This is a genomic window from Sphaerisporangium sp. NPDC005289 (assembly GCF_040607455.1).
Classification (GTDB): domain Bacteria; phylum Actinomycetota; class Actinomycetes; order Streptosporangiales; family Streptosporangiaceae; genus Sphaerisporangium; species Sphaerisporangium rhizosphaerae.
This window is the reverse complement of record NZ_JBEXGS010000023.1, coordinates 1-57,671: the sequence shown is the minus strand read 5'-3', so window position 1 is coordinate 57,671 and position 57,671 is coordinate 1. Positions and strand designations below refer to the sequence as shown.

Here is a 57,671-nt window from a genome sequence, read left to right as displayed (position 1 = left end):
GACCGCCAGCGGCGTCACGGGCGTCACCTCCTGGCCCGGGCGGACCAGGACCTCGGCCAGGCTGCCGGTGACGGGCGCGGCCACCCCCACGGGGCCGCCCCCCGCCACCAGCACGCCCGTGCCGGCGACCACGTCGCGGACCTGGCCGAACCAGGCCCAGCCGACGGCGCAGGCGGCCACCAGGATGAGCGCGACCGCGGCGAGCCACGCCTTGGTCCGGACCGTGGAGACGAGCTGGTCGATGCGCTCGCCTCCCGGCGCCTCCACCGCGGTCATGGTCATCGCGGATCTCTCCCCGGGGAGTACTGCAGGCAGAAGCACAGGCTGAGCAGGCACGGAGGCGGCGGCGGCGCCTCCGCGCCGTCGAGGATCTCGATGACCAGCTCGGTGCCGGGCTCCGGTGGCAGCGTCGGCGCGACCGACCCCTCGGCCAGCCGGATGTCGAACTCGGCCAGCACGACGAGGGGTTCGCGCTCGTACCGGCGCCGGAGTTCGCCGTCGAGCCAGGACTTCGCCGTCAGCTCGCCGAACGCTCTGCGCTGGACCGTGTCCCAGCCCATCGTGTCCACATTCATCACAAGGCCTCCCGCCGCGGTGTATGAGATGCTTTTTCCGGCGAGGTGGTGGGCATCTGGACTGCCCACCGCCCCGCCTGGGACTGCTGTGATCGTCAGGCGGTCTGCCCACCGGAGAAGCAACCGGTCGGGCAGCTCACGGTGCCGATCGTGCCGAGGGCGCCGCCCGCGGACGATTCGAGGCTCTCCAGGTCGATGGCCTGGCCGGGCTGGGCGGGAAGGTCGGGCGGGGGCAGCTCCCGCGGCCACTCGACGCCTGCGCCGGCGAGCGCGGCGCGGGGGTCTCGTTCGAATTCCCGCCTGATCGTCTCGTCGGACCAGGCGCGGGCGACGAACCGGGCGAGCTGGGTGCGCAGTTCGGGGGACAACGGGTCTTGCGGCATGGTGTCACCTCGGTGGTGAGGCTCCGGTCGTCGCGGACGCTCGTCCGCTCTTCCCGGGAGGTCAGGGGGTTGACCCCTACGAGGACCAGACTTGTCATCGGCGACAGAGCACGCCAGAAACAACTAACACCGACGTGTCGTGATGTTCGTCATATCTGGTAGTCCGTCTTTCCCGATGGGAGCCGCTGCTCCCGATGCGCGAACCCGCGCATCTCCGTCTGCGCCTCGCGGGCCATGTCGAGCATGCGGCCCAGCTCCGTCTTGACGGCCGCGGCCTCGCCGTCCACGCCGGACAGGACGGTGCGTCCCTGCTCGGCGATGGCGTCCAGGCGGCTGCCGAGGATGGCTTCCAGCTCGCGGACGGTCCTCACGCGCTGTGCCGCCACCTCGACCGTGGCGAGCTCGGCCCTGGTCGCGTACAGGACCCGCGCCGTCTCGGCGAAGTGCGTCAGTCCCGCCAGCGGGATGGCCGCCACCGCCACCGACAGCGTCCAGGACAGGCCGCCGGCCAGAACGTCGCCGAGGGCCATCGACTTGAAGGTCTCGGCGACGGCCACCAGCGCGAAGGCCGGAAGCGGGTAGGGCCGGGGAAGCAGTCCCAGCGTCATCGCGGTGAGGAAGACGCTGGAGGCGGCCCACCACTCGCCGAGGAAGGGCAGCGGAAGGTAGGTCAGCAGCGCCATCACCCCGACCGCCCAGCGATGCCAGGGACCGCGCGGACCGGTGCAGCCGGCCGCGATGTAGAGGGCGACGACCACCGCCGCCAGTACGGCACCGGGGATTCGCGCGGGCCGCGCGTCCTCGATGTAGTGCACGAACGTGGGTGTCATCAGGTAGAGGGCGAACGCCACGATCGCCGCGCGGCCGATCCGCACCTCCAGCGGCGCGCGAGCGACCGCTTTGGGCCCTACAACCCCTGTCTGGGTCACAAACGGATCATGGCAACCCATTCGGGGGAAGGCAACGCATCACGGAACCCGCTTTCCGGAGGCACCCGGCGGCGGCGGGCCGCCGGGTGCCACGACGGAGGTCCCGGGTGCGCCCTCGGGAGGGAACGCGACCCAAGACGGGTCAGGCTTTCGCTTCCATGCCGCAGCCGTAGGTGGAGGCGGTGCCGAGGCAGCCGCCGATGCTGCTGATCGAGCTCACCGAGCCGAAGCAGCCGTCGGCCGGGGCCTCGGTGCCGGCCGCGACCTCCAGCTCCTCGATGCTGAACTCGCCGGCGGGCTTGGGCGGCAGCGGCGGGGTGGCCACGCCCTCGGGGTAGGCGATGCCGTACTCGGCCAGCATCAGCCGGGGCTCGCGGCCGTAGCGGGTCTTGACCTCGCCCTCCGACCAGGCGGCGGCGACGAGCCTGGCGAACTTCTTGCGGTCGTCGTCACCGAGAATGTAAAGGCTTTCGGCCATCGGGCCACTTCCTTCCGCCCGGCTCGGCGGCCGGGATCCGACGGGAGCGGCAGCGGGCATCTGGACTGCTCGCTGCCTCTTTGCGCAGGTCCAGACTCGCCCCGCACGCCCGCCGCCGGTAGAAACAACTAACACCAACCGCTTGTGATAACTGTCATGTGACACCGGGCCGCGCCCCTTCTCGCGGACGGGACGTCGCCGTTCCGCCCGCCGCGGGAAAGCAGCGGCTCTCTATCTCTTCTCTGATATGCCGATTACAGAAATCGGCCGCGAGGGAAACCAGAAGCCTATTCGGATCTCCCTTTATCCCCCGTTGGCCGGCGGCCCGGGGAACGGGCCGTCACGGTGATCGGCGGACGTGACACGGAACAATCATCCCGCCGGTGACGCCATATCACAGCCGGCCCTCTCCGGCGTGAAATGGCGATGCCGGTCGAGCGGTACGGCCGTCCCGGCGCGGCCCAACCCCTGGTAATCGGCCCTGCCCGATCGCCCAGCCCCGGCGCCGGGCCGCAACGCGCTTCGATCAACCGCGCCATATGCCGAGGGCGTCAGAAAGCGGACACGTTTCTTGTCAAATCCATCCCGCGGACAGACAGTTGGGATCCCACCCCATCCACGGACTCCTGGAGCCGAGCCATGCGTGTATCCGCCAGAGGAAATCGAGGACGCCCGATATCGGCCGTCCGGCGCGTGCTGTGCCTCGTCGTGGGAATGGTCGCCGCGGCGTCCCTCATCGCGCCGTCCGCCACCGCCCTCGCGCTGCCCACCCCGAAGGCCTTCACGTCCTACCTCGACCTGGAGTGCTTCAAGACCAGCACCTACCAGCCGCCCACCACCACGCTGACGCTGAAGCACCTCAACCCGGTGCTCCAGGACCTGCCGACCGAACAGGTCACCCTCGGCGCGCGCGAGAAGCTGTGCGTCCCGGTCGCCAAGAACCAGGTGATCCCGCCGTCCGGCGTCCTGGACTTCATCCGGTACGTGGACCTGTCGTGCTACCGGATCACCGGAGCCACGGTGAACAGGTCGCTCGTCCTCAGCCACCTCAACCCGGTGCTCCAGGACCTGCCGCGCGAGCAGGTCGTCATCACCGCCCCGCAGCACCTGTGCGTCCCGGTCGCCAAGAACGGCCTGGTCCCACCCCCCGAGGTGCTGTCGCTGGTCTCGCACATCGACCTGAAGTGCTACGGGCTCACCCCGAACACCCTGATGAACCGCAAGCTGGCCCTCACCCAGCTCAACCCGGTGCTCACCAGCCAGATCCCCACCACGTCGGTACAGGTCACCTACGGCCGCCAGCTCTGCGTGCCGGTGCTCAAGGCCGGCGACAGCGTGCCGACGGCGGTGGCGAACATCGTGCGGTGGATCGACCTGGAGAACTTCGACGTCATCGCCCCCGCGATCAACCCGGTCACCCTGAGCCTGAAGCATCTCAACCCGGTGCTCGCCGGCCTGCCGGCCGAGACGGCGGTCCTGTACGGAGCCGCGCAGCTCGGCGTCCCGGTGGCCAAGAACGGCCAGTTCCCCCCAGGCTGACCGGCCACGAGGCTCATCCCACTCCCGCCGACCCGGCCGGCTCCCCCGGCCGGGTCGCGCGGGCGTAGCGGTCGGCGAGGGCGCGCAGGCGCTCGACCAGCTCCGGGGGCTCGGTGACCTGGAAGTCCAAGTCCAGCATGCCGAGGTGGACGGCCAGGGTGGTCAGGCCGTCCGCCCCGGTGTGCAGCACGCACGTGCGTTCGTCCACCGCCTCGACCACGCCGACGGCGGGGTTGACGCGCTCGGCCACGACCTGGGCCGGGGCGTGCACCAGGACGCGGGCCCGGTGCCGCCATGCCGCCGCCGACACCCCGCGCGCGACATGGGCGGCCGCCCCGCCCTCGGGCGGATCCCGGGGCGGGAAGCGCGGGCCGGTGGGCGTGCGCGGCTCGACACGGTCGGCGCGGAAGGTCCGCCAGTCCTGACGTTCGACATCCCAGGCGACCAGGTACCAGCGGCGGCCCCACGACACCAGCCGGTGCGGCTCGACGGTGCGCACGGCGGCCGACCCGTCGTGCGCGCGGTAGTCGAAGCGCAGGCGCTCCCGGTCGCGGCAGGCCGCGGCGAGCGCGGTGAGCACGCCGGGGTCGACCGAGGGCCCCGGCCGGTCCGGGGGCACGGCCTCGATGGACGCCTGCAGGGCGCCGACCCGATGACGCAACCGGGACGGCAGCACCTGCTCCAGCTTGGCGAGCGCGCGCACCGAGGTCTCCTCGATGCCGGCCACGGCGCCACGGGCGGCCGTCCGCAGCCCGACCGCCACGGCCACCGCCTCCTCGTCGTCCAGCAGGAGCGGCGGCATGGCCGCGCCCGCGCCCAGCCGGTAGCCGCCGTCGGTGCCGCGCGTCGCGTTCACCGGGTAGCCCAGCTCGCGCAGCCGGTCGACGTCGCGGCGGACGGTGCGCTCGCTCACCCCGAGCCGCTCGGCCAGGGACGCGCCCGGCCAGTCGCGCCGGGACTGCAGCAAGGACAGCAGGCGCAGCAGCCGCGCCGAAGTCTCCAACATGGTTCCCAGCCTGCCCCACCTTCAGGACAGGACCTGACCGGAAGGCCCTCTAGTGTCCCTCTCATGAACCAGAACGCAGAGATCAGGCCCTTCCGCATCGACGTCCCCCAGGCCCGGCTCGACGACCTGCACGACCGGCTCGACCGCACGCTGTGGCCCGACGAGATCCCCGGGACGGGCTGGGACTACGGCGTGCCGGTGGAGTACGTCAGAGGGCTCGCCGAGTACTGGCGCGACGGGTACGACTGGCGCGCGCAGGAGGCCGCGATCAACCGGTACCCGCAGTTCCTCACCGAGATCGATGGGCAGAACATCCACTTCCTGCACGTCCGCTCACCGCACCCGGACGCCCTGCCGCTGATCCTCACCCACGGCTGGCCGGGCTCGATCGTGGAGTACCTGAAGATCATCGACCTGCTCACCCACCCGGAGGACCCGGCGCAGGCGTTCCACGTGGTGATCCCCTCGCTGCCCGGCTTCGGCTTCTCCGGACCGACCAGGGAACGCGGCTGGAACCGGTACCGCACGGCCAAAGCGTGGGCCGAGCTGATGCGGCGGCTCGGTTACGACCGCTACGGCGCGGCCGGCAACGACGGCGGCTCGTTCGTGGCCCCCGAGCTGGGACGCCTCGCCCCCGAGCACGTGGCCGGCGTGCACGTCACGCAGATCTACTCCTTCCCGTCGGGCGACCCGGCCGAGTTCGAGAAGATCACTCCCGAGGACAAGAAGGCGCTGGAAGTGCTCCAGTGGTTCTACGACAACAAGATGGCCTTCAACGTCCTGCACTCCCAGCAGCCACAGACGCTGTCGTACGCGATCTACGACTCGCCGGTGGGCCTGCTGGGCTGGAACTCCCAGCTCCTCGGCGACGCCGCCGACCTGGGCGCCGACTTCGTCCTCACCAACACGATGCTCTACTGGGTCACCGGCACCGCGACCTCGGCCACCCGGTTCTACTACGAGGACGCCCGCGCCGAGCACCCCAAGGAGCCCACCACCGTCCCTCTCGGCCTGGCGATGTTCGACGGCGACTTCGTCTCCATGCGCACCTTCGCCGAGCGCGACCACGCCAACATCGTCCACTGGAAGTCCTACGACCGCGGCGGCCACTACGCCGCCCACATCGTCCCCGACACCCTCGCCGCCGACCTGCGCACCTTCTTCACCCCCCTCCGCTGACACCGGCGTTCCGCTCGCGACGGCCGTCACAGCGACTCTGTTCGGCCATGCGGGAGGCGGCCGGCCGATCTCTGAGATTCAGATCAGCAGCACCGCCGTGTCGAGGTCGAGGCTCCATGGCTCCGGGAGCTCCAGCGTGTCCCCGAGTGCCACGGCCACCTCGTGGGTGTAGCCGTTCCCGCCGGGGTGACTCAGAAGCCGTGCGGTGCCGCGGAAGGTGTCGATGACCAGGTAGAGGGGCACCCCGGCCAGCGCACAGTTCCAGGGTTTGACGTCGTGGTCGTCTTTCTGGCTGCTCGGCGAGACGACCTCGACGACCAGGAGCGTCTCCTCACCATAGACGTTCTCCGCGTCCCACATGCGAGGCTTGGAGGGGACCACGGTGACGTCCGGGCGATAGCGATCTATCTGGGCGCCGAGAAAGACCTTGATGTCGTTACAGATGATCCAGTCGCGGTCGGCCACGACCGACATGATCTGCATGAGAAGCCGGAAGATCACCTGGTTGTGATCGAAAGTAGGCATCTCGCCGATCACGATCCTGCCGTCGATGATCTCAACGCGGCGCTCCTCGCAGATCTCGCATACCTTCCGGTAGCGCGACTCGAGATCGTGTCGTCTCGTCTCCTGCGGTGTCGCCCTCGGCGCAGCCAGCACGGTTCCCATCTCTCCATCATCCCCTCCCAGCCGGTGGACGCAACGTACATACGGAAACACGAAATGTAGCGCCGATGAATGCCGGCCAGGGGACGAACGCCATCAGCAGGCGCTACCACCGCGCCTTGGACGGGCCTCTGGGCCGGTCAGGGGGTCTGGGTGAGGCGGAAGGAGAGGCAGACGACCGGGGTGTCGTCCTGGACGGGGGTGCCGGCGCGGGACCAGTAGCGGCGGTGGCCGGCGCGCCAGTCGTCCAGGGAGGCGCCGCCCTCTCCCTCGGCGGCGGCGTGCTCCCAGGTCACCTCCATGAAGGGCTTCACCTCCACACCGGTGATCTCCACCGTGGCGACGGGCGCGCCATCGTCGTCCAGCACGGCCAGACGTTCGCCGGGATACTCCAGCCCTTCGGTCTCGGCGGCGTATTCGGCGAGCAGACCGGTCGTCGCGGTCTTCACACCGCTCACGACGAGGCCGTTCAGCCAGGCCCGCATCTCGCCAGGGGTGCCCAGTTCGAGGGAACGCATCCCGTCGACTCGCGGCCACACCACCACAATCACCTCATCGCCTCGTCATTGGCTCGACCGGCCGGTCGATGAGCGGTCCTCCACGGGGGGTTCGCCGCTCAGGTACGGCGAATCGGGAGCCTCGGCCGGGTGAGACTGTATCCGGACCGCCGCCGCTACGACGACGGCCCGATGCCCGGCCCTGGTGACCGGCCCTGGTGACCGGCCCTGGTGACCGGCTCGGTCACGGCTTGCCGATCGGCTGCCGGCGGCGCTGATCGCGGGCGGCCAGTCCGGCCACGATGTCGAGGAGACCGTCGAGGTCGGCCCGGTACTCGGCGTCCCAGTCCACCGGGGCGTCCAGATGCCCGGCCAGCAGCTGATGGCCGGGCAGCAGGTCGGGCTCCAACTGGGCGCGGCGGCCGCGGGTGTCCAGCGTGCCCTCGGAGAACCGGCCGCCGACCTCCGAGATCGCGTACCCGATGAGGAAGGTGCTGATCATCCGCTCCATTCTGGGCACCTGCGCCGGTTCGACACCGGCGCGCAGCAGCGCGTCGAACAGCAGGTCGATGACCATGATCGCGGACGGGCTCACGGCCGGACGGGTGAACAGCAGCGGGAAGACGGAGGGATGCCGGCGCGCCACGGAACGGACCTCGGCGGCCAGATGCAGGATCGTCTCCCTCCAGCCGAGATCGGCCGCCGGCCGTGAGATCTCGGCGAGCATGCGGCCGATGATGGCGTCCAGCAGCTCGTCCTTGTTGCGGAAGTACCCGTAGAGCGCCATCGGCGTCAGCCCGATGCGGGCGGCGACCGCGCGCATGGACACCGCCTTGACGCCCTGCTCGGCCGCGACGAGCAGGGCGGCGTCGACGATCTCGGCACGGCGCGAGTCCTTGAGCTTCCGCATCGTCTCAGTCTACACTGTAGATTACTCTACGGCGTAGACTGAGGAGGCCTCGATGCTCCGAGCGGTCGGCCTGACCAAGCGCTACGGCGATGTACGCGCCCTCGACGGGTTCACGCTCGACGTGGCGCCGGGTGAGATCGCCGGCCTGGTCGGGCACAACGGCGCCGGCAAGACGACCTTCGTGGACATCGTCTGCGGGCTCGTCCGCGCCGACGCCGGCACGGTGACGATCGGCGGCCGGACGCCACGCGCCGCCCGGGGCGATCTGGGGGTCGCCCCGCAGCACATCGCGCTCTACCCCGGTGCGACCGCCCGGGAGCATCTCGTGCTCTACGGCCGGTTGGCCGGGTTGCGCCGGGCGGCACTCGCGGCCGCGACGGACGAGGTCGTCGAAGCGATGCTGCTCACCGACCTCCTCGACCGGCGCGCGGGGCTGCTGTCCGGCGGGCAGCAGCGGCGAATCCAGGCCGCGATCGCGCTCCTGCACCGGCCCGGCCTCCTCCTGCTCGACGAGCCCACCGCCGGTGCCGACCCGCAGACACGGCAATCGCTGCTGGCCGCCGTGCGGCGGCGCGCCGCCGCGGGCGCCGCGGTCGTGTACACCACGCACTACCTGCCCGAACTCGCCGACCTCGGCGCCACCCTCGCGGTCGCGCGGAGGGGACGGATCATCGCCCGCGGGACCAGCGAGGAACTGCTCAGCGGCCTGACCGACGAGGTTCGCGTGCACATCGACGACAAGGAGCTCCGGATGCGCACCAACGACGCCGCCAAGACCCTGGTCGATCTGCTGAGCCGGCCCCACGGCTCGGTGCACGGCATCGACATACGCAAGGCCTCCATCGACGACCTCTACCGGTCGCTGGCGTGACCGATGCTCACCGAATCCCTCTACCGCGTCCTCGCCGTCGCGCGGATCAACTGGACCCTGCGGCTGCGCGACCCCGGCCAGTTCATCAGCTACCTGCTGATGCCGATGATCCTCATGCTCGTGTTCAAGCCCGTCTACAACCGGGCGTTCTCCAGCGGCACCCTGCAGGTGACGACCGGAATGCTGGTGATCTTCTCGACGCTGGCGCTGGCCATCGTCGGCACGGCGACGCTCACGGAACGCACCTGGCACACCTGGGACCGGCTGCGATCCACCCGCGTCACCACCGCCGAGCTGCTGCTCGGCAAGGGGCTGCCGGTCTTCCTGGTCCTGCTCGCGCAGCAGACGATCCTGCTGACCTACGGCATGCTGGTGATCGGGGTGCGCCCGGCCGGGAACACGTGGCTGGTGGCGCTCGCGGTGGCCGTCTGGGGCACGACCCTGCTCGCCATCGGCACCGCGATCGCGGCCACGGTCCGCAGCCACGGCGAGTTGAGCGCGATCTGTGACATCGGCGGGTTGACCCTGACCACGCTGGGCGGCGCGTTCGTCCCCGTCGAGATGTTCCCCGGGTGGTTGCGGGCGGTGGCGCCGCTGTCGCCGGGGTACTGGGCCCTGTCCATGCTGCAGGCCGCGCTGCGCGGGAACGTGCCGGGGACGCTGCTTCCCGCCGCCGTGCTGCTGACGGCCGGCCTCGCCGCCGGGGCCTACGCCATCTGGCGCCTGAGCCGCGGCCTCGGCCGCACCACGGTGCTCTGAACTTCCCGCCCCCAAATGCCCGGCCCCGCAGGACCACGGCCACCCGGAGACCGGGAGGCCGTGGCGCCCCACAGACCGGCAGGCCGCGGCGATCCGGAAGTCCGGCGACCCGGAGGTCGTGGCGACTCGCAGGCCGGCAGGCCGTAACAACGCGGAGGCCCGGAGGCCCAGAGCAACCCGGGAGCCGAGAGGCCGTAGCAACCCGGAAGCCAAGAGGCCAGAAGGCTGTGGCGACCCGCGGGCCACGAGACCGTAGCGCCCCGCAGGTCAGGAGACCGTCGCGGCCCGGAGGCCGGGAACCGGCCATCGGGAGGTCGGGACGGCTCGGCCGGATGTGGTGCCGGTTCCCGGAGGGCGGGCGCGCCGGACGGCGCCCGGGCGGGCCGCCACGGTCGCTCAGCGCCTCCTGGCGCGCAGACTCTGCCTGCGGCGGTCGACGCGGGCCTGCCGGTCCGCGCCCGGCTCGGCGTCCTCGATCGCCGTCTCCATCGCCGTCTCAATCGCCGTCGCCGGCGCCGTCGCCGTCTCTGTCTCCGGCGCCGTCTGCGGCGCCGTCTCTGTCTGCGGCGCCGTCTCTGTCTCCTGCGTGGTGGCGTCGGCGAACGCGGCGGGCCGCGAGGCCCGGCGCGGGTCCTCCGAGGTGTACCGGAGGCTCCGGCCGACGAGCTCGGTGAAGTCCTGGGTGGACACGACCAGATGCGGCTCGCCGATGCGCAGCGCCTCGAGCATCGCCCGCCAGCCCTGCTCCGGCCCGATGCCGAAGACGGCCCGCCGCCTGGCGGAGACCTCCCCCGCCTCGGGGGCGTGCCCGTTCAGGCCATCGGCACAGAGGGACGAGACCCACTCGCCCCAGCCGATCGAGACGACTCGGGTGCCGGGCAGCGGCCTGGCATAGGCGAAGGCGTCGAGGCAGGCGCTGGCCGCGCAGGAGCCGAGCCGGCTCGCACCGCCGCCGGTGGCCGCATCGCCGCCGGTGGCCGCGTCGGTCGAGGAGAACAGGACCACGAACCCGACCTGCTCGCCAGTCAGCTCCCGCAGCAGCGTCCGGGTACCCGCCACCTTCGGCGCCAGCACCTCGTCGATGCCGTGGGCGGTCGCGCACCCGGCCATGCCCGCGCCGGACACCCCCGCACCCGTACTCTCCACACCCACGCCTGACACGCCCGCACTCCCCGCACCTGCGCCCGACATGCCTGCGCCCGACACGCCTGCGCCCGACATGCCTGCGCCCGACATGCCTGCGCCGGACACGCCTGCGGCGTGCAGGACCCCGTCGAGGCCGCCATGGCGCTTCTTGGCCAGGTCGACGGCCTGGCGCACCACGGTGCGGTCGGCGACGTCGCCGCTGACGACGATCACCTCCGCGCCCAGGCGCTCCAGTTCGAGCACCTCGCGCAGACGACGCCGCAGGGACGGGGCGGCGGCCTCGTCGCCCAGCACGACCGGCCACCGAGCCCGCGGCGGCAGAGGAGTTCTGCCGAGCAGGACCAGCTTGGCGGCGTACTCCCCGGCAAGGCGACGCGCCAGTGCCATGCCGACGGCGCCCAGGCCACCGGTGATCAGGTAGACGCCACCGCGACGCAGCCCAGGCACCAGCGGGGCGCCGTCCAGGACGGCCGGGCGTGGTGCGGGGTCGTACGACGGCGTCCAGCGCCGTCCCTCGCGCAGCGCCACGACCCGGTCGGTGGGTTCGCCGAGGAGCTCGTCGACGAGGTGCGTCAGCACGTCGGCGGTCGGCCGCCCGATGTCGATCAGTCGCCCTTCGGCGCCCGGATGCTCCACCGGCAGCAGCCGGCACGCGCCGACCGCGGTGGCCTGCTCGGGTCGCATGCGCGCGGCGTCGGCGGGGAGCACGTACTGCGAGCCGGTGGTCACGACATCGAACCGCCAGGGGAAGCCGAGGTCGCCGTAAGCTCGCGCCAGCCCGACGAGGGTGTGCAGGCCGTACCGCACGGCACGCTCGGCCGGATCCCCGGCCCGGTCCCCAGCCCCGTCCTCGGCCCGGTCCTCTGCCGGAATCTCGACCAGGTCCTCGGCTGGGTGCTCGACCGAATCCTCGGCCAAGCCCACAACCGGGTGCTCGGCCCGGTCCTTGGCGGGGCCCTTGGTCGTGGCCTCGCCGGGCGTTTCGAGGTGCCACAGGTGGACCACCCGGGTGGGCAGGCGCCCGGCCGCCTTGAGGGTGCCGAGCAGCGCCCGCGCGTCTTCGGGCATGCCGGGCCGGATGGTGAAGCCGTCCTCGCTCTCGGCGTATCGGGCGCCGGGCGAGACCAGGACGTGCGAGGCGCCGAGCGCGCCGAGGCGGGCGGTGAGGACGTCGGTGACCGGCTCCGCGCCCGGTGCGGTGAGCACGAGCCAGACGCCGTCGATCGGCGCGGGCCGCCGAGGCGCGGTCTGCCGCCAGACGGGAAGGTGGAACCACTGGTCCTCCGGCAGCAGTGGCAGAGCCTCCGGTTCGTCCTTCCGCGAGGCGAGGTCGCCCGCTGCCGGACCGATGGCCGCCGGCTCGATGAGGGGGTCGCGCCGCGCCTCCAGCCAGAACGGCCGGCGTTCGAAGGGGTAGGTCGGCAGCGGCACCCGCCTGGGCAGCGCCACCCCGTCCGGCAGCGCCACACCGCGCTGCCCCTGTGCCGCTCCGGCCTGGCCCTGCGCCATGCCGCTCTGGTCCGGGGACGTCGCGGCGCGGCCGTTGTAGGTGAGCCAGTCGACGTGGGCGCCGGTGAGCCATATCCGGCCGAGGGCCTCGGCGAGCACCTCGTCGTCGGGCCGGTCATCTCCGACCGAAGGCTGCGTCGGCACGATGAGGGGCCGGCGGTCCGGCCCGCACGCCGGGTGGGCGCCCACCATGGCGCCCAGCGACCGGCCGGGTCCGATCTCCACGAAAGCGGTGTCGGGGTCGGACAGCGCCGCGGCCACCGCGTCGGCGAAGCGGACAGGGGCGCACATGTGCGCGGCCCAGTACCCGGGGTCGGTGACCAGGCCTGCGGTGGCGAGGGCGCCGGTGAGGTTCGACAGGTAGGGCAGAGCCGGCGGGCGCGGCGTCACCGAAGCGGTGACCCACGCGGTGAGCTCGTCGCGGACGCCGGCGAGCATCCGGGAGTGGAACGCGTGGGTGGCGGGCAGGTCGCGGCAGGCCACTCCCCGTCCGGTCAGTTCCCGGGCCAGCCTCGCGACCGCATCAGGCGCGCCCGCGACCACGACCTGGTCTCCGTGGTCGGCGGCGAGGTCGACACCTCGCGCTGCGAGGTCGGGGACAAGGCCGCGCAGCCGGGCCTCGCCGGCCGCGACGGCGAGCATGGCGCCGGCCGGACATGCCGCGATCAGGCGCGCCCGGTAGGCCACCAATCGCAGCGCGTCGGGCAGGGACAGCACGCCGGACAGGCAGGCGGCCACGTACTCGCCGACGCCGTGGCCGATCATGGTGCTGGGCGTGACGCCCCAGTGCATGAGCGTGCGGGCCAGCGCGTACCCGGCGACGAACGCGGCGGACTCGGCCACCTCGATCTCGCGCGGCAGTGCCGCACGCGGGTCCTGTGCCTCGATCTCGCAGGGCAGTGCCGCACATGGGTCCTGCGCCTCGATGTCGCGCGGCAGCGCTGTGGGCGGGTGCTGGTCCGGCTCGGTCTCGTGCGGAGCTTGCGACGGGGCCGGGAGGCCGGGTGGGGACGTCGGCGTGAGCAGCAGCGCCCGGATGTCGTCGGCGAGCGGCTCGCCGAGCAGCGCGCGGCATTCGTCGACGTGCGCGCGGAACACCGGTTCGGTCGCGTAGAGGCCGGCGACCATGCCGGGGAACCGCTCCCCCACCCCGGCGATGAGGAAGGTGACCGGGCGGGCGCGCCAGGTCTCCTGACGGGTGCGGGCCGGGGCTCCGCCAGCGGGCTCGCCGCGCAGCAGGGCCGCGGCCTGCGCGGTCGACGCCGCGACCAGGACCCGCCTGTGGTCGAACACCCGGCGTCCGGCCTGCAGTGTGAACGCGACGTCGGCCAGGCGCGGGGCCCGCTCGTCCAGGTGCCGGGCCAGCCGGGCACAGGACTGCTCGAGCGCGGCCTGCGAGCGGGCCGACACCGGAAGCACGTGGTGGCGGCGCGGCCCCGGCGGGCGCTCGGGAACCGGCGGGGGCTCCTGCACGACGACGTGGGCGTTGGTGCCGCCCGTGCCGAGGCTGTTGACGCAGGCGATGCGCGGCCGGCCGTCCGTCCGCGGCCACGGCACCGGCTCGGCGCTGACCCGGAACGGGCCGCCCGCGAAGTCGATCGTCGGATTGGGGGTGCGGAAGTGCAGGGTCGGCGGGATGAGCTCCTCGCGCAGCGCCATGACGACCTTGATGAGCCCGGTGACGCCGGAGGCCCGGTCGAGGTGCCCGACGTTGGGCTTCACCGAGCCGAGCACGCAGCCCCGCTCCCGCGCGGCCTCGCCGAACGCCCGGTTCAGCGCCGCCACCTCGATCGGGTCGCCGAGCTCGGTGGCGGCCCCGTGGGCCTCGACGTAGCCGATCTCGTCGCCGCGCACGCCCGCGCCGGCCAGCGCGGCCGAGACCGCCGCGGCCTGCCCGGCCATGCTCGGCGCGGCGAACCCGAACCTCATCGTGCCGTCGTTGTTCACGGCCGAGCCGCGGATGAGCGCCAGCACCGTGTCACCGTCGGCGAGCGCCGCCCGTGCCGGCCTGAGCAGCACCACCGCCACCCCGTCGCCGTACATGGTGCCGCGGGCGCCGGCGTCGAAGGTGCGCACCCGCCCGTCCGGAGAGGCGAGGCCGCCGGGCGCGTACAGGTGCCCCACCCTGTCCGGCACCCGCACCGAAACCCCGCCGGCCAGGGCCAGCTCGCAGTCACCGGCGCGCAGCGCCTGGCAGGCCAGGTGCACCGCGACCAGCGACGTCGAGCAGAACGTCTGCACCGAGACGCTGGGCCCGGTCAGGTTCAGCTTGTAGGACACCATGGTGGACAGCGCGTCCTTGTCGTTGCCGGTGACCACCTCGAAGGAACCGGCGCCCAGGTCCCGCTCGAACTGGGCGCCGCGCTCCAGCATGTAGGTGCTCAGGTTGGCCCCGGCGAAGACGCCGACCCGGCCGCGCGTCTCGGGGTCGGGGTGACCGGCGACCTCCAGCGCCTCCCAGGCGCATTCGAGGAACAGCCGCTGCTGCGGATCGGCGATGGTGGCCTCGCGTGAGCTGTACCGGAAGAACGCGGCGTCGAACCCGCGCACGTCGTCGAGCACCGGGCGGGCGGGCACGTACGCCGGGTCGTCGGCCAGGGCCAGGGGGACGCCGCTCGCAAGCAGCTCCTCCCGGCCGAACCGGCGGATCGACTCGGTCCCGGAGGCGATGTTCGCCCAGAACTCCGCCACGTCGCGGGCTCCGGGAAACCGGCCGGACATGCCGATGACCGCGATGTCGGTGTCCCGGACCTGGTCACCGGCGCCGACCACGGTGACGGGGTCGGCGCCGGTCTCGATCTCGGCGCCGGTCTCGGTGTCTGTGTCGGTGGCTGCCATGGTGCCTTGACCTCCAGGAGTGTCGGTCGCCGGTCGCACGGGCGGCGGCGTCACCGCCGGGCGGCGCCGACCGGCTCGGGCTCGGGCAGCAGGGCCAGCAGCCGCGGCGGCAGGTCCTCGTGCACCGGGTTGAGGTCCCGCGCCAGGAACATGTCCCGGCAGGCGCGCCGGCGGACCTTGCCGCTGGTGGTGCGCGGCACGCCGGAGGCGATCAGGACGATGCCGGGCATGGACAGGTCGAACGTCCGCACGATCGCCTGGCGCATCTGCAGCGCGAGTTCCCGCGCGGGCAGGCCGCGTAGCTGAGGGACGCTGGTCTCCTGCACGATCACGACGTGCTCGGGGTCGGCGCCGACCGCGAACGCCGCGCCGATCCTGCCCCGCAGCGCCGGGTGCACCGACTCGACGAGCTGCTCGACGTCCTGCGGGTAGATGTTGCGGCCGTTGACGATGATGACGTCCTTGAGCCGGCCGGTGACGTAGAGGTCGCCGTCCAGCAGGAAGCCCAGGTCCCCGGTGCGCAGGAACGGGCCTTCGCCGTCCGCGGTGTGCGCCCCGAAGGTCTCGCGCGTCTCGCCGGGCTTGTTCCAGTAGCCCCGGGCGATGCTGGCGCCGCGCGTCCAGATCTCGCCGACGACGCGTTCGGCGAGCACCCGCCGCGTCCGCGGGTCGACGATGCGCACCTGCTGTTCGATCGGCCTGCCGCTGCTGACCAGGACCGTGCCGGCCCCGGCGGTGACCGGCACGATGTGGTGACGGGTCAGCGCCTCCCGGTCCACCTCGCAGGTGAGGGCGGCGCGCCCGTGGGGGGTCGCGGTGACCGCGAGCGTCGCCTCGGCCAGGCCGAAGCCGGGCTTGACGGCGTCGGGGCGCAGTCCCGCCGCCGCGAAGCGCCGGGTGAAGTCCGCCACCGTCCGCCCGCGGATCGGCTCGGCGCCGTTGATACAGGTGTGCAGCGTCCTGAGGTCGAGTTCGCGCAGTTGCTCGTCGGTGACGCGGCGCAGGCACAGGTCGTAGGCGAAGTTCGGGGCGAAGGTGTTGGTGGCGCGGTGCCGGGTCATCGCCTGCAGCCAGTGCGCCGGCCGTTTGATGAAGTGGGTGGGGGTCATCAGCACCGAGTCGCCGCCGGCGAACAACGGCGCGAGCAGGCCGCCCATCAGGCCCATGTCGTGGAAGTGCGGCAGCCAGCTGACCATGACCGTGCCGTCGTCCATGGCGCAGGCCGTCGTCAGCTCCCGCTCGTTGGCCAGCAGGTTGGCGTGGGTGACGATCACGCCCTTGGGTTCGCTGGTGGAGCCGGAGGTGTACTGCAGGAACGCGACGGTGCCGGGTCCGACGCCCTCGGGCATGCGCCACCGGGCGGCGTCGCCCAGCGGTGCGGCGTCGGTGACGAGGCAGTCGAGCGCGTCGAAGCGGCCGTCCTCGCGCAGCAGTTCGGTGACCCCCGGCGCGCTCTGCTCGGCGGTGAGCACCAGGCGCACGTCGGCGTCGATCATGATGCCCGAGATGCGCTTCATGCTGCGGCCGTCGTGCGGCAGCGGCGCGGGCACCGGGATCATGCCCGCGTACAGGGCGCCGAGGAACGCGATGAGGAACTCGGCGCCGTTCGCGTAGACCAGCAGCACCCGGCTGCCGACGGCCAGCCGCCGGGCCAGCCCGTCGGCGATCTGCCTGGCCCGCTCGTCGACCTGGCGGTAGCTGGTGCGCTCCTCCACCACTCCGCCGGCGGTCTCCCGGACGACCGTGTAGTGGCGCCGGTCGGCGTAGCGCTCCAGCATCGCTCGGACATGGTGGACAAAGCTCGTGGACATCGGCTTCTCCTTGTCGCGGGAGCCCAGGCCCGGCCCGCGTGCGGCCGGCAGGGCCGGAAGTCGTCTTAGGCGTACCGGTCGGAACGGTTCAGGGTCGTCCATCGCTCACCCTCCATCGCGTGGTTGTGCCTCGGCGTCGCGCGTCCGGTGTCCCGAGGCCCGGTGTCGCCGGGCACAGCACCACCGCGGCGGCGCATCCGGCCGCGACGTCCAGCGGCCACAGCCGGCCCGCCGAGCGCGGGTCCGCGCCCAGGCGCACGGAGCCGGGACGCACCACGACGTCGCGCAGCCGGGCGATGCCGACGCCCAGGGCCTTGAGGTAGGCCTCCTTGGCCGTCCACAGGCGCAGGAACCGGTCGGCGCGGTCTTCGTCCCGGGCGGCGGCGACCCGGTCGGCCTCCACCGCCGGGAACATGGACCGCGCGACCGCGGCGTAGTCGACCAGTGCCGAGCCGTGCTCGACGTCGACGCCGACGCGTCCCGTGCCGCGCCACAGGGCGATCAGCGCGACGTCGCCGCTGTGGGAGAGGTTGAAGTCGAGCGGGCGGGCGCCGGGACGGGCGCGCGGCGCGAGGCGTGGACGGCCCGTCTCGGAGGTGGCCAGCCGCACCGCCCGGGGGTGCAGGCGGCAGGCCTGGCCGAGCACGGTGCGCAGCGCGGCGCGCGCCACCGTGTACCGGTGCCGGTCCCCGGCCTGGGCGAAGCGCCCGGCGCTCGCCTGCTCGTCCGGGCTGAGCAGCGCCCAGGCGCGCCGGCGCGCGGCCACGTCCTGGTCCAGCGGCACCCGCCACAGGCGCAGGCCCTGGACCGGTGGTGGCAGGACGGTCAGCTCCACGGCGCGAGCTCCTCGGCGATCAGGGCGTGTACCCGCGTGGCCTGTTCCAGCACGGCGAAGTGGCCGCCGTGCAGCGTGTGCAGGCGGAACTCCGCGCCGGTGCGCGCACCCCAGGCGGCGACGTCGGCGACCGAGGCGCGGGCGTCGGCGGTGGCGGCGAACGCGGTGATCGGCACCTCCAGCGGCGCGTGCGGGGCGTAGTGGTGGCTCTCGTTGACGGCGAAGTCGGCGCGCAGCACCGGCGCCATCAGCGCGAGCACCTTCCGGTCGCCGAGCAGCTCCGGCGGGGTGCCGCCGAGCAGGCTCAGCAGGCCGGCCAGCTCGTCGAGGGAGGCGCCGGCCAGGCGGGGAAGGGTCTCGGCGAGCTGCGGGGCCTTGCGTCCGGACACGAACAGCCGCGCCGGCGGCGGGCAGCCCCGCCCGATCAGCTCCCGCACCAGTTCGTAGGCCAGCAGCGCGCCGAGGCTGTGCCCGAACACGGCGTACGGGCGGCTCAGCGTGGGCGCGACCTCGCCGGCCAGGTCCCGCACCAGCGCCCGGCAGTCCCGGTAGGGCCGCTCCCCCAGCCGGGTCTCCCGTCCGGGCGGCTGCACCGGCACCGCGCCGATCCAGGCCGGCAGCCCCGCGCCCCACCGCCGGTACGCCGAGGCGCCCGCCCCGGCGTGCGGCAGGCACAGCAACCGCAGTCGTGCCCCGGCGGCCACCGGACCGGGCAGCCATCTGCTGGTCCCGAGGTGTACGGACACCGTCGCGTCTCCCGTCCGGTCAGTCGGTGAGCAGGCGGACATAGGACGGCGGGGGCGGGATGGCGCCGAGGTCGGCCCGCAGCGTCACGTGCCGGCCGTCGCGGCCGAGCTCGTGGAACCCGGCGAACGCGTAGGCGATCTGCATCATCCGGTTGCGGCCGGTCTCGACCAGGTCGGCGTGCAGTTCCACGCCGGCGTCGCGGGCCCGGCGCAGCAGGTGGTTGAGCACGATCGTGCCGACGCCGCGTGACATCACCCGGCACGACATCAGCAGCAGGCGCAGGTGCCAGATCTTCTCCGAGGTCTCGACGAGGACCAGCCCGATCTTGCCGTAGGAGCCGAACCGGTCGTCGAGGGTGACGACGTACAGCAGATGGTCATCGGAGGTGCGCAGCTTGTCGAGGTCGTCGTAGGAGTAGGTGCGGCCGGTGGAGTTGAGCTGGTTGGTGCGGACGGTCAGCTCCTCGGCGCGCTGGAGATCGTCGCGCGCGGCGGTCTCGATGCGCACGACGAGGTCGAGCTGGGCAAGGAACTCCTCGCCGGTGCCGACGAAGCGCTCCTCCTCGTCGTCGCGGCTGATCTGGCCGAGGTACATCTCGCGGCGCAGGCGCGACTCGGCGGTGACGAACCGGGGCCGGAACTCCGGCGTCCGCAGCGCCCCGGCGAGGCCGGCCGGATCCACGCAGAGGACCTGCGGGCAGGCCGCGGCCACCTCGGCCCGCTCGAACTCCTGGTCGTCGACGAAGGCGATCGCGTCGAGCCCGATGTTGAGCTTCTTGGCGATCTGCCGGACCGAGTGCGACTTGGCGTTCCATCCGATCTGCGGGTACAGGAACCTGTCGGCGAGGCCGGCCTTCTCGACCTGTTCCCAGGCCGCCTCGTGCTCGTTCTTGCTGGCGATGGAGTGCAGGATGCCGAGCCCGTCGAGCGCGTGGATCGCCTCGGCGACCTCCGGCTTCACCCTCACCGCGCCGTCCTCCAGCAGCACGCCGTCCCACAGCGTGTGGTCCAGGTCCCAGACCACGCACTTGATCCGGCCGCGGCGCTTCTCCTCGGACAGTTCGTCACCCATGAGCGACCTCCCTGTATGCGTCGGCGGCGATCGTGATCCGCTGGATCTCGTTGCTGCCCTCGATGATCTCCATGACCTTGGCGTCGCGGAACAGCCGCTCCACGGGGTGTCCCGGGGCGCAGCCGGCGGCGCCGTGGATCTGCACGGCCTCGGCGGCGTGCCGGGCGGCGGCGACGGAGGCGAAGTACTTCGCGACCCAGGTGGCCATGATCGTGCCCGCGTCGCCGCGGTCCTTGAGCCGCCCGGCCTCCTCGTACAGCAGCCGCGCGGCCCGGGTGTCGGTGACCATGTCGGACAACTTCGCCCTGATGAGCTGCAGGTCGCACAGCGGTCCCGAGCTCACTTCGCGCTGGGCGCTGTAGCGGGCGCAGGCGTCCAGGCAGGCTTGCAGGATGCCGACCGACCCGGCGGCCACGCTGTAGCGGCCCAGGTCCAGCACGCCGGTCATGACCATGCCGGCGGCGAAGCCGTCCGGGCCGACCAGGGCGTCGGGCCCGGCCTGCGCGCCGTCGAAGGTGATCTCGGCGAGCATGCTGCCACGGGTGCCGAGCATGCCGTGGATCGGGGTGACGGTCACGCCCGGCGCGTCGCGCGGCACCAGGAACGCTCCGATGCCGCCGCCGGTCCGCGCGAACACCAGGAACAGGCCGGCGCGCTGCCCTCCGGTGATCCACCTCTTGACGCCGTCGATGACCCAGCCCCGCGCTCCGCGGGTGGCCCGGGTGGTCAGGTTCGCGGCGTCGCTGCCTGCGCCCGGCTCGGACAGGCAGAAGGCGCCCAGCACCGTTCCGGCGGCGAACCGCGGCAGCCACCGCTCCCTTTGCTCGGGGCCGCCGAAGCGCAGCACGGCCCAGGACACCATCCCGTGCACGGTCAGCAGGCTGCGCACCGACGAGCAGGCACGGCCCACCTCCTCATGGACGTGGCCCACGGTCAGCATCGAGGCTCCCCGGCCGCCGTACTCGACCGGCAGGAACGGCGCCCACAATCCCGCGGCGCCGATCCGGTCGAGCGTCTCCCGCGGGACGCGGCCGTCCTGGTCGAACCGGCCGGCCAGCGGCGCCAGGTGGGTCTGCGCGAAGCGCCGTGCCGCGGCCCGGTCCACGGCGGGGCCCAGGTCGAGGGCGGCGGGCTCGGTCAGCGACGAGGTCATCGCCGTGCCCGCCGTCAGACCATCGCCGTCTGGCGACGGACCAGCGCGGCGATCGAGTCGATGGTGCGGAAGTTGTCCAGGCGCAGCTCCTGGTTGGGCACCGTGAAGCCGAACGTCTGCTCCACGAACATGACCAGCTCCATCGCGAACAGCGAGTTCACGAACCCGAGCGAGAAGATGTCCTGGTCGTGGGCGAACTCCACCTGCGGGTAGCGCTGGTGGACGAAGGCGGCGATGGTCGTGGTGTCGTGGTCGGACATGATGTCCCTCCCCGGTGGTGGTTTGCGGCCGCACCGGACTGTGCGGCCGGACTGAGGGGCGCGGCCGGACCGGACCGTGCGGCCGGTCAGGCGGAGGCCCCGTAGTCGTAGAACCCGCGGCCGGACTTGCGTCCGTGCAGACCGGCGTCGGTCATGGTGCGCAGCAGCGGGCAGGGCCGGTACTTGCCGTCGTTGTAGTGGGCGTACAGCACCTCTACGCTGTAGAGGATGGTGTCGACGCCGATCAGGTCGGCGGTCTCCAGCGGGCCCATCGGGTGGCCGAAGCAACTGCGGAAGACCTCGTCCACGGCCTCGGCGGTGGCGACGCCCTCGTGCACGAGGAATGCGGCCTCGTTCACGGTCAGCATCAGCACCCGGTTGGAGATGAAGCCGCAGGCGTCCTTGACGTCGACCGCCTTCTTGCCCATCGCGCCCAGCAGCTCGCGGGTGCGCCGCACGGTCTCGGCCGAGGTGTGGTGGCCCGGGATGAGCTCCACCGCCGGCTTCATCGGCACCGGGTTCATGAAGTGCACGCCGATCACCTGGTCCGGCCGGCCGGTCACCGACGCCACCTTCGTGATCGGCAGCGCGGAGGTGTTGACCACGAACACGGTCTCCGGTTTGCAGATCTGGTCCATCTCCCGGTAGAGCTCGCGCTTGAGCTCCCAGTTCTCCGTGATGTTCTCGATCACGAAGTCGGCCTCGGCCAGGGCCTCGGGACCCACGGCGGTGGTGATCGACGCGAGCACGGCGGCGGCGTCCACGGCCGGCCCGCCGAGCAGCCGGCTCATCCGCGCCTGCGTCTCGATCTTCCGCAACGCCGTGGCGAGCACCTGCCGGTCCTTGTCGATGAGGACCACCTGGTGCCCGGTCTGGGCCAGGTTCTGCGCCACGCCGGTGCCCATCACACCGGCTCCGGCGACACCGATCACGCTCATGGTCGACGTTCTCCTCTCAGGTGGTGGTCAGGTCACCGGCCGCGGGGGCCAGTTCGGCGGCGTACCGCCGCAGGGTCGGGTGGTGCAGCACGGTCATCACCGACACCGGGACGCCGAGCTCCCGCTGCACCTGGCCGGTCAGCTGGGTGGCCAGCAGGGAGTGGCCGCCCAGTTCGAAGAACACGTCGTCCAGGCCGATGCGCTCGACGCCGAGCACCTCACTCCACACCCGCGCCAGGCGCCGCTGCAGCGTCGTCGCCGGCGGCACGAACGGGGTGGTCAGATCGGGGCGGGGATGGCGCGGGGCACCGGCCTCCTCGGGCGCCGGCGCGGCGGGCGCCGAGGCCGTCCACTGGGCCTGCCGGGCCGCGAGCGGGCCGCTGGAGGTGACCAGCCGCCCGAGCTTCGGGATCAGCGACCAGGCCCGGTCGAAGACCTCCACGCCTTCGGGGACGGTCATCGCGTACGCGGCGATGGTCGTGCCCGGCGCGAGGTGCGCCTCGGCACGGGTGCGCCACGCCTCCCAGTCCACCGACAGCCAGCGGCCCGCCCCGGCCCGCCGCGCCGCCAGGGCGTACGCGTCGAGTGCGGCGTTGGCGCCGGCGTAGGCGGCGAAGCCCAGTCCGCCCAGGACCGCCGCCAGCGACGACAGCGTCAGCCGGTGCGGCGCCCGGTCGCCGAGCGCCTCCTGCAGCGCCAGGAAGCCGTGCACCTTCGGCCGGAAGTGCGCCTCGGCCTGCCGCGCCGTCATCGCGACGGCGGTGCCGAAGTGGTCCTGGTGCGACACGCCCGCGCCGTGCACCACCGCGTCCAGCCGCCCGAACCGCTCCTCGGCGGCGGCGACGACCTCGCGCATGCGCGCCGGGTCGGCGGCGTCGGCGGTCAGCGCGAGCACCTCGGCGCCCGCCCGCTCCAGCGCGAGCACGTTGCGCAGGCCGCGGCGCACCCGTTCGGCGAGGTCCGGGCGTCCGAGCCAGGCCTGCCATTCCTCGCGCGGCGGAAGCGCGGAGGCCGCGGTCAAAACCAGCCGGGCGCGGACGGTGCTGGCCAGGTGCTCGGCGATCGCGAACCCGACCTCGCCCAGGCCGCCGGTGATGAGCACGACCGCGCCGTCGGGCAGCCCGGGCCGGGCGGCGTCGCGGGCGACGGGCGGCACCGGCAACCGCTCGTAGCCGGCCACCCAGCGGCCGCCGTCGCGGTGGGCGACCTGCGGGTCGTCGCCCTCGCAGGCCTCGGCGAGCAGGTCGCTCACCGCCTGGCCGGACGGCGGCCGGTCCCAGGGCACGTCCAGGTCCACGTGGCGGCAGCGGATGCCGGTGTGCTCCTGGTTGAGCACCAGTGCGAGGCCGCCCAGGGTGGCGTCCTCGGGGCGGCGCAGGTCGTCGCCGACGACGTGTTGCGCGAGGCGGCTGAGCAGCAGCATCCGCGGCGGCTCGGCGGCGGGCCGGCGCAGCAGCGCCGCGGCCAGCGCGCGGGCGCCGTGGAAGCCGTGCCGCTGGGCCTGGTCGAAGGCCGCGGCCCGTTCGCGCGCGCCGGCGCCGTCCGGGACCGGCCGGCCGGGCCCGGGGCCCCACAGCACGGTGCGGGGCGGCGCGCCGAGCGCCTCGACGAGGCGTTCGTGGTCGCCGTGGTCGTCGACGCGCACGGTGAAGCCGTCGGCGGCGGATCCGCCGAACGCCCCGCCGGGCCGTACCGCCCACACCTGCGCCCCCGCGGCGCGCAGCCGGGCGGTGACCGCCTCACCGAACGGGCCGTCCCCCTGGACCAGCCAGGGCCCGAGTTCGCGCAGCCGCCGCGCGGACGGCTCGGCGAACAGCGGCCGCGCGCGCCAGACCGGCTGGTAGAACCAGTCGGCGACCTCGTCGCGGCGGGACAGGTCGGGCTCGCCCGTGGCGGCCGCGGTCCCGGCCGCGGGTCCCGGCTCGATCCAGTAGCGCCGGCGGCGGAAAGGGTAGGTGGGCAGGGACACCCGGCGCCGGTGCCCGTCGGAGAGCACCGCCCAGTCCCAGTCCACTCCGGACAGCCACAGGTCGCCGAGCCGGCGCAGCAGCCAGGCGGCCGCGCCCTGGTCGGGCGGCGTCAGGCTCAGTGCCGGACCGCCCGGCGCGCCCGGCTCGGCGAGCGGCAGGTCGGCGAGCTCCTCGCGCCGGTGGTCCGGACCGGTGAGCTCGGCGATCCGCAGGCCCGCCGCGGCCAGCAGGCGGACCAGGGCCGCCGGGCCGCCGTCGTCCGCCAGTCCGGGAACCGCGCCGGCCAGCTCCTTCCAGGCCCGCGCGCGGGCCGGGCCGGCGTCGGGCAGGTCCAGGCGGACCGGCGGATCGCGCCGCTCGGCGGTGCCTGTGGACCATCGCGCCGGGTCGGCGAGCGCGGCCAGCGCGTCCTCGCGGTCGACGCACACGACGTGCGCGCGAACCGCGAATCCGGTCCGCGACCGCTGCAGCGTGGAGGCCACGTCGCCGAGGTCCAGGCCGGGACGGGCGGACAGATGCGCGCGCAGCCGTCGCGCGACTTCGGCCACCGCGTCCTGGTCGCGCGCGGACCAGGCCAGCAGGTACGGCCCGGACGCGGCGGGCCGCGGAGCAGGTCGCGGAGGCTCGCGCAGCACCACGTGCACGTTGGTGCCGCCGAGGCCGAACGAGCTCACCCCCGCGTGGCGGGAACCCTCCTCTCCGGGCCAGGGCCGCTGCTCGGTCAGCACGGAGAACCGGCCGCCCGCCTCGGCCAGCGCCGCGTTGGGCGTGCGGTAGTGCGGCGTGCCGGGGAGCACGCCGTGGCGCAGGGCGAGGCAGGCGCGGATGAGCCCGGCCACGCCGGAGGCACGGTCCATGTGCCCGTGAGTCGGTTTGAGCGAACCGAGAACGGTCACCGGGCGCGGGCCCGCCGGCGGGTGCTCCCGCTCGATCGCGGCGAACGCCTGGCGCATCGCCGACAGCTCGACCGAGTCGCCGAGCATGGTGCCGGTGGCGTGGCACTCGATGTAGCCGATATCGGCCGGGTCCACTCCCGACAGCCGGATCGCGTCCTCGATGACCGCGGCCTGGCCGGCGGTGCCCGGGGCGGAGTAGCCGGCCTTGCCGCGGCCGTCGTTGTTCATCGCCGAGGCGAGGACCACGGCGTGGATCTGGTCGCCGTCGCGCAGGGCGTCGTCGAGCCGCTTGAGCGCCACCACGCCCACCGCGTTGGCCACGACCGTGCCGTTGGCGGCGGCGTCGAAGCTGCGCACCGTCCCGTCCGGGGAGACGATCCCGCCCTCCTCGTACCGGTAGCCCGCCGGCTGGGGCAGGTCGATCGAAGCGCCGCCGGCCAGCGCGACGTCGCTCTCGTAGGTCAGCAGGCTCTGCACGGCCAGGTGGACCGCCGACAGCGAGGTGGAGCAGAAGCTCTGCACGCCGAGGCTGGGGCCGCGCAGGCCGAGCTTGTAGGACACCATCGTGGTCAGCGCGTCGCGGTCGTTGCCCGCGGCGAACTGCAGCTTGCCCAGCGAGCCGGTGAGGTCGGGACGGGTGAGCAGGTTCCGCTGCAGGTAGTGGCTGAAGCCGCAGCCGCCGAAGACGCCGGTGGAGCCGGGCATCCGGTCGGGCCGGTAGCCGGCCGCCTCCAGCGCCTCCCAGCAGCATTCGAGGAACAGCCGGTACTGCGGGTCGGTGGCCTCGGCCTCGCCCGGGGTCAGGCCGAAGAACGGGGCGTCGAACAGCGCCACGTCGTCGACGGGCCCGGTCACCCGCACATACCGCGGGTCGGCGAGCTCGTCGTCGCCGGCCCCGGCCGCGCGCAGCTCCTCGTCGGTGGCCCGGCGCAGCCCGGGCCGGCCGGCCAGCAGCGCGTCCCATAGGCCGTCGACGTCGGCGGCTCCCGGGAACCGTCCGGCCATCCCGATGACGGCCACCGCCGCACCGGTCCCGGTGTCGTCGGGCTGGTTCATCGCTTCCTCCTTCGCTGGGGGGCGCCGTTCCGCAGAGCCACGCGCCGCTGGTCGGCCCGGTCCTGCCGCCGCCCGTCCGCGCCAGGCCGGTCGCCGCCGGCGCCGTCCCGCAGGGTGTCGGCGAGCCGGGCGAGCGCCTCGACCGTGGGCGCCTCGTAGAGCACGTGCGGCGGCAGCTCGGCGAGGTCCAGGGCCACCCGCAGCCGGCCGATCAGGTCCACGCCGATCAGCGAGTTGCCGCCGAGCTCGAAGAAGTTGTCGGCGACGCCGACCCGGTCCAGCCGCAGCACCTCGCCCCAGGCCCCGGCGACGATCCGCTCGGTCGCGGTCTGCGGCGCGGCGTACGCGGTGGCCAGCTCCGGCCGCGGGTAGCGGGCGCCGGAGTCCTCGCCGCCCGGCCGCACGGTGTCCACGTCGAAGGCGGTGCTCAGCCGCACGATCGAGCCGAAGTCCTGGGTGGAGACGATGACGTGCGGCAGGCCGGCCGAAAGGCCCCGGCGCAGTGCCCGCCAGCCCTCGTCGAAGCCGATGCCGAAGCGGTCCCGGTGCCGGGTGAAGAACTCGCGCAGCGCCGGGTCGTAGCCGTCGAGGCCGGCCGACCAGGCGTTCCAGCGCCACTCGCCCCAGCCGACGGCGACCGTGCGCCGGCCGGTGGCCGCGCGGGCTCGCGCGAAGGCGTCGAGGTAGGCGTTGGCGGCGCAGTAGTCGACCTGGCCGGGGCCGCCACCGGTGACCGAGGTGATCGAGGAGAACAGCACCAGGAAGTCGAGCGCGATCTCGTCGCTCTCCCCGGTGCGCAGGGCCGCGGCCAGGGCCTCGGTGCCGGCGACCTTCGGCGCCAGCGCCCGGCCGAAGTCGGCCGGGTCCTTCAGCTGCATCAGGCCGATGCCGGGCACGCCCGCGGCGTGGAAGACGCCGTGCAGCGCGCCGAACCGCTCGAACGCCCGGCCGACCGCCTTCTCCACGTCGGACGGGTTGCTCACGTCCCCGGCGACGACCTCCACCTCGGCACCGGCGTCGAGCAGTTCGCGCACCGCGGTCACCCGCCGCCGGGTCCGCTCGTCGGCATCGCCGCCCGCGCCTTCCGTGCCTTCCGCGCCGGCGACGATCGCGTCCCAGCGGGGGCGCGGGGGCAGGCCGGTGCGGCCGAACAGCACCAGCCGCGCCCGGCGCTCCCGCGCCAGCTCCCGCGCCATCGCCAGGCCGATGCCGCCGAGGCCGCCGGTGATCAGGTAGACGCCTTCGTCGCGCAGCGGGTCGCCGCCTCCGGCCAGGTCGGGTAGCCGGACGTGGTCGCAGGCCCAGCGCAGGCCGTGGCGCACCGCCACCACCTGCTCGCCGTCACCGGCCAGCAGCGCGCCGAGGACGCACGGGTCGGCGGCGTCGGTCACGTCGATCAGGCGGGTGCGCACCCGCGGGTACTCCAGCGGTATCACCCGCACCGGGCCGGTGACCGTGGCCCGGGCCGGCCGCAGCTCCTCGCCGGGCAGCACCTGCTGGGTGGCCCGGGTCACCACGTCCAGCGCCCAGTCGCCCCAGCCGACCTCACCCGCGGCGCGGGCCAGCGCGGTCAGCGTCTCGAACCCGAGCCGGACGTGCTCCTGCTCGTCCGGCCGGTCGGCAAGCGTCCACAGGTGCAGCACCCGGTCCGGCTGGAACCCGCGCGCACGCAGCTCACGCAGCAGCCGTACGGTGTCCTCCAGCGAGCCGGGCCGGACGCGGAACCTCTCGCCGTCCTCGGCGTACGCCGGTCCGGCGTGCACCATGACCGTGTCGCCGCCGGACGCGGCCACCGCGTCCCGCACCGCCGCGGTGAGCTCGGCGGCGCTCCCCGCGCAGGTGAAGACCAGCCACGAGCCGGCGGCCGGGCCGGCGGCGCCGGCCGAGGGCACCTGCCGCCACGCCGGCGCGTACAGCCAGTCCCGCTCGTCCAGCCGGGGCAGCCTGCCCGCCTCGGCCAGCGAGCCGCCGCCTTCCTGGGCGGGCTCGGGCGCCCCGGCCGGTCGCGGACGGCCGCCGGAGGCGCCGTCGAGCCAGTACCGCCGGCGCTGGAACGGATAGGTGGGCAGCGGCACCCGGCGCCGGGCGGGGGCGCCGCCGGTCGGTCCGTGCATGGCCTGCCAGTCGACGTCCACGCCGGTCAGCCACAGCCGGGCGAGGGCGTCGGTCAGGGTCAGGTCGTCGGGGCGCGGGTCGTGGGCGGCGGGCAGGGTGGAGACGATGAGCGGCCACCGCTCGCGGGGGCAGCCGGAGGAGCGGATCATCGCGCCGAGCGACCAGCCCGGGCCGATCTCCACGACGGCCAGATCGGCCCGGTCGACGACGGCGCGGATGGCGTCGTCGAAGCGCACCGTCTCGCACATGTGGCGCGCCCAGTACGCCGGGTCGCCTACCAGGTCGGCGTCCGCGGGCCCGCCGGTCACGTTGGACAGGTAGGGGATCACCGGCGGGCGCAGGGTCACGTTCTCCGCGATCCAGCCGGTCAGCTCCGCGCGCAGCGGCGCGAGCCGCCTGGAGTGGAACGCGTGGGTGGTGTCCAGCTCACGACTGGCCACTCCCTGCTCGGTCAGCCGCGCGGCCAGATCCCGCACGGCGGTCACGGCGCCCGCCACGACGAGGCTGTCGGGGCCGTTGACCACGGCCACGTCCAGCCCGGCCGGCTCCAGCGGGCCGGCCAGGCCGCGCAGCCGGGCCGGCGACAGCGGCACCGCGAGCATCGCCCCGGCGGGCATGGCCGAGATCAGCGCCGCCCGGTGGGTCACCAGGCGCAGCGCGTCCCGCAGCGAGAGCACGCCCGCCAGGCAGGCCGCCACGTACTCGCCGAGGCTGTAGCCGATCATGAGCTCCGGCTGGACGCCCCAGGCCATCAGCGTGCGGGCGATGGCGTACTCGGCGGCGAACACCAGCGGCTGCGCGACGTCGGTGCGTCGCAGCGCCGCGGCCCGCTCGTCACCGGAGCCGGCGTCCGCGGCGCGGCCCAGCAGCGCGGCGAGGTCGGGCCCGCCCGCCCGCGCGCCGGTCAGCAGCCCGACCGTGTCGATACGGGGATCGCACTCCCGTATCACCTCGGCGCACTCGCCGAGCGCCGCGCGGAAGACCGGTTCGCGCCGGTAGAGCTCGGTGACCATGCCCGGGTACTGCTCGCCGACGCCCGCGAAAACGAACGCGGCCCGGCGCTCGCGCGTGGCGTCGGTGCGGGCCATCGGCCCCGGAGCGCCCGGCAGGCCGGCCAGCGACGCGCCCGCCTCCTGCAGCGACCCGGTGACCAGGGCCCGGCGGTGGCCGAACACGGCGCGTCCGGTCTGCAGGGTGAAGGCCGCGTCGGCGAGCTCCGGGGCGTCCTCCGCCAGCAGCCGCTCGCCGAGGCGCCGGCACGCCTGCTCGGCGGCCTCGTCGCCCCGCGCGGACAGCAGCAGCGCGTGGTAGCGGCGCGCGTGTCCGGCGTGCTCGGCGGGGCCGGCGGCCGGCGGCTGCTCGACCACCATGTGGACGTTGGTGCCGCCCATGCCCAGCGAGTTGACCCCGGCCAGGCGCGGACGGTCCGGGCCGCCGGGGAAGGGCGTCAGCTCGGTCTGGACGTAGAACGGGCTTCCCGCGAAGTCGATCTCGGGGTTGGGCTCGGTGAAGTGCAACTGCCGGGGCAGCACCCCGGTCCGCACCGCCAGCGCCGCCTTGATCAGCCCGGTGACGCCCGCGGCCCGGTCGAGATGCCCGACGTTGGTCTTCACCGACCCGAGCGCGCAGGAGCCGTGCTCCACGTCCGGGCCGAAGGCCCGGGTCAGCGCCGCGACCTCGATCGGGTCACCGAGCGGCGTGCCGGTGCCGTGCGCCTCGACGTAGCCGACCTCCCCGGGGCGCACGCCCGCGTCGGCCAGCGCCTCGCGGATCACCGTGGCCTGCCCGGCGACGCTGGGCGCGGTGTAGCCGACCTTCATCGCGCCGTCGTTGTTCATCGCCGAGCCGCGGATGACGGCCCATACGGTGTCGCCGTCGCGCAGCGCGTCGGCCAGCGGCTTGAGTACCACCACCGCGGCGCCGTCGCCGAACATGCTGCCGCGCGCCCGGGCGTCGAAGGCGCGTACGTGCCCGTCGGGCGAGGCCATGCCGCCCTCCTGGTAGAGGTGCCCGACCCGGTTCGGCACCCGGATCGACACGCCGCCGGCCAGGGCCAGCTCGCACTCCCCCGCCCGCAGGCTGCGGCAGGCCAGATGCGCCGCCACCAGCGAGGTCGAGCAGAACGTCTGCACCGCGACGCTCGGCCCGGTGAGGTCGAAGGTGTAGGACACGGTGGTGGTGAGGGCGTCCTTGTCGTTGCCCATCACGACTTCGTAGTCGTTGACCTCCCCCGCCGCGAGCAGGTCGTACTGCTGGGAGTGCAGGAAGTAGGTGCTGATGTTGGTGCCGCCGAACACCCCGACCCGGCCGCGTCCGCCGGGCGCGCCGTAGCCCGCGTGCTCCAGTGCCTCCCAGCACACCTCCAGGAAGACGCGCTGCTGCGGGTCGGTCAGCGCGGCCGCGCGGGGGCTGAAGCCGAAGAACCCGGCGTCGAAGTCGGCGATGCCGTCCAGCACGGGCCGGGCCGGCACGTAGTCGGGCCGCGCGGACAGTTCGGGGTCGACGCCCGCCTCGGCGAGCTCCTCCGGACTGAAGAAGCTGATGGACTCGGTGCCGTCGAGCAGGTTCCGCCAGAGCTCGGCGACGTTCGCGGCGCCGGGGAACCGTCCGGACATGCCGACGATGGCGATGCGCTGGTCGCGTACGGTCGCCTCCGTCCGCGACGCGGCGGCCGTGACCGCTGCGACCGGCTTGGCGGGTGCGGGCGCGGGCGCGACCGGCTTGGCGGGCGCGGGTGCGGTCGCCGCGTCGGGCGGCGGCACCGCGACCGGCGCGGTGTCCGCCGCCGGCTCCGGGCCGTGCCCGGCGAGAGCGGTCGTGACCGGCGTGACGGGGGGCGTGACGGGCGGCGGCTGCAGCAGCATGGCCAGGCTCCGCACGGTGGGCGCCTCGAACAGCGCCACGGCCGGCAGCCGCGTGCCGAACTCCCGGGCCACGGTCGTCAGCAACTGCAGTCCCAGCAGTGAGGTGCCGCCCAGGTCGAAGAAGTTGTCCTGCGCGCCGACCTCCCGCAGGCCGAGCTGCTCGGCCCAGATGGCGGCGAGCCGGCGTTCGGCGCCCGGCGCGGGCGGCACGAACGGCTGGGCCAGGTCCGGGCGCGGGAACCGCTGCACCTCGGGCGCCGGGGCGGCGGCCGGCTCGGGCAGCCGGCCCGCGATGCGCCGCGCCGGGTCGGCGGCGGTCGCCGTCATCGCCGGGCACGCCGACGCGAGCGCGCCGTCGAGGGCGGCCGTGCTCTGGTCCGGCGTCATCGCGTAGGCGGCGAACGCCGCGCCCGGCCCGCCGGCCAGGCGCCGCGCGGTCGGCGCCCAGGTGTCCCACTGCACGGCGAGCCAGCGCGTCGGGCCCTGCCCGGCGTCGGCCGCCTCGGCCAGCGCCGTCAACGCGGCGTTGGCGGCCGCGTACGCGGCGAAGCCGATGCCGCCGAGCACCGCGGCGACCGACGAGAACAGCAGGCAGAAGTCGGGAGCCTCGGTCGCGGGCAGCTCCTCCAGCACCCCGCGCAGAACCCGCGCCCCGCCGAGCTTCGGCGCGAAGTGCCGCGCCGTGAGGGCCGCGCCCAGGTCGCGCAGCGCGACGAAGCCGTCCGCCCCGGTCTCGCCGGCCGCGTGCACGATCCCGTCGACGCGGCCGTGCCGCCGGGTGAGCCCGGCGACCAGCTCCCGCATGCGGGCCGCGTCGGTGACGTCGGCGACCGCGACCTCCACCTCGGCGCCGGCGGCGGCCAGGCGGCGCAGCGCGGGCGGCGTCCCGGCCCGGCCGGTCCTGCTGGTGAGCACGACGCGCGCCGCGCCGCGCTCGGCCAGGTGCGTCGCGACGAGCGGGCCGACGTCCCCGAGCCCGCCGGTGATGAGATAGGTGCCGCCCGCCCGGATCGCCGAGCGCGGCGCCGCGGGCGCCGGGACGGGCACGTGCCGGGCGGCGAGGCGGACGCCGCCGCGGATCGCGACGGCGACGTCGTGCGCGGGCCGGCGGGCCTCCTCCAGCAGCGCGTCCGCCACACCGGCGGCGTCCGCCTCCGCCGCGCCGAGGTCCACGGCGCGGCAGAGCAGCCCCGGATACTCCTGGCGCGCGACGAGGCACACCGGGGCGACCGCGGCCTGCTCGGGCACGGGGACGTCGCCGGGCGCCGCCGCGCACCCGCCTCGGGTGACGGCCAGCATCTGTGGTCCGTCCAGGGCCGACTCGCCGAGCGCGCGTGCCAGCGCGGCGACGCTCGCGAAGCCCAGGACCGCGCTCCGCGCCGGGTCGCGCGCGTCGAGCGCCCACAGGTGCATGGCCAGCACGGGCCGGTCCCCCGCCTGTCCCCCGGCCCAGCGCACCAGGTCGGCGTAGTGGTCCGGGCGGTCCGGGTCGATGGCGCAGCCGTCGCCGGAGAGCCGGAGCCCGGCCCCTGGGCGCACCACGGTGCAGGGGACGCCCAGCTCCGCGAGGCGGCCGCGCAGGCCCCGCCCCGCCGGGGCGTCGCCGGCCAGGAGCAGAACGTGCGGCGTGGAGGGCCACGGCGCGGGCGCGGGCCCCGGCACGGGCTCCCATACCGGCGCGGTGAGGAACACCTCGCCGGCCCCGCCGGAGGTCGGGGCGACACCGGCCCCGGTGTGCGTCGCGTCCGCTCCGAGGATCGCGGTGACCCCCGCCCCGGAGACCGCGGCGCCTCCCGCCTCGGAGGCCGCGATGCCTCCCGCCGCGGTGACTCCGGCCCCGGCGGGGGGTACCACGGGAGGCGGGACCACGGAGGGTGGGATCACGGCGGGCGGGTCGATCCAGTAGCGCGCGCGGTCGAACGGATGGCCGGGCACATCGACCTTCCGCAGCGGGCGGTCCTGCTGGAACCGTGTCCAGTCCACCGGCACGCCCGCGAGCCAGAGCCGCCCGATCAGGGCGTACGCGGCGTGCCGCGCGGTGGCGGCGTCGCGGTCGAGGAACAGCGTCAGGTCGGCGGGACGCGATGGGCCTCGGGTCGAAGGACGCCCTACTGTGCTCGACAGCAGGCCGTCGGCGCCGAGTTCGAGCAGCACCGCGTCCTCGTCGCGCGACAGCGCGTCCGCCGCCGCGAAGTCCGCGGCGGTCAGCAGCCGCGCCCACGTCCCGGGGTCCTGGGCGGCGGCCGCGTCGAGCGGCTCGCCGGTGAGGTTGGACCACACCGCGATCGAGGGCGCGCTGAAGGTGACGTGCCGCCGCAGCCAGGCGGCCAGTTCCGCCGGGCCGGTCGGGCCGGCGGCCGTCATCGCGACCGCCAGCGCCTCCCGCAGCGGCAGCGCGCCGGCCAGGCAGGCGGCGACGGCCGCGCCCGTCCGGTGGCCGAGCACGGCGGCGGCGCCGACCCCGTGAGCCTGCAGCCACCGCCCCAGCCCGTACGCGGCGGCGAACGCGGCGACCTGCGGCGGGCTCGCGGCCAGGCTCGGGATCGGGGCGCCGGTGACCTCGGCCGCCCGCGCCAGGCATTCCTCGACCGCGTCGCGGAACCGCGGTTCGGCGGCGTGCAACTCCTCGGCCCAGCCGAGGCCGGTGCACTGGTCCGGGACCAGCAGCCGGACCGCCCGGTCGACGCGCGGCTCCGGGCGTGCGGCCACGCCCGATCCCGCCCCCAGGGCCACCGCGGCCTCGGCCGCGTCGGCGGCCACGAGGAACCTGCGGTGCTCGAACGCGGTGCGACCGCGTCGCAGCGTGTACGCGACGTCCGCGAGGAGACCGCCGGAGGTGTCGCCGGCCAGCCGCCGGGCCAGCCCCGCCGTGAGGCGGTCGGCGGCCGACGCGGTGCGGCCCGACCAGACCAGCAGCTCGACGCCCGTGCCGCCGGTGGTCTCCCGGGCCGCGTACGGCGCCTCCTCCAGCACCACGTGCGCGTTGGTGCCGCCGATGCCGAACGCGCTCACCCCGGCCCGCCGCGGGCGCTCGCCCCGTGCCCAGTCGCGGCGCTCGGTGACCACGTCGAGGGTGGCACCGCCCAGACGCAGCTGGCGGTTGGGCGTGCGGAAGTTGAGGGTGGCGGGCAGTTGCCCGTGGTGCAGGCTGAGCGCGGCCTTGATCAGCCCGGTGGCCCCGGCGGCGCGGTCGAGGTGGCCGAGATTCGTCTTCACCGAACCGATGAGGCAGGTCTGCCCGTCGAACACCTTCTGCAGGGCGGCGAGTTCGGCCGCGTCGCCGAGCGCCGTGCCGGTGCCGTGCGCCTCGAGGTAGTCGATGTCGCCGGGTGCGAGGCCGGAACTGGCCAGCGCCTCGGCGACCACGGCGGCCTGACCGCCGACGCCCGGAGCGGTGAAGCCGACCTTGCGCCCGGCGTCGTTGTTGACCGCCCAGCCACGGATCACCGCGTACACCCGGTCACCGTCGCGCAGCGCGTCCCCCAGCCGGCGCAGTGCCACCACCGCGACGCCGCTGCCCACCGGGGTGCCCAGCGCCGACTCGTCGAACGCGGCGCAGCCGCCGTCCGGCGAGGTCATCCCGCCTTCCTGGTAGAGGTAGCCGACCCGGTGCGGCACCTGCACCGAGACGCCGCCCGCCAGGGCGAGGTCGCACTCGCCGCCCGCCAGGCTGGTGGCGGCGGTGGCGACGGCGACCAGCGAGGTCGAGCAGTAGCTCTGGACGCCCAGGGAGGGCCCGGCCAGGCCGAGGATGTGCGACACCCGGGTGGTGAGCGAGTCCTTCTCGTTGCCCAGGCCGATCGCGAGCTCGCCGGTGGAGGCGACCAGGGGCTTGTTGGGCAGCAGGTTGTTGGTGAGGTAGGTGCTCCACGCGGCGCCGCCGAAGATGCCGATCAGGCCGCCGAAGCGCGACGGGTCGCAACCGGCGTCCTCCAGCGCCCTCCAGGAACACTCGAGGAACAGCCGCTGCTGCGGGTCGAGCAGCTGCGCCTCCTTCCCCGACAGCCCGAAGAACGCCGGGTCGAACAGGTCGACGTCGTCCAGCACCGCGCCGGCCTTCACGTACGCCGGGTCGGCCAGCAGGTGCTCGGGCACCCCGGCGCGGCGCAGTTCGTCGTCGGTGAACCGCGTGATGCCCGTCCTGCCGTCGAGGAGCAGGGCCCACAGTTCGCGGGTGCCGGCCGCGCCGGGGAACCGGCCCGCCATGCCGACGATCGCGATGTCGGTGTCCGACAACTCCGTGGTCGTCTGGTCGGTCACGCCGACTCCCCTCGCCTTCGCTCGCCGCCCTTGCCCGTGCGCGCCTGCCGGCGGCGCCGCCCGCGTTCACTCGCCGCGAGGGGCCGCGCGCCGGTCGGCTCTCCGCCGATCCGGGTGGCGAGCTCCGCGACCGTGGGATGCTCGAACAGCGCGGCCGGTGGCACGCTCACCCGCAGTTGCTCCTCCAGCGCGCGCACGATGCTCATGCCGACCAGGGAGTTGCCCCCGAGGTCGAAGAACGGGTCGTGCACGCCGATCTCGCCGATGCCGAGGAACGCGCTCCACACCCGCGCCACCTGCCGCTCCAGCGGGGTGCGCGGCGCGACGTAGGCCTGGCGGAGCACGGGCCGCGGATAGCGGCCGGCCTCGGCGGTCCTCCCACGCCCGTCCTCCTCGCCGCCGGAGGGCGTCGCGGCCGGGGTGCGCAGCTCTGCCCAGCGCCGGGCGAGCAGGTCCAGCGGCTCGCCGACGACCATGACGGTGGACCGTCCCTCGGCGGCGAGGCCCGCCGCGCGGGCGCTGCCCTCGGCCACGCCGATGCCATGGCGCTCGCGGTAGTCGCGTACGGCCTGCGCCAGCGCCGGCGAGTGGGCCAGCGCCGCCGACTGCCAGGCGTCGTGCCGCCACGGTCCCCACGCCACCGAGCAGACACGGGTGCCGGTGGGCTGGTCGGCCGCGGCGGCGAACGCGTCCAGCACGGCGTTGGCCGCGCCGTAGTCGCTCTCGCCCGGGCCGCCGACCTCGGCGGCGACCGAGGAGTAGCACAGCAGCAGTTCCAGCCGCTCTCCCGGCGGGGCGCCCGGGCCGGCCAGTTCCAGCAACGGGCCAAGGGCGGCGACCTTGGGCGCGAGCACGGCCCGCGCCTGCGCCGGGGTCTTGTGCTGGATGAGACCGCCGCCGGGGACACCGGCGGCGTGCACTATCCCGTGCAGCGCGCCGAAGTGCCGCCGCGCCTCGCCCACCGCCCGGCGCAGTTGCGCCGGGTCACCGGCGTCCGCGGCGAGCAGCAGCACCTCGGCCCCGAGCGCGGTCACCTCCGCGACCCCGCGCGCGCTCCGCGCGAGCCGCTCGTCGCCCGCCTCGGGCGGGGCGGGCCGGTCGGCGAGCGCGGGGAGCGGGCCGCGGCCCAGCAACGCCAGCCGGCGTACGCCGGTGCGGGCGAGTTCCCGCGCCAGGGCCAGGCCGAGGCCACGGGTGCCGCCGGTGATGAGGTAGACCCCGTCCGGCCGCCACGCGGGGGCGCCGCGGCCGATGGGCGGGCGGTGGCCGGTGGTCTCCGGCCGCCAGGACCGGGTCCACCGGTGTCCCCACCGCCAGGCGACCAGCGCGCCGGGGCCGGTGGGCTGGTCGTCCAGGCGCAGCCGCCCCAGCTCCTCGCGGACCTGACGGGCGCGCTCGGCCGCGCCGTCGCGGGCGTCGAGGTCCAGTCCCGACCAGCGCGCCCCCGGGTACTCGTGAGGGAGCGAGCGGCCGAACCCGTGCACCGCGGCCCGCTCGGGCGCGGACGCCTCCCCGCCGACGACCTCGGCGCAGCCCGCCGACACGGTCAGCAGGCGCAGGCCGGCCCCGGGCACCTGGCCGCCCAGCGCCTGGGTGAGCAGCAACAGGCTGTCGAAGCCGTGACGCAGCGCGCCGTCGAGCGTGGCGTCCGGGTCCCGTGCCGCGTCGCCGAGCAGCGCGCCGGTGTTCAGGCTCCACAGGTGGACCACGGTCACCGGGCCGGGGCCGTCACCGAGTTCCGCGACGAGCCGGCGGTAGTGGCCGGCGTCGGCGGGGTCGATCGCGCACCGGTCGCCGTGCCGCTGGTAACCGTCGCCGGGATGCGCCTCCAGCACCGTGCCGCCCTCGGCACGCAGCCGCGCGGCCAGGTGGGCGCCGACCCCGTCCGGATCGGCCAGGACCAGGTGCCGTTCCCCGGGCGCCGGCGCGATGTCCGGGGCCGGGGCCGGGGCCGGGCGGACGCTGTCGCGGGTCCACTGCGGGACGTAGGTGAGCAGGCCCGGCGGCGCTGCATGCGCGGGCGCGGAGGCGGCCTCCGGGTCCGGTTCGGGCCAGTAGCGCGAGCGCTGGAACGGGTAGGTCGGCAGGCTCACGATCCGGCCGGCGCCGCCGTGGCCGGGCTCGCCCGCGCCGCGTTCCCACAGGTCACCGAGGGCGCGCAGCACGGTCTCCCGCTCGCCGGCGTCGGGGCCGGGCCGGGTGCGGCGCTCCTCGGGCGAGCGCATGGTGGCGACGACGACGCCGTCCGGCCCGGCGAGGCCGTTCTGGCGCAGCAGCGTGCCGAGGGTGGTTCCAGGGCCGACCTCGACCAGGACGTCGGCGTGCCGCCGCAGCTCGGCCGCGCCCTGCGCGTAGCGCACGGGCCGGCACAGGTGGTCGGCCCAGTAGCGCGGGCTGGTCGCCTCCTCGCCGGTCAGCCAGGTGCCGGTGGTGTTGGAGACGATGGGCACGGAGGGCGCCGAACGGGCGACGCCCGCGATCAGCGCCGCGAGGTCGTCCCGCACCGGGTCCAGGAGCGGGGAGTGGAAGGCGTGGTCGCTGCGCATGCGCACGGAGGCGACACCGCGGCCGGCCAGCCGCCGGGCGGCGTCGGTGACCGCGTCGGCGGTGCCGGACAGCACGGTCATGGCAGGCCCGTTCAGGGCGGCGACGGCGATCGATCCGGCGGCGAGGACGTCGCCGAGATCGTCGGCGAGGTCGTCCGGCGCCGCGGCGACGGCCAGCATGGCGCCGCGCGGGACCGTCTCGATGAGTTCGGCGCGCCGCACCACCACGGCCAGCGCGTCCTCCAGGGTGAACACCCCGGCCAGGCAGGCGGCGGCGTACTCGCCGAGGCTGTAGCCGAGCAGCGCGGCCGGCCGGATGCCGCGGCTGCCGAGCAGGGCGGCCAGGGCCATCTCGACGGTGAACACGTACGGGTGGGAGAGGCCGGCGCGGGCGAGCGGGTCGCCGCCCGCGGTCCCCCGCCGCGCGGCCGCCAGAGAGGCGAAGGCGTCACCGTCCGGCGGAGCCCCCGCGAGAGCGGCGAAGGCGTCCGGCCGGTCCGCCGCGGGGCCGGTGAACAGCAGCGGGGCGAGGTCCATCCCGTGGTCGCGGGCGAGCACGTCCAGGCAGCGGTCCACGACGTCGGCGAAGGCGGGCTCGGTCGCGTAGAGCTCCCGGCCCATGCCCTGGTGGTGGTCGCCGACGCCGGGCAGCAGGTACGCCACGCGGGGGCGGTGGCCCCGGTGGCGCAGCACGTGCGCCGGGACGAAGGGCGTGGCCGACAGCTGCGCCGCCGCGTCGGCGGCGCCGGCCGCCACCAGCGCGCGGCGCGCCGGCAGGCGGGCGCGTCCCTCGTCGAGCGTGCGGGCCACGTCGGCCAGGTCCGGTGCGGGCCCCTCGGCCAGGTGCCGGGCCAGCCCCGCCGCCTGCTCCCGCAGCGCCTCAGGGCTCGCCGCCGACAGCAACAGCAGGCTCGCGCCCAGGACCGGGACCGCGTCCGAGGCCGGGACCGCGTCCGAGGCCGGGACCGCGTCCGAGGCCGGAATCGCGTCCGAGGCCGGAATCGTGATCGGGGCCGGGTCCGCCACGTCCTGTGGCACCGCCCGGTGCCCGGCAGGCATGGCCAACATGACAGACCCGGCGAACCCGGCGAACCCCGCCGACGCGGCGGACCCGGCCGACGCGGTGGACCCGGCCGACGCGGTGGACGCGGTGGACGCGGTGGACGCGGTGGACGCGGTGGACGCGGGTGGGGGTGCCTGCAGCAGGCAGTGGGCGTTGGTGCCGGACCAGCCGAAGGAGCTGACCCCGGCGACCGCCGCGGCGGGCGCCGGCAGCTCCAGGCGCCCCGGCACGGGCCGGACCGGACCGTCCGGCTCGACGGCGCCGTTGGGGGTCTCCAGGTGCAGGTTCGGCGGCAGCTCGCCGTGCTCCAGAGCGAGCACCGTCTTGATCAGACCGGCCATGCCCGCGGCCGCGAGCAGGTGACCGACCTGGGTCTTGACGGCGCCGACCCACAGCGGCGCGGTGCGGGCCGCGCCGAAGACCTCCCGCAGGGCGGACAGCTCGATCTCGTCGCCGAGCGCGGTGCCGGAGCCGTGGGCCTCCACGAACGCCACGTCCCACGGGGCGACGCCGGCGTCGGCCAGGGCGTCACGGATGACGGCGGTCTGCGAGGCCATGTTGGGCGCGGTAAGCCCGTTGCTGCGGCCGTCCTGGTTGACGGCGGAGCCGAGCAGGACGGCGCGGATGCGGTGCCCGTTGCGTACCGCGTCGGACATCCGCTCCAGGATCACCGCCCCGCCGCCCTCGCCCATGGCGAAGCCGTCGGCGGCGGCGTCGAAGGTCTTGCAGCGGCCGTCCTTGGCCAGCATCGACATCGCGCATCCCTGCACGAAGACCTCCGGGTGCAGGATGAGCGAGGCCGCCGTGACGATCACCAGGTCGGTCTCGCCGCGGCGCAGGCTCTGCCCGCCGAGGTGCAGCGCGGTCAGCGCCGAGGAGCAGGCCGTGTCGATCGTGAAGGCGGGGCCGCGCAGGTCCAGGCGGTGCGCGATGCGCCCGGCGGCGACGCTGGGCGCCGCGCCGAGCCCGAAGGTCGGGTCGGTGAGCAGGCCGTCGCCGTGCAGGTCCCGCTGCAGGCGGGTGTACTGGCCGGAGTCCATGAGGCCCGCGAACACACCGGTACGGTCGCCGGCGATGCCGTCGGGCCGCAGGCCCGCGTTCTCCAGCGCCTCCCACACCAGTTCCATCAGCAGCCGGTGCTGCGGGTCCGTGCGCAGCGCCTCCTGCGGTGAGAGGCCGAACAGCGCGGCGTCGAATCCGGCGACGTCGTTCAGGAACGCCGCCTCGCGGGTGTAGGAGTAGCGGCTGGAGGTCGGCCGTTCGTGGTCGAAGGCCGGCGGCTCCTGCCAGCGCGACGCCGGGATCTCGGTGACCGCGTGGACGCCTTTGACCAGGTTGTCCCAGTACGCCTCCGGGGTGTCGGCGCCGCCGGGGAACCGGCAGGCCACACCGACGATCACGACCGGGTCGCGCGGCACGCCGTCACGCGGGACACCGCCATGGGGCACGCCGTCACGCGGGACACCGCCATGGGGCATACCGTCACGCGGAACAACGCCGCCCTGAACGCCGCCGTGGGGCACGCCGCCGTGTGCGGCGTGCGGACCGTCGCGGGCCGGGGTTGGGACGGCGTCCGCGAGGCCCGTGGCCAGCGCCGCGGGGGTGGGCCAGCGGTAGGCCACCGCCGGGTCGACCGGGGCGCCGAGCCGGTCCTCGAGTTCGGCGAGCAGGCCGACGAGTTCGACCGAGGCGAGCCCATGGGCGGCGAAGGTGTCCGTGGGGTCGATGTCGTGGGCGGCGCGGCCGGTGAGGTCGGCCAGCCGGCCGACGATCCACCGTTCGACTTCTCCGGGATCAGACACCTGCTGTCCTTTCGTCGAGCATTTCGCCGTGCCGCGTCCTATACCGGGCGACGCCTTCCAGAACGCTGAGACCGAGGCTAGACAGTCGCGCTTTCACCTCATTTACATGGCGTTTTCAGGGCCCTTTCACGCCGCTGTCAGCACGCTGTCCGATCTATTACACGGGCCCGCGAGGCAGGATGAGCGACGACGAACGGGCATGCCGCGCACCACAGGGGGAAACGCGGGAAAATGCGCCGCACGCCGTCCGCGACGTTTGTGACGGCATATCTCGCGACCACCGGGACATCGGCCCGCCCACCCGCGCGCGAACACGGCGGGAGCCTGACGTGAACGCGCGGCCCCCGCCGGCATCAGGCGTCCAAGGATCCGGAGCCCGGCGAGTCCGGCTTTCAGCCACGGCCGATCATGGATGCCCGGGTTACAGCGAGGGAAAATGGATCGCCGGATCGCCGGATCGGCAAAAGGCACGGCGAGCATTCACCTCGGGCGCGCTCCGGGTCCCTGATCGCGATTCGCGATCACCGAAGGGCGTGAATGGGCGTGGGATCAGCCCGGCCCCGGGCCGGTGCGCTCCCGGTGGCTCTGCCGCCTCATCCGGTCAACCGGCTTCGCCCACCACGATCGCCGCGACCCGGGGGACAGGGAACTCGAGCTGGTCGTCCTGCCGCAGAACGGCGAGCTGGATCCTCTTGAGGGAACCCGACGGCTCGATGCCGAGCTCCGCCACCAGGCGCCGGCGGATCGCCTCGTAGACGGTGAGAGACTCGGCGGTCCTGCCGCCCCGATACAGCGCGATCATCAGCTGTGCGTGCAACGTCTCCCATGTGGGGAACCGCGAGGTCAGTTCGTACAGCTCGCCGATGATGTGCTGGTGGCGTCCGAGGTCCAGCTCGAGCTGGATCAGCCTCTCGTAGGCGGCGTTCCGCTCCTCCTCGAACGCCCGTGCCGCGCATTCGAGGACCACCGAGTCCCGCAGATCGCGAAACGGGTCGCCTCGCCACAGCGACAACGCCTGCCGGAGCTGTCTGGTCGCGAACTCCGTCCGGCGTTCCCGGTCGCTCTGCCGCGCCTCGGCGACCAGGCCACGGAAGTCGCGGACATCCAGCTGATGACACTCCAGGTCGATCGCGTATCCATCCGGCGCCGTGACCACCGTGCCGGGATCGACTCCGGCGTTCGCCAGGTACTTCCGTAACCTGGAGATGTTCACCTGAAGTGCCGTCAACGACGTGCGAGGCCGCTCGCTGGGCCACAGCGCGCTCAGGAGCTGATGGGCCGAGACGACACGCCCCGCATCGACGCACAGGCGGGCGAGCAGCATCCGCTGCCTCAAGGAACTCGGGGTGATCCTGCCACCGGCGGCGTCCAGCACCTCCAGTGGGCCGAGCAACGAGATCTTCATGTGCGTGGAGCCCTCGCGCGTGAACCGCCGTTGTCCGGACGGCCCCGCCTGCGGCGCCACAGCGGCCGGGTGGCCGACCGCGTGATGAGGGATCACGTGTGCTCCTTCGCCTTCGAGCGGCGGTCGATGTCATGGTCGAGCGGCTCAGAGGGCAAGCCGGTACCTGGGGCTCGTGCGCATCGGACTTGACGCGGGCGGTGTCGATGAGCCCGGACATCGGCGCGGTCATCGAACATCGCCCATCTGGGGAACGTCGCAGCGTCACGAAAGGCTTGAAAGGCGCATCCATCGAATGGGAGGAAGCCGGTTCAGATGCGCTTCGTATTCCGAGCACAGCCACACCTGCTCGCCGGCCGATGCGATGGATTTGCGCCACATTCGAGCGTGCCGCTCTGTTGCATGACATTCAGGAGTAAGTCACATGACATTCAGCGGTAAGACCACATGTCACGTTTGTGCAATCATCGCCACTCGTGATATTCCCACCCCACCCCCGCCCCGTCAAGATAAATTTTCGGTCGGCCCGGATCCGTCCGCCACCTGGCGGCCGGCCGGCGAGAACGACGCCTCATGATCCGGCACGTCCCGGAGAGCCCAGCGGCAATGGAATCGTCAAGCCTTCCATGCCCGCCTGCCGGCATCCACGCTCGCGCCCCCACACGTAAGCGGGTTACCGACCGGTGAATCGCTCCCGGATCAGGGGGTTACCGGGCGGTAAACTCTTGACCGAATCCCACAGACCCGCCCGCCCCAATGTGCGATATCGCTAACAATTTCCCCAGAAAATTAGCAAGGCTGCATCACCACGTCCTCCCGTCGGAACCCACGGCGTCGTGGCTCCGGTCAGCCCTCCCGAGCGCCCCGGCGGCGGTGTCGTCCCCGCCGGCGGGTCGCCACAGCCGAAACTCCCCGCGATGTGCGTGCCCTTCGAGACCCGTCATGGGCGTGGGCGTGTCGCGGCCACGTCCAGTGCCGGCGCGAGCGGCATCAGCGCGATGCGCATCAGGTTCGGCAGCGATCCCGACGGCGCCACCAAGCCGCTCGTCGACGCGGGCACGGCCGTCGATCGCAGCCACCGCTGGAGCGCGACCTTGGCGGCCGCGCCCACGCCGGCGGAGAGCACCTGGGCGGTCAGCGGGTCCATGCCTCGGCAGCGTTGGGCGATGGCTTCGGCGAGCGGCCCCTCCATCGTGGTGACGGTGTCGGCGTAGCAGGCGCGCAGGGCGGAACTGGTAGTGATCATCAGTAGCGCCTCCCGCGCATCGTCGCCCGGGTCGGTGTACTCCCCGACGACGGCGTCGATGACGGCGTCGGCGAGGCCGACGTCGGCGGGACGGGCGGCCACGGCCGCCGCCACCCGTGACGCGCGCTCCGCGGTGACCGCGGCGACGATCGCCTGCTCACGGCTTGCGAAGTAGTTGTTGTAGGTCCTGGGCGACACGCCCGCGGCCTCGGCGATGTCGTCGACGCGGACGTTCTCGGGCCCGTGTTCCAGCGCGAGGCGCAGCGCCGCCGCTCGGAGCGCCTGTCTGGTGGCCTCCTTCTTCCGTTCACGCAGGCCCGGCCGATTCGTCGTCACGTCCCTCATCCTAACCCATCTTGCGTGCACGCAAAGATGCGTACACGCAAGAATCTGGTAGCGTCGCCTCTCGTCCGCTCCACAGACATCCGAGAAAGGACCGACACCCATGCGCGCAAGGGGCATGACCTACGACACCGGGTTCATCCGCGATGGCGTCAACTCGGTGGAAGTCTTCGACCCGGAGCTGGTCAGGCGAGAGCTGACCATCATCCGCGACGACCTGCACTGCAATGCCGTCCAGATCATCGGCGGCGACCCGGGGCGCCTGGAGCTCGCCGCCCGCTGTGCCGCCGGCCTCGGCCTTGAGGTCTGGTTCTCGCCGTACCCGCTGGACCTGACGACCGACGAGATCCTCGCGTTGTTCCTCGACTGCGCCGACCGGGCCGAGCGGCTGCGCGCGGCGGGAGCCGAGGTCGTGTTCGTCACCGGCGTCGAGCTGAGCCTCATGAACCGGGGATTCGCCGACGGTGACCGCCTCGAGGAACGACTCGCTCGCCTGCTGGGCGACCCGGACGGCCGGGCGGAACGCCTCGCCGAGATCAGGGCCCGTATCGGCGACTTTCTCACCACCGCCGTGGCAGCGGTCCGCGAGCGCTTCCACGGAAAGGTCACCTACGCCGCCATCCCGTTCGAGGGCGTCGACTGGGACCTGTTCGACTTCGTGACCTACGAGCTCATCCGATCCGCGGAGGTCGCCGACCGGTTCCGAGGGGGCGTGCGCGACCTCGTCGCACAACCCAAACCCGTCGCCGTCACCGGTTTCGGCACCGCGACCTGGCGCGGTGCGGGCGACGTCGCGCCACGCAGCATGGAGATCCTGCAGATCGACGAAGCCACCGGCGCGATGCGGCTGGACGGGCGGTACGAGCGCGACGAGGCCGGCCAGGCGGCCTACCTCGGCGAACTGCTCGAGATCTTCGACGGCGAGGGCGTCGACAGCGCCTTCGTCCACCTCTTCGCGCTCCGCAACCTGCCCCACCGCCCCGACGGCGACCCCCGCGACGACCTCGACCTCGCCAGCCTCGGGATCGTCAAGGTCCTCGACGGCCGCAACGGCGACACCTACCCCGACATGCCCTGGGAGCCCAAAGCCGCCTTCGCCGCGATCGCCGAACGCTACTCCGGCTGACCCGGGGCGGCGAAGCACCGGCCCCTCTTGCGCCCACCGGGCCGGCGGGCGCCGGGGTCAGATGCGGCGAATGAGGGACAGGAACATGGCGTCGGTGCCGTGACGGTGGGGCCAGAACTGGGCGTAGGGGCCCTCGCCCAGGTGGTCGACCTCGCGGAGGTAGGACGGGGCGTCCAGCAGCTCGGCGTCGTCCCGCCTCTTGACCACGTCGCCGACCACGACGCGGGTCTCGGCAAGGTGCGGCGAGCACGTCACGTACGCCACGACCCCGCCGGGGCGGACGGCGTCCAGGGCCGAGCCGAGCAGGCGCCGCTGGAGTGCGCCGAGCTCCTGGACGCTGTCGGAGGAGCGCCGCCAGCGGGCCTCGGGGCGCCGGCGCAGCGCGCCGAGTCCGGTGCAGGGGGCGTCGACCAGCACCCGGTCGAAGGCGCCGTCCCGCCAGGCGGGCCGGGTGCCGTCGGCGGTGATGACCCCGGCCCTGCGCGTGGCCCGCCACACCAGCCGGGCGCGGTGGAAGCGCTGGTCGGCGGCGAGCAGGTGGCGGTCGTTCTGCACGGCGAGCGCGTCGAGCAGCCCGGCCTTGCCGCCCGGGCCGGCGCACATGTCCAGCCAGTAGCGGTCGGAGCCCTCGACGGGCACCCGGGTCAGGGCGAGCGCGACGAGCTGGCTGGCCTCGTCCTGGACGGCCGCACGGCCCTGCGCGACGGCCTCCAGGGACGCCGGGTCCCCCTCGGGGAGGTAGGCCGCGTACGGCGAGTAGCGGGCCGCGGCCGCGCCGTCCTCGACCAGCTCACCCACGGTGCTGCGGCCCGGCCAGGCGACGAGCGTCACCGCGGGGCGCTCGTTGTCGGCGGCCAGCAGGTCGGCGGTCTCCTCGAAGCCGCCGCCGACCGCGTCGCGCAGCGCCGAGACGATCCACCGCGGGTGGCTGTAGGCGACGGCGAGGTGGCCCACGGCGTCCTCGCCGGGGTCGGGGGCGACGATGGGCAGCCACTGGTCGAAGTCGCGGGTGGCGACCTTGCGGAGGATGGCGTTGGCGAACTTCGAGGCGCCGGTGCCCACACGCAGCCGCACCAGGTCGACCGTCGCGCTGACGGCGGCGTGCGGGGGCACCCGCGTCTTGAGGAGCTGGTGGACCCCGAGACGGATGGCGTCCAGCAGCGGCGGGTCGATGTCCTCCGGCGGGCGGTCGCTGCACGCGGCGACGATCTCGTCGTAGGTGCCGAGGCCGCGCAGGGTGCCGTAGGCCAGCTCGGTCGCCAGGGCGGCGTCACGGCCGGACAGGCCACGCTCGCGCAGCAGGGTGGGCATCAGCAGGTTGGCGTAGGCGTCGCGCTCGTCGACGGCCCGCAGCAGGTCGTAGGCGACGTTGCGGGCCTCGTCGCGCACCGGCTTCTGCCTCCTGCCGCCCGGGGCGGGTCTCCTGCCGCCCGCGCCGGGCCGTCCGCCGCCCGTGCGGCCGACGCCGCTGGGGGAGCCCATCAGGCGAGCCGGTCGTCGGCGCCGGGGCGCACGCCGCGCGCCCACTCACCGGCGGTCATCAGGCGCTTGCCCTGCGGCTGGACCTCGCCGAGCCGCACGGGGTGGGTGGCGGTGCCGACCAGGACGGTGTCCTTGGCGACGGCGATCTGCCCCGGCGCGAGAGCGCCCTCGGCGGGCACGGGGGCCGAGGGGCCGGGGACGGGCGCGACCGGGCCGAGCTTCAGCCGCGCGCCCCGGAACTCGGTCCAGGCGCCGGGGTTCGGGGTGCACGCGCGCACCAGCCGGTCGACGCGCATCGCGGGCGCCGTCCAGTCGACCCGCGCGTCCGCCACCTCCAGCTTTGGCGCGTAGCTGACGCCCTCGGCGGGCTGCGGGCGGGCTTCCAGGGTGCCGTCCTCCACGCCGTCGAGCGTCGCCGCCAGCAGGCCCGCGCCCGACTCCGACAGGCGGGCCAGCAGCTCGCCGCTGGTGTCGTCGGGCCGGATCTCCTCGGTCACCACCCCGTACACCGGGCCGGCGTCGAGCGCCTTGACGATCTGGAACGTCGCCGCGCCGGTGATCGGGTCGCCGTGGAGCACGGCGTGCTGCACCGGGGCGGCGCCCCGCCAGGCCGGCAGCAGCGAGAAGTGCAGGTTGATCCAGCCGTGCCGGGGGATGTCCAGCGCCGACTGGGGCAGCAGCGCACCGTAGGCCACGACCGGGCAGCAGTCGGGGTCGATGGCCTTGAGCCGGGCCAGGAACTCGGGGTCGCCCGCCTTGGCCGGGCGCAGCACCTCGATGCCGGCGGACTCGGCCAGCTCGGCGACGGGACTTGGGTGGACCTTGCGGCCCCGCCCGGACTGGGCGTCCGGGCGGGTCACCACGGCCACCACCTCGTGCCTGGGCGAGTCGAGCAGCGCCCGCAGCGGGGCCAGGGCGGTCTCGGGGGTTCCGGCGAAGACGAGGCGCACTTGCTAGAGAGCCTTCCCTTGAGTGGCGTGCGGCGAGAACTTGACGGCCGGGGCGGCCAGCCCGCTCCACTCGGCCTCGCGGATCGCCTTCATCGCCAGTTTGCGCTGCTTGGGATCCATGCGGTCGATGAACAGCACGCCGTCGAGGTGGTCGGTCTCGTGCTGCACGCAGCGGGCCATCAGGTCGGTGCCCTCGATGGTGACCGGCTCGCCGTGCATGTCGAAGCCCTTGGCGACGGCGCGGATGGCGCGCGGCGTCGGGAAGGTGAGGCCGGGGAAGGACAGGCAGCCCTCCTCGCCGTCCTCGTCCTTGTCCTCCGACAGGTCGAGGGTGGGGTTGACCAGGTGGCCGAGGGTGTCGTCCACGTAGTAGGTGAACACCCGCAGGCCGACCCCGATCTGCGGCGCGGCCAGGCCGGCGCCGGGGGCGTCCATCATCGTGTCGGTGAGGTCTTTGACGAGCTTGCGGAGCTCCTTGTCGAAGTCCTTGACCGGCTCCGCGGGGGTGCGCAGCACCGGGTCGCCGAACAGGCGGATCGACTGTATGGCCACGGAAGACTCCGTTCACGTCACGAATTGAAGGTCTCACTAGTTTATGTGGCTCACCGCGAACGCCGCGTCAGCGATCACGGGAGCGCCCCCACCCGCCGGTCGGAGCCCGCGGCGCCGGGATTGATCGGGTTCCGCGGCGTCGTCGAAGGCTACACCGGCGGTGCCGTCCCGGCGGGAGCAGGCGCGGCCCGCGGCGCGTGATCGTTCGTGGCCGTGTCGATCACTGTGGCGCGGGCGGCGCGCGCGGGCTGCCTGGGCGTTTGCACGTACATGGAAATGCCTATGGACAAATGCCGCAGGATGAGAGGGAACGGGTCGTGGACCGCCATCGACCCGTCCTTGGTCTCCGCCGACGGTGAACTCAAGCCTAGGGCGGCGCAGGTGGATCTACGGCTGTCCCACGGAGGGACCGCGCCGTTCGCATCCATCGACAACGGCGGTCGCTCGTTCGCGGTGGGCTGGAACCACCCGCTCCCGGCGCCGGCGGTGCGGGGGAACACCGCCACCTACACGGGCGTGGTGCCGGACGGGGACCTGGTCGTCACGTCGCTGCCGCAGGGCTTCACGCATTCGCTTGTTCTGCGCCGGCCGCCGTCCGGTCCCCTGACGATCACTCTGCCGATCAGGACCAAGGGCCTCACGCTGCTGAAGGACGCCGATCACGGCCTTCGCCTCGTCGACGGCCTCGGCACGACCGTCATCTCCGCACCGGCCCCGCACATGTGGGACTCCTCCAAGGACCCCGCTTCCGGCGAGGCGACCCGTCAGGCGGAGGTCACGACGTCGATCCGCCGCGAGGCGGGCGGAGCCGTGCTGACACTGCGGCCGGACCCCGGCTACCTCAACGACCCCGCGTTGCGGTACCCGGTGACCATCGACCCGACGAGCACGTTGACGGTCGGCACCGACACCTGGGTGGCAACCAACTTCCCCGACTCCCAGCGCGGCTCCACCGAGTTGAAGGCGGGCACCTTCGACGGCGGCACCACTGTCGCCCGTTCATATCTGCTGTTCAACGACATCGCCGGCTTCCGCTACACCTCCGGCAGCCAGGGGCCGACCGATCCGGCGCTGACGGTCACCTACGACAGCCGGCCCACCGTCCCGCAGGTCTCCATCACCCCCGGCGCGGACTCCTCCACGGAGGCGCTGACGACGTCGAGCCTGACCCCCACGGTCAGCGCCAGGGCCACCGACTCCGACGGCGGCAGCCTGACCTACACCTTCACCCTCACATGCACCCCTCTCGGGGCCGGTTGCGCACAGCCGGTGCGCACGCGGACCATCTCCGGTGTCCCCTCGGGGACACCGGCGCAGTGGACCGTCCCGCCCGGATACCTGACCAACGCGACGCGCTACGAGCTCTCCGTAGAGGCCGGTGACGGGACCGACACGACCGCCGCCGACCCCGTCCGGCTGACCACCGACGCCGCCGATCCGCCGACGGCGCAGAGCACCTCGCTGGACGAACCCGCCAATCCCATCCTGTCCGGCGTGGTGAGCCGCCCCTCCGGAGACGCGGTGACGGCGCAGTTCTTCCTCACCGACGACTCCGGCAACGCCGTCGGCCCCACCCCCCTGGGCAGCGGCGACGCCACGGAGGGCGGGCGCGTCTCCCTGCGGCTCCCCGACGGCATGGTCGGTCAGGGGCAGAGGTACAGCTGGCAGATGCGCGCCTGCGCCGGCGACGCGTGCACGGACAAGACCGCCCCCATCTCCTTCACCGTTCCGGCGCCACCACCCACCCCCCAGGGACAGACCCTCGTCCTGGGCGCCGACAAGCTGACCCTCTCGACGGCGAAGGCGGCGGCGGACGCCTGCCAGGGCTCCGCCTGCCCGCTGCAGCCCTCGTCGACCGTCAAGATCGGCGGTACGGGCGCCGACCGCGACCTCACGGTCGTCTCGGCGGACCTGAGCGCGATCCCGGCGGGGGCGAGCATCGTCTCGGCCACCCTCAAGCTCGGCTCCCCCGCCTGTGGCGGCGCCTGCTCGGGAGAGGTCTCCGCCTACTCCCTCGACTCCGCCCTGCCGGCGTCACCGGTCTCCTCCGACGTCACCGCCGCGATCGGTGCGGACGGCAACGCCGACGCCCCGGTGGGATCGGCCGACCTGGACCTCGCGGCGCTGCTCAGCGACTGGCTGACCCAGCCGGCCGACGACCACGGTCTGGCGCTCCTCGGATCCGAGGACAGTGTCCCGGCGGCGTTCCCCGCTCCTCAGCTGGTGATCTCCTACCTGCCGCCCGCCCCGCCGACCGTCCCGCAGGGCGTCCGCGCCCGCGCGGGCGACTCGGGCACCCTCCTCACATGGGACGAGCCCGCCGACACCGGCGGCAGCGGGACGGTGCGGTACGACATCGAGGTACTGAAGAGCGACGATCAGCCGCTCAAGAGCGTCAGCACCGACGACGAGGCCGCCGTCGTGACCGGGCTGACCAACGGGTCGGCCTACAGCCTCCGGGTCCGGGCTCTGACGGCCTACGGCACCAGCGGCTGGGCAACGGCCTCCGTGACCCCCCAGGCCGTCGCCGGTGGGACCCAGAGCTACCTCGACGCGGTGAAGCAGTACCTCACCTCACAGAACAAGATGCGCGAGGGGGTCTTCATCTCGGCGTCGGCGGCCGCCGGCCAGAGCACCCAGGGGACGCGGTTCGCCGCCGCGCTGGACACCCAGGCGGGCCCTCTACGGCAGTGGGCCGAGGACGCGGCAGGCCACCAGGTCGCCCAGACGAGCTCCGCCGTGACCCTGTCGGACGTCCTGGTCTCCCAGACTGCCGCCGACTCCGTCACCGTCCGGGCCACGGTCAAGACCACCACGACCACGGCCGACGGTGTGGGGACGACGTCCGCGGAGGACAAGACCAACGACGACATCGCCGTACGGGACTTCGTGTTCGACAAGCAGTCGACATCGGTCGCGTCGATCACGCGGAACCTCGACGGGACGGCGGTGGACGCCTCTGGCTCCTCGGGCGACGGCGACCTCAACGGCGTGATCACCGGAGACTCGACGGCGGCCCCGGCCGACGCTCCCGCGCCGCTTCCCCTGGACCCGAAGGGGTGGCCGGACCTGTCCGTGGGGTCGGGCCAGGTCTCCACGCGGAGCGTCCGGCAATCGGGAATCGCCAGATGGGCGGTGGACAACGTCTACACGTGGCCCTACGCCATCAAGCACAACAATTGCACCAACTTCACTTCCTACGCCGTGAACAAGGGAGGTAAGGCACCGGAGAAAGGCTGGTACTCGCGTTCGAACGACAACAACTGGTTCGAGCATCTGCTTAAAGGCGGGGGCGCGCGCAGCTACAGCTGGATGAACGTCGTCCATTTCTACGACCACTTCCAGACCAAGCGGCATCGCCTCGTCTGGCGGTACAGCTGGTGGGACGTGCAGCCCGGAGACGTGATCTTCTTCGACCAGAAGAGCGTGTCCGGATGGCTCGACCATCTGGCGGTGGTCAGCTGGGTCTCGCAACGCGCCGGCGTCTTCTACGCGCAGCATGGCCCTCGGGACCGTTACCGCAGCCTCAGCGACGCGTGGCCAAGGCTGGCTCATGTCTATGTGGCCAAGGTCGTGAAGTAGGCGCGGCCACCTGGGCCGCCGTGGCCACGCCGTCCCCCGGCACGGCCCGGCGGCCCGGACGCCCTGTGCGCAGCCGGGGCAGGTGACACAGGGCCCCAGGTGGCCGCCCCGCGACGGCGAGGCGGCCCGGGGCGGGTCAGCGGGAGCGGGCCTTCATGGCGGCCTTGCGGGCCGCCTTGGCGACGGTGGCGTCGGGATGGTGGGCGCCGAGCAGTTCGAGCACGGCGATGGAGTCGGGGTGGCCGCTGTGGCTGATCTCGTCGACCAGGCGCAGCAGTTCCTCCCCCGCCTCCAGAGCCTCGAACTCGCCCATGGCCTCCTGGGCGTCGGGGATGTGCAGCAGCGTGGCCAGGGTGTCGACGGCGAGCCAGGTGCCGTCGTCCTCGTTGAGCACCGGCGCGGCCAGGTCGCGCACCCCGAGCCAGACGGCGGCGTGGCGCCACATCGCCGGCTCGGCCAGCGCCTCGCGGACCGCGGGCTCGGCCTCCGGACCGATCTCCTCAAGGACCGTGCCGATCACCCCGCGCTGCCCCGGCGTGCCGGACGCCGCCACCTTGATCAGCTCGCGCGCGGCGTCCTCGGGGACGCGGCGCTCGACCCACAGGGTGGGGGCGCTGGAAGGCGCCTCGCCCGACAGCATCGCCTCGACCAGCTCGGCCGCGCTGAGCTCGGCGTAGGAGGCGACCTCGGCCAGCAGCGGCGCGTCGTGCCCCTCGCGCAGTAGGTCCTGCCGGACGGCCCACACCCCGAGGGGGGTGAGCCGGACGCGGTCGGCCGCGCGCTCGAACAGCCCGCAGTAGGCCAGCAGGTCCAGGGCGGCGTCCAGCTCGGCCGGCAACCGCTCACGCAGCCGCCGCATCTCGGCCGCGCGGGCCTCGCAGCCGATCTCGTGGGCCTGCAGCATTCCCTCGACCAGGGCGGTGTAGGTGATGCCGTCGCTGGTGGCGTAGATGGTGGCCAGCATCTCGGTGAGGTGCTCGTCGGCCACGGCCGAGCCTGTCAGCCCCTCGTCGGTGCGGTCGAGGACGTCCATGACGACCCCGTCCCAGAACTCCATCAGGTCGGCGGGCAGCCCCGGCCCGGGGGACGCGCCGGCCTGGGCGATGCGCAGCAGGCCGGTGTTGACCGCGACGACCCACACCAGGCGCAGCCGCTCGTCGTCCGCCCCGAGCCACGCGGCGGCCTCCCGCGCGTCGGCGGGCGTCAGGAACCCCTCGGCGGTGACCGGTCTCGCGCCCGTCCAGCCGGCCAACCGCAGGGCGTCCCGCACCAGCGGCACCGTCAGCACCGCCTCGGCGAGCTCGTCCGCGGGCGCGAGCTCGACCGGTGGGAAGCTCAGCACCTCGCTCTCGCACTCACCGCAATCGCATTCGTCGTTCTCCCCCGCCATCTCGGCGAGCAGCGCCTCCCGCTCCTCGCCTGACACGCTCCCCAGCTCGTCGATGAGGCTGCGCAGCTCTCCAAGATCGAAGATCCCGCCGTTACCGCTGTTGGCCATTCAGGCAACTTACTCCACACCAGCCACACGCGATGACCGACTGCGGACCTTGGCCTGGCCCGCTCAGTGAATGCCGCGAGAACGCGCCTTGAACGCCGCCTTGCGGGCGGCCTTGGCGATCTCGCGGTCGGGCAGGTGGCGGCCGAGCAGGTCCAGGACCTCGGCGACGTCGGGGTGGTCCACCTGCCACATCTCCTCGATGACGTGGGCGGGCGGCGCCGCCGTGGCCAGGGTGCCCGCGAACCGCTCATGATCGTCCTCGGTGGCCGGCATGGCCACGGCGAGCATGTCGACGCTCACCCACAGCGCCTCCTCCGGCGTCAGCGCGGGCGCCTCGAGGCCGCGCGCGGACAGCCAGTGGACGGCGTGCGGGCGGAGCTCGGCGTCGGAGAGGAACGGCCGCACGGCGTCGGCCGCCTCCGGGCCGAGCCGGTCGATGATCGTGACGGCGACGCCGCGCCGCGCCGCGTCCTGCGCCTGGACGGCGCCGAGCAGCTCGGCCGCCGCCTCCGGAGGGGACCGGCGGGCCAGCCACGAGCCGATGTCGCGCTCGGCCTGCTCGGCGGGCACCCCGCCCAGCAGGCCGTCGACCAGGCCGGCCGCGTCGCCCTCGGCGGGGTCGGGCGCGACGGGCGCCGGCATGCCCATGCGGACGAAGGTCTCGCGCATCCCCCACAGGCCGTGCGGGGTGAGCCGGACGGCGTCGCGCACGCGCTCGATGGTGCCGCAGTAGGCCAGGACCTCCAGCGCGGCGCCCAACCCGTCCTCGTCGTCCTGGTCGTCCTCGCCGGGCCGGGCGCCCGTCCACGCCTCCTCCAGGTGCTCGCGCAGTTCCGCGAGGGCCATGGGCTCCTGCAGGCGGTACAGCATGTCGTGGACGGCGTACAGCTCCTGGTCCAGCTCGGGCGAACCGGTGATGTCGGCCGTTCCGTCGGTGACGAACGCCACCGTGCCGGCCCACAGGTCCAGCACCTCGCGGTCGTCGCGCTCGGGGAGCGGCAGGAAGCCGGGCGCGACCGTCAGGGCCGCGCCGGAGACCTCCACCAGCCCGAGGGACACCGCCAGCCGCCACGCGGTCTCGGGAGCGGCGACGCCGAGCTCTCTGGTGACGCGCGCGGCGTCCCGGACGCGCAGGGCGCCCCGGACGGTCGGCGTGCGGCCGGCGTCGCGCATCCAGGCCACCACGTGGTGGGCGTCCCGCAGCAGCCCGGCCTCGCGGACCGCCCCGGCGACCTGCTGCGGCGGCGCCAGCCGCACGGCCGGCAGCGGGGAGCACCCGGGGCACTCGCACCCGTCGTCGGCGGTGACGCCGCGCAGCCGGTGGAGCGGCAGGCCGAGCAGGTCGTCGCCGGAGCCGGCGGGGCCGGGAGCGTCCAGGGCGGTCGGATCGGGCTCGTCGGCGCCCATCGCCCCGAAGATGCTCTTGGCCATGCCGAACTTGGAGGTGTCGGCGAGCGCGGCGGGCATTTCCGGCGCGATCTCGTCGATCTTGGCGCGCATGCGGGCCGCCATCTTGGTGCCGATCTCCCCGCTCTCCAGCAGGAAGTCGACCAGCGTGCGCGCCGCCGCCACCGTCTCGGCGGCGCTCTCGGGCGGTGCGATGACCTTGCGGGGGTAGATGTCCAGCAGCAGTTGCTCGAACGTGCCGGGCGTGAAGTCGGCGAGCTCGCTCACGTCCAGATAGTCGCTGGCGTAGTCGCACAGGAGGCGGACCTCGTCGGCGTCCACCACGACGTCCTTCGAGCGCCCCCACGCCCGGATCTCCTCGATGGCCCCGTTCACCCATTCGATCGACACAGGGAGAAACTAACGGCTTACTTTCAGCCCCGCGAATCGGCGGCCTACGGTCAGATGAGATCGATCGGATCCATACACACCCGGACCAGGTCGGGAGCCTTACGGGCGGACCTCACGCCCGCCGCCCCCTTGAGCGCCCGGGCCAGCGCCGGGCCCGCCGCGCGCGGCACCCGTACCATCAGCCGCTCCTGCGGCTCCTCGGGCCCCGATCGGGCCCCCTCGACCGGGACGGGGCCGAGCACCTGCGCCTCGCCGGGCAGCCGCAGATCGCCCGCCATCTCCCTGAGCCCGGCCGCCGTGCCGGTCAGCGTGGCCATGCGCACCGCCGGCGGGAACCCGAGGACCGCGCGTTCTGCCAGCTCGCGCTCAGCGTGCGTCACCGGATCCCACCGGAGCAGCGCCTGCGCGGCCGGGACGGAGGAGTCGGCGAGCACCACCAGCTCGGCGGCCGGGCGCAGCAGCGCCGCGGCGTTCATCCAGCGCCGCAGCGCCTCCTCGGCCGCGCGCAGGTCGGGACGGCCGAGCAGGGCCCAGCCGTCCAGCAGGACGCCCGCCGCGTACCCGCCCTCGGCGACCGGCTCGGCGCCGGGCGTGGCGACGACCAGCGCCGGGGCCGGGCCGACGTCCGACAGCACGCCGTCGCGCCCGGAGGTCTTCACCGGGACCGACGGGAAGGCGCGGCCGAGCTCCTCGGCCGTGCGCCGGGCGCCGACCACGACGGCGCGCATGCGGTTGCTCCCGCACGCCTGGCAGCGCCACATGCCGGCGATGCGCCCGCACCACCGGCAGTACGGCGCCGCGTGCCCTCCCCGCAACGCCAGCGGCCCCCCGCACATCGCCGCCGCCACATCGCGTCCACGCGGCTCCCCCGACCGGTCCGTCCCGGTATCGGCCGCCATCCCGGCATGAGCGGGCGTCCCGGAGTTCCCCGGCACGCCCGCGTTCATCGGCACGCCTGCGTTCCCCGGCACGTCCGCGTTCATCGGTCCCCCGGTGTTCACCGGTCTCCCTGGGGTGCGGGGGAATGCCGGGTCGGACGTGCCCGGCATGCCGGGAATCGCGGAAACGCCGGAGTCCTCCGGTCTGCGGGGGCTTCCCGGCCTTTCCGGCCGATCCGGGGTGAGCGGAGGGCTCACGGTCGCCACGGGCTGGTGGCAGCGGGCCGGGGCGCGGCAGGACTGGCACGCGAGCGCGGGCAGGTAGCCGCGGCGGGGCACCTGGACCAGCACGGGCCCGCTCGCCAAGCCCTGCTTGAGCGCCGCCCACGCCGAACTCGGCAGGCGCGCCGCCCGGGCGGCCTCGTCTCTGGCCACCTCGGCGTCGTCGCCGGCCGGACGCACCCGGGGGGCGTGCCGGCGCAGCGTCTCGCGCGGCGCGGCGATCGGGCGGGCCCATCCGTCGGCGATCAACCGGGTCGCCTCCGCCGTCCGGGCGTAACCGGCGATCAGCATCGCGGCGCCCGTCTGGTGGGCGCGCAGCGCCAGGACCTCGCGCGCGTGGGGGTAGGGGGCCAGCCGCTCGGCGTGCAGATCGTCCCCGTCGTCCCAGATCGCCACCAGGCCGAGATCGTGGACCGGGGCGAACGCCGCCGCCCGCGTCCCCACGGCCACCCGCACCCCGCCGCGCAGCACGCGCAGCCACCGGCGGTACCGCTCGGCGGGACCGAGGCCGGCGGTCAGCGCCACGTGGGCGCCCTGTCCGAGGACGCGGGTCAGCGCGGCGTCGAGCAGGGCCACGTCCTTGCCGTCGGGCACCACGACCAGGGAGCCCCGTCCCGCCCGGGAGGCGGCCAGCACGGCCAGGGCGACGCCCTCGGCCCACCGGGGCCCGTGCGCGGCTCCCGGAAGAACGCTCCACACCGCCCGCGGCGCCCGGCCCTCCGCCACCGCCGCGAGGAAGGAGGCCCCCAGCGGGTACTCCGCCCACTCCCCCGGCTCCGCCGCTATCGACCGCGCCCCCTGCGCTTCCTGCGCCGGCCCGTCCATCACGGGCCCTGCCGCGGTGCCCTGCCCCGCCCGCGCCCGCCGGATCGGCCCAGGAGCGTCCGCGGGCCCGCCGGTGCTCCCCGCCGGCACCCGCCCACTCGGGGACACGGGCTGGATCGGCGCGGAAACGTCCGCGGGCCCACCGGTGCTCTCACTCGCGGACACCGGCCGGATCGGCGCGGGAGCGTCCGCGGGTCCACCGGTGTTCCCCGCCGGCGCGCCCGGACCCTCACTCGGGGACGTCGGGGAGACGGGCCGCGCCGCCTCTCGCTTGGCCTCCTCGGCCTCTACTTTGGCGTGTCGCGGGGGGACGGCCAGCCGCAGGATGTCGGACATGGTGCCGGCGTACCGGTCCGCCACAGACCGGCACAGGGCCGCGATCTGCGGGGTGAGCACCGCCTCGGAGGAGACCACCCGTTCGAGGGCCGCGAGCTTGCCCTCGTGCTCGCTGGCCTCCGCCCGTTCGAGCAGGAACCCGTCGACGAGCTTGCCCGCGAAGCGCACCCTGACCCGGCAGCCCGGCACCGCCGCCTCGGCCATCGTCTCGGGCACCACGTAGTCGAAGGGCCGGTCGAGGTGGGGCAGCGGCACGTCCACGGCCACCCGCGCGATCGGAAGCTCGCCCGCGGGCGCCACCGTCCCCTTGGCCACGCCCGTGCCCGCGCCCTTGCCCGGCGTCGTCTCGCCCCAGAGTCCGTCGGGCTCGGCGTCCCGCGCCGCGCCCGGCCGTGCCGGGTCACCGGCGGCGCCGGGCGGCGGCGCTCCGATGGCTTCCCCGGCGGGGCTGGTCGCGGTCACGGTTAGGTCCTACCAGAAGGCGCCCACCAGGCCGAACCGGCCCGCGCGAGCGTGCACGCCCGCCGGCGGTCATGCGAAAGCCGCGGCCCGGCGATGCGGGCCGCGGCGGGCGCGGGTCAGAGGCCGGCGGCCTGGCGGAGCTGGTCGGCCCGGTCGGTGCGCTCCCAGGAGAAGTTGGGCTCCTCGCGGCCGAAGTGACCGTAGGCCGCGGTCTGGGAGTAGATCGGCCGCAGCAGGTCCAG

Annotated in this window: 35 protein-coding genes (1 of these 35 running past the window's edge); 6 read left to right on the top strand and 29 right to left on the bottom strand. The window is 74.2% G+C overall.

Going from position 1 to position 57,671, the window contains the following annotated elements; all coding sequences use genetic code 11:
* From ABZT47_RS31385 to ABZT47_RS31365, 5 genes are all read right to left on the bottom strand, one after another.
* Nucleotides 1–282, bottom strand: partial view of a hypothetical protein gene (locus tag ABZT47_RS31385; protein WP_354850125.1) — the beginning only. 432 nt of this gene lie to the left of the window's left edge; 282 of the gene's 714 nt are visible here — the first part of the coding sequence; its start codon is at nucleotides 280–282; the stop codon falls past the left edge of the window.
* On the bottom strand, nucleotides 279–575 hold the full coding sequence (locus ABZT47_RS31380) for a hypothetical protein (RefSeq protein WP_354850122.1): 297 nt from the start codon (nucleotides 573–575) through the stop codon (nucleotides 279–281). Before ABZT47_RS31380 ends, ABZT47_RS31385 begins: the two co-directional genes overlap by 4 nt.
* A gap of 95 nt (nucleotides 576–670) precedes the next feature.
* Nucleotides 671–958, bottom strand: a complete 288-nt coding sequence (locus ABZT47_RS31375) for a hypothetical protein (RefSeq protein WP_354850120.1) — start codon at nucleotides 956–958, stop codon at nucleotides 671–673.
* 149 nt (nucleotides 959–1,107) lie between these two features.
* Nucleotides 1,108–1,887, bottom strand: coding sequence for a hypothetical protein (locus ABZT47_RS31370; protein WP_354850117.1), 780 nt, complete (start codon nucleotides 1,885–1,887; stop codon nucleotides 1,108–1,110).
* Between the two features lie 142 nt (nucleotides 1,888–2,029).
* Nucleotides 2,030–2,365, bottom strand: coding sequence for a hypothetical protein (locus tag ABZT47_RS31365; RefSeq protein WP_354850114.1), 336 nt, complete (start codon nucleotides 2,363–2,365; stop codon nucleotides 2,030–2,032).
* A gap of 714 nt (nucleotides 2,366–3,079) precedes the next feature.
* Here ABZT47_RS31365 and ABZT47_RS31360 point away from each other — a divergent pair.
* Nucleotides 3,080–3,904 carry a hypothetical protein gene (locus tag ABZT47_RS31360; RefSeq protein ID WP_354850373.1) on the top strand — a complete coding sequence of 275 codons (825 nt, stop codon included), beginning with the start codon at nucleotides 3,080–3,082 and terminating at the stop codon, nucleotides 3,902–3,904.
* A 13-nt stretch (nucleotides 3,905–3,917) separates the two neighbouring features.
* On the opposite strand, the gene ABZT47_RS31355 is transcribed toward ABZT47_RS31360, so the two are convergent.
* A complete protein-coding gene (locus ABZT47_RS31355; RefSeq protein WP_354850111.1) occupies nucleotides 3,918–4,910 on the bottom strand; it encodes a YafY family protein in 993 nt (330 codons plus the stop codon).
* A gap of 63 nt (nucleotides 4,911–4,973) precedes the next feature.
* Here ABZT47_RS31355 and ABZT47_RS31350 point away from each other — a divergent pair, with 63 nt between their 5' ends.
* Nucleotides 4,974–6,089 carry an epoxide hydrolase family protein gene (locus ABZT47_RS31350; RefSeq protein WP_354850108.1) on the top strand — a complete coding sequence of 372 codons (1,116 nt, stop codon included), beginning with the start codon at nucleotides 4,974–4,976 and terminating at the stop codon, nucleotides 6,087–6,089.
* A gap of 78 nt (nucleotides 6,090–6,167) precedes the next feature.
* On the opposite strand, the gene ABZT47_RS31345 is transcribed toward ABZT47_RS31350, so the two are convergent.
* The 3 genes from ABZT47_RS31345 to ABZT47_RS31335 all read right to left on the bottom strand — a co-directional run bounded on the left by ABZT47_RS31345 (nucleotide 6,168) and on the right by ABZT47_RS31335 (nucleotide 8,159).
* A complete protein-coding gene (locus ABZT47_RS31345; protein WP_354850105.1) occupies nucleotides 6,168–6,755 on the bottom strand; it encodes a Uma2 family endonuclease in 588 nt (195 codons plus the stop codon).
* A gap of 137 nt (nucleotides 6,756–6,892) precedes the next feature.
* A complete protein-coding gene (locus tag ABZT47_RS31340) occupies nucleotides 6,893–7,294 on the bottom strand; it encodes an ASCH domain-containing protein (protein WP_354850102.1) in 402 nt (133 codons plus the stop codon).
* 199 nt (nucleotides 7,295–7,493) lie between these two features.
* Complete coding sequence (locus ABZT47_RS31335; protein WP_354850099.1) at nucleotides 7,494–8,159, bottom strand: TetR/AcrR family transcriptional regulator; 666 nt, start codon at nucleotides 8,157–8,159, stop codon at nucleotides 7,494–7,496.
* A gap of 52 nt (nucleotides 8,160–8,211) precedes the next feature.
* Here ABZT47_RS31335 and ABZT47_RS31330 point away from each other — a divergent pair, with 52 nt between their 5' ends.
* Complete coding sequence (locus tag ABZT47_RS31330) at nucleotides 8,212–9,030, top strand: ABC transporter ATP-binding protein (protein ID WP_354850096.1); 819 nt, start codon at nucleotides 8,212–8,214, stop codon at nucleotides 9,028–9,030.
* 3 nt (nucleotides 9,031–9,033) lie between these two features.
* Nucleotides 9,034–9,789: an ABC transporter permease gene (locus ABZT47_RS31325; protein WP_354850093.1), complete on the top strand. Its 756-nt coding sequence runs from the start codon at nucleotides 9,034–9,036 to the stop codon at nucleotides 9,787–9,789.
* 396 nt (nucleotides 9,790–10,185) lie between these two features.
* Here ABZT47_RS31325 and ABZT47_RS31320 read toward each other — a convergent pair whose 3' ends face one another.
* From ABZT47_RS31320 to ABZT47_RS31260, 13 genes are all read right to left on the bottom strand, one after another.
* Nucleotides 10,186–15,282, bottom strand: coding sequence for a type I polyketide synthase (locus ABZT47_RS31320; RefSeq protein WP_354850090.1), 5,097 nt, complete (start codon nucleotides 15,280–15,282; stop codon nucleotides 10,186–10,188).
* Between the two features lie 50 nt (nucleotides 15,283–15,332).
* Nucleotides 15,333–17,093 carry a fatty acyl-AMP ligase gene (locus tag ABZT47_RS31315; protein ID WP_354850087.1) on the bottom strand — a complete coding sequence of 587 codons (1,761 nt, stop codon included), beginning with the start codon at nucleotides 17,091–17,093 and terminating at the stop codon, nucleotides 15,333–15,335.
* Between the two features lie 88 nt (nucleotides 17,094–17,181).
* Nucleotides 17,182–17,928: a 4'-phosphopantetheinyl transferase superfamily protein gene (locus tag ABZT47_RS31310; protein ID WP_354850085.1), complete on the bottom strand. Its 747-nt coding sequence runs from the start codon at nucleotides 17,926–17,928 to the stop codon at nucleotides 17,182–17,184.
* Nucleotides 17,919–18,674 carry a thioesterase domain-containing protein gene (locus tag ABZT47_RS31305; RefSeq protein WP_354850082.1) on the bottom strand — a complete coding sequence of 252 codons (756 nt, stop codon included), beginning with the start codon at nucleotides 18,672–18,674 and terminating at the stop codon, nucleotides 17,919–17,921. Before ABZT47_RS31305 ends, ABZT47_RS31310 begins: the two co-directional genes overlap by 10 nt.
* A 19-nt stretch (nucleotides 18,675–18,693) precedes the next feature.
* The gene (locus tag ABZT47_RS31300) at nucleotides 18,694–19,746 is read right to left on the bottom strand and encodes an HAD-IIIC family phosphatase (RefSeq protein WP_354850079.1); all 1,053 of its coding nucleotides are present in this window, start codon (nucleotides 19,744–19,746) and stop codon (nucleotides 18,694–18,696) included.
* On the bottom strand, nucleotides 19,739–20,899 hold the full coding sequence (locus ABZT47_RS31295) for an acyl-CoA dehydrogenase family protein (protein ID WP_354850076.1): 1,161 nt from the start codon (nucleotides 20,897–20,899) through the stop codon (nucleotides 19,739–19,741). Before ABZT47_RS31295 ends, ABZT47_RS31300 begins: the two co-directional genes overlap by 8 nt.
* A 14-nt stretch (nucleotides 20,900–20,913) precedes the next feature.
* Complete coding sequence (locus ABZT47_RS31290) at nucleotides 20,914–21,159, bottom strand: acyl carrier protein (protein ID WP_354850073.1); 246 nt, start codon at nucleotides 21,157–21,159, stop codon at nucleotides 20,914–20,916.
* A gap of 86 nt (nucleotides 21,160–21,245) precedes the next feature.
* Nucleotides 21,246–22,097, bottom strand: a complete 852-nt coding sequence (locus tag ABZT47_RS31285) for a 3-hydroxyacyl-CoA dehydrogenase NAD-binding domain-containing protein (RefSeq protein WP_354850070.1) — start codon at nucleotides 22,095–22,097, stop codon at nucleotides 21,246–21,248.
* A 16-nt stretch (nucleotides 22,098–22,113) separates the two neighbouring features.
* Nucleotides 22,114–26,019 (bottom strand): SDR family oxidoreductase, encoded by a 3,906-nt coding sequence (locus ABZT47_RS31280; protein WP_354850067.1) that lies wholly within the window; start codon nucleotides 26,017–26,019, stop codon nucleotides 22,114–22,116.
* The gene (locus ABZT47_RS31275; protein WP_354850064.1) at nucleotides 26,016–35,258 is read right to left on the bottom strand and encodes an SDR family NAD(P)-dependent oxidoreductase; all 9,243 of its coding nucleotides are present in this window, start codon (nucleotides 35,256–35,258) and stop codon (nucleotides 26,016–26,018) included. The genes ABZT47_RS31280 and ABZT47_RS31275 overlap by 4 nt, the downstream gene beginning before the upstream one ends.
* Nucleotides 35,255–40,669 (bottom strand): SDR family NAD(P)-dependent oxidoreductase, encoded by a 5,415-nt coding sequence (locus tag ABZT47_RS31270; RefSeq protein ID WP_354850061.1) that lies wholly within the window; start codon nucleotides 40,667–40,669, stop codon nucleotides 35,255–35,257. Before ABZT47_RS31270 ends, ABZT47_RS31275 begins: the two co-directional genes overlap by 4 nt.
* 601 nt (nucleotides 40,670–41,270) lie before the next feature.
* Nucleotides 41,271–42,170 (bottom strand): AfsR/SARP family transcriptional regulator, encoded by a 900-nt coding sequence (locus ABZT47_RS31265; protein ID WP_354850058.1) that lies wholly within the window; start codon nucleotides 42,168–42,170, stop codon nucleotides 41,271–41,273.
* A gap of 841 nt (nucleotides 42,171–43,011) precedes the next feature.
* Complete coding sequence (locus ABZT47_RS31260) at nucleotides 43,012–43,653, bottom strand: helix-turn-helix domain-containing protein (protein WP_354850055.1); 642 nt, start codon at nucleotides 43,651–43,653, stop codon at nucleotides 43,012–43,014.
* A gap of 109 nt (nucleotides 43,654–43,762) precedes the next feature.
* Here ABZT47_RS31260 and ABZT47_RS31255 point away from each other — a divergent pair, with 109 nt between their 5' ends.
* Nucleotides 43,763–44,785: a hypothetical protein gene (locus ABZT47_RS31255; RefSeq protein ID WP_354850053.1), complete on the top strand. Its 1,023-nt coding sequence runs from the start codon at nucleotides 43,763–43,765 to the stop codon at nucleotides 44,783–44,785.
* A gap of 57 nt (nucleotides 44,786–44,842) precedes the next feature.
* Here ABZT47_RS31255 and ABZT47_RS31250 read toward each other — a convergent pair whose 3' ends face one another.
* The 3 genes from ABZT47_RS31250 to def are packed head-to-tail and all read right to left on the bottom strand — an operon-like array spanning nucleotide 44,843 to nucleotide 47,769.
* On the bottom strand, nucleotides 44,843–46,267 hold the full coding sequence (locus ABZT47_RS31250; protein WP_354850050.1) for a transcription antitermination factor NusB: 1,425 nt from the start codon (nucleotides 46,265–46,267) through the stop codon (nucleotides 44,843–44,845).
* Entirely contained in the window at nucleotides 46,267–47,217 is a 951-nt protein-coding gene (fmt, locus tag ABZT47_RS31245; protein ID WP_354850047.1) for a methionyl-tRNA formyltransferase, read from the bottom strand. Before fmt ends, ABZT47_RS31250 begins: the two co-directional genes overlap by 1 nt.
* Before the next feature lie 3 nt (nucleotides 47,218–47,220).
* Nucleotides 47,221–47,769 (bottom strand): peptide deformylase, encoded by a 549-nt coding sequence (gene def, locus ABZT47_RS31240; RefSeq protein WP_354850044.1) that lies wholly within the window; start codon nucleotides 47,767–47,769, stop codon nucleotides 47,221–47,223.
* Nucleotides 47,770–48,150: 381 nt separating this feature from the next.
* Between def and ABZT47_RS31235 the strand changes: the two genes are divergently transcribed.
* Complete coding sequence (locus tag ABZT47_RS31235) at nucleotides 48,151–51,351, top strand: fibronectin type III domain-containing protein (RefSeq protein WP_354850041.1); 3,201 nt, start codon at nucleotides 48,151–48,153, stop codon at nucleotides 51,349–51,351.
* A 136-nt stretch (nucleotides 51,352–51,487) separates the two neighbouring features.
* Here the strand turns inward: ABZT47_RS31235 and ABZT47_RS31230 are convergent, their stop codons facing one another.
* The 4 genes from ABZT47_RS31230 to ABZT47_RS31215 all read right to left on the bottom strand — a co-directional run.
* Nucleotides 51,488–52,849 carry a hypothetical protein gene (locus tag ABZT47_RS31230; RefSeq protein WP_354850038.1) on the bottom strand — a complete coding sequence of 454 codons (1,362 nt, stop codon included), beginning with the start codon at nucleotides 52,847–52,849 and terminating at the stop codon, nucleotides 51,488–51,490.
* 63 nt (nucleotides 52,850–52,912) lie between these two features.
* A complete protein-coding gene (locus ABZT47_RS31225) occupies nucleotides 52,913–54,646 on the bottom strand; it encodes a hypothetical protein (RefSeq protein WP_354850036.1) in 1,734 nt (577 codons plus the stop codon).
* Between the two features lie 50 nt (nucleotides 54,647–54,696).
* Nucleotides 54,697–57,282: a primosomal protein N' gene (locus ABZT47_RS31220; protein WP_354850370.1), complete on the bottom strand. Its 2,586-nt coding sequence runs from the start codon at nucleotides 57,280–57,282 to the stop codon at nucleotides 54,697–54,699.
* Between the two features lie 263 nt (nucleotides 57,283–57,545).
* Nucleotides 57,546–57,671, bottom strand: a 126-nt coding sequence (locus ABZT47_RS31215; RefSeq protein ID WP_354850367.1) for a methionine adenosyltransferase domain-containing protein, incomplete at its 5' end; no start/stop codon positions are given.

Coding starts and splice junctions, on each gene's coding strand:
- ABZT47_RS31250 (WP_354850050.1), bottom strand. CDS start 46,267: ATGGGCTCCCCCAGCGGCGTCGGCCGCACGGGCGGCGGACGGCCCGGC.
- ABZT47_RS31355 (WP_354850111.1), bottom strand. CDS start 4,910: ATGTTGGAGACTTCGGCGCGGCTGCTGCGCCTGCTGTCCTTGCTGCAG.
- ABZT47_RS31285 (WP_354850070.1), bottom strand. CDS start 22,097: ATGAGCGTGATCGGTGTCGCCGGAGCCGGTGTGATGGGCACCGGCGTG.
- ABZT47_RS31350 (WP_354850108.1), top strand. CDS start 4,974: ATGAACCAGAACGCAGAGATCAGGCCCTTCCGCATCGACGTCCCCCAG.
- ABZT47_RS31375 (WP_354850120.1), bottom strand. CDS start 958: ATGCCGCAAGACCCGTTGTCCCCCGAACTGCGCACCCAGCTCGCCCGG.
- ABZT47_RS31290 (WP_354850073.1), bottom strand. CDS start 21,159: ATGTCCGACCACGACACCACGACCATCGCCGCCTTCGTCCACCAGCGC.
- ABZT47_RS31380 (WP_354850122.1), bottom strand. CDS start 575: ATGAATGTGGACACGATGGGCTGGGACACGGTCCAGCGCAGAGCGTTC.
- ABZT47_RS31365 (WP_354850114.1), bottom strand. CDS start 2,365: ATGGCCGAAAGCCTTTACATTCTCGGTGACGACGACCGCAAGAAGTTC.
- ABZT47_RS31360 (WP_354850373.1), top strand. CDS start 3,080: ATGGTCGCCGCGGCGTCCCTCATCGCGCCGTCCGCCACCGCCCTCGCG.
- ABZT47_RS31280 (WP_354850067.1), bottom strand. CDS start 26,019: ATGAACCAGCCCGACGACACCGGGACCGGTGCGGCGGTGGCCGTCATC.
- ABZT47_RS31255 (WP_354850053.1), top strand. CDS start 43,763: ATGCGCGCAAGGGGCATGACCTACGACACCGGGTTCATCCGCGATGGC.
- ABZT47_RS31300 (WP_354850079.1), bottom strand. CDS start 19,746: ATGGGTGACGAACTGTCCGAGGAGAAGCGCCGCGGCCGGATCAAGTGC.
- ABZT47_RS31295 (WP_354850076.1), bottom strand. CDS start 20,899: ATGACCTCGTCGCTGACCGAGCCCGCCGCCCTCGACCTGGGCCCCGCC.
- ABZT47_RS31345 (WP_354850105.1), bottom strand. CDS start 6,755: ATGGGAACCGTGCTGGCTGCGCCGAGGGCGACACCGCAGGAGACGAGA.
- ABZT47_RS31330 (WP_354850096.1), top strand. CDS start 8,212: ATGCTCCGAGCGGTCGGCCTGACCAAGCGCTACGGCGATGTACGCGCC.
- ABZT47_RS31335 (WP_354850099.1), bottom strand. CDS start 8,159: ATGCGGAAGCTCAAGGACTCGCGCCGTGCCGAGATCGTCGACGCCGCC.
- ABZT47_RS31325 (WP_354850093.1), top strand. CDS start 9,034: ATGCTCACCGAATCCCTCTACCGCGTCCTCGCCGTCGCGCGGATCAAC.
- ABZT47_RS31230 (WP_354850038.1), bottom strand. CDS start 52,849: ATGGCCAACAGCGGTAACGGCGGGATCTTCGATCTTGGAGAGCTGCGC.
- ABZT47_RS31315 (WP_354850087.1), bottom strand. CDS start 17,093: ATGTCCACGAGCTTTGTCCACCATGTCCGAGCGATGCTGGAGCGCTAC.
- ABZT47_RS31320 (WP_354850090.1), bottom strand. CDS start 15,282: ATGGCAGCCACCGACACAGACACCGAGACCGGCGCCGAGATCGAGACC.